This is a genomic window from Sphingopyxis jiangsuensis (genome assembly GCF_016734905.1).
Classification (GTDB): domain Bacteria; phylum Pseudomonadota; class Alphaproteobacteria; order Sphingomonadales; family Sphingomonadaceae; genus Sphingopyxis; species Sphingopyxis jiangsuensis.
Genome location: NZ_JAERPO010000004.1, coordinates 1 through 57,671 on the forward strand (window position 1 = coordinate 1; position 57,671 = coordinate 57,671).

At 62.4% G+C, this 57,671-nt stretch carries 51 protein-coding genes, 1 tRNA gene and 1 pseudogene (1 of these 53 running past the window's edge); 36 read left to right on the top strand and 17 right to left on the bottom strand.

Annotation, left to right across the window (positions count from 1 at the left end; all coding sequences use genetic code 11):
* Window positions 1-47 precede the first annotated feature (47 nt).
* From JI743_RS14435 to JI743_RS15225, 17 genes are all read left to right on the top strand, one after another.
* A tRNA-Gln gene (locus tag JI743_RS14435) sits at window positions 48-122 on the top strand.
* 179 nt (window positions 123-301) lie between these two features.
* Complete coding sequence (locus JI743_RS14440) at window positions 302-1,612, top strand: tyrosine-type recombinase/integrase (protein WP_201929144.1); 1,311 nt, start codon at window positions 302-304, stop codon at window positions 1,610-1,612.
* Window positions 1,613-1,785: 173 nt separating this feature from the next.
* Window positions 1,786-3,894: a ParB/RepB/Spo0J family partition protein gene (locus JI743_RS14445; protein ID WP_201929146.1), complete on the top strand. Its 2,109-nt coding sequence runs from the start codon at window positions 1,786-1,788 to the stop codon at window positions 3,892-3,894.
* A 149-nt stretch (window positions 3,895-4,043) separates the two neighbouring features.
* Window positions 4,044-4,523 (top strand): hypothetical protein, encoded by a 480-nt coding sequence (locus tag JI743_RS14450; RefSeq protein WP_201929149.1) that lies wholly within the window; start codon window positions 4,044-4,046, stop codon window positions 4,521-4,523.
* Entirely contained in the window at window positions 4,516-5,019 is a 504-nt protein-coding gene (locus tag JI743_RS14455) for a hypothetical protein (RefSeq protein WP_201929151.1), read from the top strand. Before JI743_RS14450 ends, JI743_RS14455 begins: the two co-directional genes overlap by 8 nt.
* Before the next feature lie 88 nt (window positions 5,020-5,107).
* A complete protein-coding gene (locus JI743_RS14460; protein ID WP_201929153.1) occupies window positions 5,108-5,752 on the top strand; it encodes a DUF8835 domain-containing pootine in 645 nt (214 codons plus the stop codon).
* Window positions 5,753-5,845: 93 nt separating this feature from the next.
* The gene (locus JI743_RS14465; RefSeq protein WP_201929161.1) at window positions 5,846-10,201 is read left to right on the top strand and encodes a strawberry notch-like NTP hydrolase domain-containing protein; all 4,356 of its coding nucleotides are present in this window, start codon (window positions 5,846-5,848) and stop codon (window positions 10,199-10,201) included.
* A gap of 11 nt (window positions 10,202-10,212) precedes the next feature.
* Entirely contained in the window at window positions 10,213-11,247 is a 1,035-nt protein-coding gene (locus JI743_RS14470; protein ID WP_201929170.1) for a DUF7146 domain-containing protein, read from the top strand.
* 314 nt (window positions 11,248-11,561) lie between these two features.
* On the top strand, window positions 11,562-12,497 hold the full coding sequence (locus JI743_RS14475; RefSeq protein ID WP_201929171.1) for a DUF2493 domain-containing protein: 936 nt from the start codon (window positions 11,562-11,564) through the stop codon (window positions 12,495-12,497).
* A gap of 236 nt (window positions 12,498-12,733) precedes the next feature.
* A complete protein-coding gene (locus JI743_RS14480) occupies window positions 12,734-13,468 on the top strand; it encodes a helix-turn-helix transcriptional regulator (RefSeq protein WP_201929172.1) in 735 nt (244 codons plus the stop codon).
* A 90-nt stretch (window positions 13,469-13,558) separates the two neighbouring features.
* Window positions 13,559-14,173 (top strand): acyl-homoserine-lactone synthase, encoded by a 615-nt coding sequence (locus JI743_RS14485; RefSeq protein ID WP_201929173.1) that lies wholly within the window; start codon window positions 13,559-13,561, stop codon window positions 14,171-14,173.
* Window positions 14,174-14,183: 10 nt separating this feature from the next.
* Window positions 14,184-15,107: a phytanoyl-CoA dioxygenase family protein gene (locus JI743_RS14490; protein ID WP_201929176.1), complete on the top strand. Its 924-nt coding sequence runs from the start codon at window positions 14,184-14,186 to the stop codon at window positions 15,105-15,107.
* On the top strand, window positions 15,104-15,727 hold the full coding sequence (locus JI743_RS14495; protein ID WP_201929179.1) for a GntR family transcriptional regulator: 624 nt from the start codon (window positions 15,104-15,106) through the stop codon (window positions 15,725-15,727). Before JI743_RS14490 ends, JI743_RS14495 begins: the two co-directional genes overlap by 4 nt.
* A gap of 97 nt (window positions 15,728-15,824) precedes the next feature.
* The gene (locus JI743_RS14500; RefSeq protein WP_201929186.1) at window positions 15,825-15,947 is read left to right on the top strand and encodes a benenodin family lasso peptide; all 123 of its coding nucleotides are present in this window, start codon (window positions 15,825-15,827) and stop codon (window positions 15,945-15,947) included.
* Window positions 15,948-15,995: 48 nt separating this feature from the next.
* Window positions 15,996-16,142, top strand: a complete 147-nt coding sequence (locus JI743_RS14505) for a hypothetical protein (RefSeq protein WP_201929188.1) — start codon at window positions 15,996-15,998, stop codon at window positions 16,140-16,142.
* A 52-nt stretch (window positions 16,143-16,194) separates the two neighbouring features.
* Window positions 16,195-16,848 (top strand): lasso peptide biosynthesis B2 protein, encoded by a 654-nt coding sequence (locus JI743_RS14510; RefSeq protein WP_201929196.1) that lies wholly within the window; start codon window positions 16,195-16,197, stop codon window positions 16,846-16,848.
* A 140-nt stretch (window positions 16,849-16,988) separates the two neighbouring features.
* Window positions 16,989-18,593, top strand: a complete 1,605-nt coding sequence (locus JI743_RS15225; protein ID WP_236660043.1) for an asparagine synthase-related protein — start codon at window positions 16,989-16,991, stop codon at window positions 18,591-18,593.
* 44 nt (window positions 18,594-18,637) lie between these two features.
* Here the strand turns inward: JI743_RS15225 and JI743_RS14515 are convergent.
* The 5 genes and pseudogenes from JI743_RS14515 to JI743_RS14535 all read right to left on the bottom strand — a co-directional run.
* Window positions 18,638-20,401 (bottom strand): annotated as a pseudogene (locus JI743_RS14515) (Atxe2 family lasso peptide isopeptidase); the annotation flags it as partial.
* Window positions 20,402-20,424: 23 nt separating this feature from the next.
* Window positions 20,425-23,370: a TonB-dependent receptor gene (locus JI743_RS14520; RefSeq protein WP_201929208.1), complete on the bottom strand. Its 2,946-nt coding sequence runs from the start codon at window positions 23,368-23,370 to the stop codon at window positions 20,425-20,427.
* A gap of 80 nt (window positions 23,371-23,450) precedes the next feature.
* A complete protein-coding gene (locus tag JI743_RS15355; RefSeq protein WP_201929210.1) occupies window positions 23,451-24,389 on the bottom strand; it encodes a FecR family protein in 939 nt (312 codons plus the stop codon).
* Window positions 24,386-24,967 carry an RNA polymerase sigma factor gene (locus tag JI743_RS14530; protein WP_201929212.1) on the bottom strand — a complete coding sequence of 194 codons (582 nt, stop codon included), beginning with the start codon at window positions 24,965-24,967 and terminating at the stop codon, window positions 24,386-24,388. The genes JI743_RS15355 and JI743_RS14530 overlap by 4 nt, the downstream gene beginning before the upstream one ends.
* 272 nt (window positions 24,968-25,239) lie before the next feature.
* Window positions 25,240-25,902: a thermonuclease family protein gene (locus JI743_RS14535; protein ID WP_201929214.1), complete on the bottom strand. Its 663-nt coding sequence runs from the start codon at window positions 25,900-25,902 to the stop codon at window positions 25,240-25,242.
* Window positions 25,903-26,208: 306 nt separating this feature from the next.
* Here JI743_RS14535 and JI743_RS14540 point away from each other — a divergent pair, with 306 nt between their 5' ends.
* Together JI743_RS14540 and JI743_RS14545 are read left to right on the top strand one after the other, a co-directional pair.
* Complete coding sequence (locus JI743_RS14540; protein ID WP_201929216.1) at window positions 26,209-26,532, top strand: DUF736 domain-containing protein; 324 nt, start codon at window positions 26,209-26,211, stop codon at window positions 26,530-26,532.
* A 237-nt stretch (window positions 26,533-26,769) separates the two neighbouring features.
* Complete coding sequence (locus JI743_RS14545) at window positions 26,770-27,699, top strand: HEPN domain-containing protein (protein ID WP_201929218.1); 930 nt, start codon at window positions 26,770-26,772, stop codon at window positions 27,697-27,699.
* A 2-nt stretch (window positions 27,700-27,701) separates the two neighbouring features.
* Here JI743_RS14545 and JI743_RS14550 read toward each other — a convergent pair whose 3' ends face one another.
* Window positions 27,702-27,923 carry an EexN family lipoprotein gene (locus JI743_RS14550; protein ID WP_201929220.1) on the bottom strand — a complete coding sequence of 74 codons (222 nt, stop codon included), beginning with the start codon at window positions 27,921-27,923 and terminating at the stop codon, window positions 27,702-27,704.
* 416 nt (window positions 27,924-28,339) lie between these two features.
* Between JI743_RS14550 and JI743_RS14555 the strand changes: the two genes are divergently transcribed.
* Complete coding sequence (locus JI743_RS14555) at window positions 28,340-28,975, top strand: hypothetical protein (RefSeq protein WP_201929222.1); 636 nt, start codon at window positions 28,340-28,342, stop codon at window positions 28,973-28,975.
* Between the two features lie 52 nt (window positions 28,976-29,027).
* On the opposite strand, the gene JI743_RS14560 is transcribed toward JI743_RS14555, so the two are convergent.
* The 7 genes from JI743_RS14560 to JI743_RS14590 form a co-directional block, all read right to left on the bottom strand.
* Entirely contained in the window at window positions 29,028-29,408 is a 381-nt protein-coding gene (locus JI743_RS14560) for a hypothetical protein (RefSeq protein WP_201929224.1), read from the bottom strand.
* A 151-nt stretch (window positions 29,409-29,559) separates the two neighbouring features.
* Window positions 29,560-30,303, bottom strand: a complete 744-nt coding sequence (qatD, locus tag JI743_RS14565) for a Qat anti-phage system TatD family nuclease QatD (RefSeq protein ID WP_201929226.1) — start codon at window positions 30,301-30,303, stop codon at window positions 29,560-29,562.
* A 5-nt stretch (window positions 30,304-30,308) separates the two neighbouring features.
* Window positions 30,309-31,673: a Qat anti-phage system QueC-like protein QatC gene (gene qatC / locus JI743_RS14570; RefSeq protein ID WP_201929228.1), complete on the bottom strand. Its 1,365-nt coding sequence runs from the start codon at window positions 31,671-31,673 to the stop codon at window positions 30,309-30,311.
* Entirely contained in the window at window positions 31,670-32,536 is an 867-nt protein-coding gene (gene qatB, locus JI743_RS15360; protein WP_330902965.1) for a Qat anti-phage system associated protein QatB, read from the bottom strand. Before qatB ends, qatC begins: the two co-directional genes overlap by 4 nt.
* Window positions 32,536-34,470 (bottom strand): Qat anti-phage system ATPase QatA, encoded by a 1,935-nt coding sequence (qatA, locus tag JI743_RS14580; protein ID WP_201929232.1) that lies wholly within the window; start codon window positions 34,468-34,470, stop codon window positions 32,536-32,538. The genes qatB and qatA overlap by 1 nt, the downstream gene beginning before the upstream one ends.
* 295 nt (window positions 34,471-34,765) lie before the next feature.
* A complete protein-coding gene (locus JI743_RS14585) occupies window positions 34,766-35,290 on the bottom strand; it encodes a hypothetical protein (RefSeq protein ID WP_201929233.1) in 525 nt (174 codons plus the stop codon).
* Entirely contained in the window at window positions 35,290-35,913 is a 624-nt protein-coding gene (locus JI743_RS14590; protein ID WP_201929235.1) for a hypothetical protein, read from the bottom strand. Before JI743_RS14590 ends, JI743_RS14585 begins: the two co-directional genes overlap by 1 nt.
* Window positions 35,914-35,940: 27 nt before the next feature.
* Here JI743_RS14590 and JI743_RS14595 point away from each other — a divergent pair, with 27 nt between their 5' ends.
* Both JI743_RS14595 and JI743_RS14600 read left to right on the top strand, forming a co-directional pair.
* A complete protein-coding gene (locus tag JI743_RS14595; protein ID WP_201929237.1) occupies window positions 35,941-36,186 on the top strand; it encodes a hypothetical protein in 246 nt (81 codons plus the stop codon).
* A 90-nt stretch (window positions 36,187-36,276) separates the two neighbouring features.
* Complete coding sequence (locus JI743_RS14600) at window positions 36,277-36,519, top strand: hypothetical protein (RefSeq protein ID WP_201929239.1); 243 nt, start codon at window positions 36,277-36,279, stop codon at window positions 36,517-36,519.
* A 367-nt stretch (window positions 36,520-36,886) separates the two neighbouring features.
* On the opposite strand, the gene JI743_RS14605 is transcribed toward JI743_RS14600, so the two are convergent.
* Window positions 36,887-37,111: a hypothetical protein gene (locus JI743_RS14605; protein ID WP_201929241.1), complete on the bottom strand. Its 225-nt coding sequence runs from the start codon at window positions 37,109-37,111 to the stop codon at window positions 36,887-36,889.
* Between the two features lie 164 nt (window positions 37,112-37,275).
* Here JI743_RS14605 and JI743_RS14610 point away from each other — a divergent pair, with 164 nt between their 5' ends.
* The 5 genes from JI743_RS14610 (at window position 37,276) to JI743_RS14630 (ending at window position 44,016) form a co-directional block, all read left to right on the top strand.
* The gene (locus tag JI743_RS14610; protein WP_201929243.1) at window positions 37,276-38,004 is read left to right on the top strand and encodes a GntR family transcriptional regulator; all 729 of its coding nucleotides are present in this window, start codon (window positions 37,276-37,278) and stop codon (window positions 38,002-38,004) included.
* Between the two features lie 261 nt (window positions 38,005-38,265).
* Entirely contained in the window at window positions 38,266-40,485 is a 2,220-nt protein-coding gene (locus JI743_RS14615; RefSeq protein ID WP_201929250.1) for a TonB-dependent receptor, read from the top strand.
* 155 nt (window positions 40,486-40,640) lie between these two features.
* The gene (locus JI743_RS14620) at window positions 40,641-41,747 is read left to right on the top strand and encodes a RidA family protein (protein WP_201929253.1); all 1,107 of its coding nucleotides are present in this window, start codon (window positions 40,641-40,643) and stop codon (window positions 41,745-41,747) included.
* Between the two features lie 4 nt (window positions 41,748-41,751).
* Window positions 41,752-43,014, top strand: coding sequence for an MFS transporter (locus JI743_RS14625; protein WP_201929255.1), 1,263 nt, complete (start codon window positions 41,752-41,754; stop codon window positions 43,012-43,014).
* 3 nt (window positions 43,015-43,017) lie between these two features.
* Complete coding sequence (locus tag JI743_RS14630) at window positions 43,018-44,016, top strand: NADPH:quinone oxidoreductase family protein (RefSeq protein ID WP_201929256.1); 999 nt, start codon at window positions 43,018-43,020, stop codon at window positions 44,014-44,016.
* Window positions 44,017-44,035: 19 nt separating this feature from the next.
* Here JI743_RS14630 and JI743_RS14635 read toward each other — a convergent pair whose 3' ends face one another.
* A complete protein-coding gene (locus JI743_RS14635) occupies window positions 44,036-45,085 on the bottom strand; it encodes a M14 family metallopeptidase (protein ID WP_201929258.1) in 1,050 nt (349 codons plus the stop codon).
* Between the two features lie 134 nt (window positions 45,086-45,219).
* Here JI743_RS14635 and JI743_RS14640 point away from each other — a divergent pair, with 134 nt between their 5' ends.
* From JI743_RS14640 to JI743_RS14680, 9 genes are all read left to right on the top strand, one after another.
* A complete protein-coding gene (locus JI743_RS14640; RefSeq protein ID WP_201929260.1) occupies window positions 45,220-46,503 on the top strand; it encodes an MFS transporter in 1,284 nt (427 codons plus the stop codon).
* A 62-nt stretch (window positions 46,504-46,565) separates the two neighbouring features.
* Window positions 46,566-48,803, top strand: coding sequence for a TonB-dependent receptor (locus JI743_RS14645; protein WP_201929262.1), 2,238 nt, complete (start codon window positions 46,566-46,568; stop codon window positions 48,801-48,803).
* An 11-nt stretch (window positions 48,804-48,814) separates the two neighbouring features.
* Window positions 48,815-49,147, top strand: a complete 333-nt coding sequence (locus JI743_RS15385; RefSeq protein WP_201929264.1) for a DUF3088 family protein — start codon at window positions 48,815-48,817, stop codon at window positions 49,145-49,147.
* Window positions 49,147-49,902, top strand: coding sequence for an enoyl-CoA hydratase/isomerase family protein (locus tag JI743_RS14655; protein ID WP_269090323.1), 756 nt, complete (start codon window positions 49,147-49,149; stop codon window positions 49,900-49,902). Before JI743_RS15385 ends, JI743_RS14655 begins: the two co-directional genes overlap by 1 nt.
* Window positions 49,802-51,289 carry a phenylacetate--CoA ligase family protein gene (locus JI743_RS14660; protein ID WP_201929268.1) on the top strand — a complete coding sequence of 496 codons (1,488 nt, stop codon included), beginning with the start codon at window positions 49,802-49,804 and terminating at the stop codon, window positions 51,287-51,289. The genes JI743_RS14655 and JI743_RS14660 overlap by 101 nt, the downstream gene beginning before the upstream one ends.
* A 111-nt stretch (window positions 51,290-51,400) precedes the next feature.
* A complete protein-coding gene (locus JI743_RS14665) occupies window positions 51,401-53,131 on the top strand; it encodes an acyl-CoA dehydrogenase family protein (RefSeq protein ID WP_201929270.1) in 1,731 nt (576 codons plus the stop codon).
* Between the two features lie 17 nt (window positions 53,132-53,148).
* On the top strand, window positions 53,149-54,930 hold the full coding sequence (locus tag JI743_RS14670; protein ID WP_201929272.1) for an enoyl-CoA hydratase-related protein: 1,782 nt from the start codon (window positions 53,149-53,151) through the stop codon (window positions 54,928-54,930).
* Between the two features lie 102 nt (window positions 54,931-55,032).
* Window positions 55,033-55,440, top strand: coding sequence for a RidA family protein (locus tag JI743_RS14675; RefSeq protein WP_201929274.1), 408 nt, complete (start codon window positions 55,033-55,035; stop codon window positions 55,438-55,440).
* A gap of 84 nt (window positions 55,441-55,524) precedes the next feature.
* Window positions 55,525-56,448 (top strand): LysR family transcriptional regulator, encoded by a 924-nt coding sequence (locus tag JI743_RS14680; RefSeq protein ID WP_236660044.1) that lies wholly within the window; start codon window positions 55,525-55,527, stop codon window positions 56,446-56,448.
* A gap of 28 nt (window positions 56,449-56,476) precedes the next feature.
* On the opposite strand, the gene JI743_RS14685 is transcribed toward JI743_RS14680, so the two are convergent.
* Together JI743_RS14685 and JI743_RS15240 are read right to left on the bottom strand one after the other, a co-directional pair.
* The gene (locus JI743_RS14685; RefSeq protein ID WP_236660062.1) at window positions 56,477-57,541 is read right to left on the bottom strand and encodes an SDR family oxidoreductase; all 1,065 of its coding nucleotides are present in this window, start codon (window positions 57,539-57,541) and stop codon (window positions 56,477-56,479) included.
* A protein-coding gene (locus JI743_RS15240; RefSeq protein WP_330902975.1) for a 2-hydroxychromene-2-carboxylate isomerase crosses the window boundary here: on the bottom strand, window positions 57,423-57,671 show its end. It continues 393 nt past the right edge of the window; 249 of the gene's 642 nt are visible here — the last part of the coding sequence; its start codon lies beyond the right edge, outside the window; it ends in the stop codon at window positions 57,423-57,425. The genes JI743_RS14685 and JI743_RS15240 overlap by 119 nt, the downstream gene beginning before the upstream one ends.

Here is a 57,671-nt window from a genome sequence, read left to right on the forward strand (position 1 = left end):
TTGCCAAGCCCGGGCGAGCCGCTATAGAGCGCCCTCGCACCGGCCGTTGGGGCGTAGCCAAGCGGTAAGGCAGCGGTTTTTGGTACCGCCATGCGCAGGTTCGAATCCTGCCGCCCCAGCCAGTCGGTGCGGCTGAATCCCTTGGGATTCGGCGTAAAACGTAGGGTTTCAGGGACAGCTCCAAAAGGGCTCGGCCGGACGGTCATTTGGACTGATTTGGCCAGCTTTGGACCGGGTTTGACACCTATTGTCCCCGAGTTTGTCCCCTGATTTTCCGGATAGCCGATTTTGGAGTCGGCACATGTCCGGAAAGACTGCTTTCACACCATCTGGTCTTGATTCGCTGCGTGGCGGAACGCTCAGCGATCCGCTTACACCGGGTCTCAGCATCGAAGTCCTGGCACGCGGGAAGAAGAAATGGCGCTACGAGCGCCGGCTCGTCGGCGGGGATGGCAAGGTCAAGATGTCGCTGGGCCTCTATCCGGCCCACGGTATTGCCGCGGCCCGGGAGTGGGCGAGAGCGCTCAACGATCTCGTCGAAGTGGGTGTCGATCCACGGGAAGTCCAGCGAGCTGCCGAGGAGCGCGCCAGCATGACAGTCGCCAAGGCGCATGGTCTTTATATCGAAGCCGCCCGTGAAGGTCGGGCATCGCGCGCGAAAAGGAAGAACAAGCCGCGTACCATCTCCGACAAGCTCAAAATCTATCATACCGACATCGAGCCGAAGCTCGGGAAAACATCGATCTATGCGGTGACGGAGAGGGACCTGATCAAGCTGGTTCAGGCAAAGGGCCGCACGGCGAAGGTTCGGGCCAATCGGCTCGCGGCGGAACTGGGAGTGTTTTTTGGCTGGGCCTCAAGTCTACGCGGTCTTGAGGTCGGTCTCGAGGACAATCCCGCTCGCCGGCTGGCGGACCTTCGGTTTCCCGAGGCGCCTCGCAAACGCAAGCTCAGCCTTGAAGAAATTGGTTGGTATCTGCGCGCGGTCGCTGACGAAGAGGATCGCGATTTCCGCCGGGGATTTGTGTTGTTCCTGCTTACCGCAGTCCGCTTCTCCGAGCTTACCAAAGCGCGCCGCGTCGAGGTCGAGCGTGGGATATGGACGATCCCGTCGAAACGTAGCAAAAACTCGAGCGCGCACGCTATCGCGCTTGGACCATGGGCCGCAGCGCTCATGATGACCAATTCCGAGTGGATTTTCCCTGCACCCCGCGTCGATGGGCCGCGAACGCAGGGATGGTACGAAGCCCGCGATCGCATCCTCAAACGCATGGCCGATTATGCGGGGCATCCTATTGAGCATTTCGTGCCGCACGATCTCCGCCGCACGATGCGGAGCAATACAAGGCGACTGAAAATCGACTTCGAGACCGCAGAGGCGATGCTCAACCATCTGAAGTCAGGGATGGAAAGAATATATGACGGATATGAGCATGAGGAGGAAATGGCGGCGTCCTTTTTACGATGGGAAGAGGAAGTCGGGCGATTGGCTCGGGCCGAGGGCGTAGCCGAAAGACTTGAGTTGCCTGCCGTGCGGATCGATCCACCTCGATCAACTCGGATGCGGTACCGCCGCGACGGCAAGCGCTCGCAGAGGGATCGGCTGGCATAGTCGTTTCGGCATGCACCGGCGGGCGTCCAGGAACAGGCGGAGCGTCGCGTATCAGCGCCGGCAATCGGCGGCGCCCGCCGGCCTATCACGCGAGAGTAAGAGACGGACCCCGCCTTTTTGGCGGGCCAGAAGCCAAGAGAGAGTCTCGCGGCGGCCCGCCATGGAGAAATGGCATGGCCAGATCGGTTCCCAAACTTACCCTCAACCCGTCGCGCGACATTCCGCTCGACCTGCTTGAGCTTTCCCCCTCCAATGTCCGGAAGATCGCTGCCAGCTCGCCTATCGGCGAGCTGGCGGACGATATAGCGAGGCGCGGCCTGCTCCAGAGCCTCAGCGTTCGCCCGATCCTCGACGAGTCTGGCGCGGAATCCGGACGCTTTGAAATTCCGGCCGGTGGCCGGCGCTTCCGCGCCCTTCAGCTGCTCGTGAAACAGAAGCGGCTCGCGAAAGATGCACCGATCCCTTGCGTCGTTCGCGCCGCGGATAGCGAAATCCTCGCCGAGGACGACAGTCTCGCCGAAAACGCGCGGCGCGAGGCTTTGCATCCGCTCGACCAGTTTCGTGCCATGCAGTCGATGATTGATCGGGGTGACGATGTCGAATCCATCGCGGCTCATCATTTCGTCACCCCGGCCGTCGTGCGCCAGCGGCTCAAGCTCGCTTCGGTCTCGCCCGTTCTGCACGAAGCCTATGCCGACGACCGGATGTCGCTCGAACAGTTGATGGCGTTCACGATTTCGGATGATTTCGAACGCCAGGTTCAGGTGTTCGACATGCTGACCGAGAGCCACTGTCTCTCACCGGCCTTCATCCGCCAGAAACTCACCGAGAATGTCGTGCGGGCCGCCGACAAGCGCGCGCGCTTCGTGACGGCCGACGCTTATGTCGAAGCCGGCGGCGGCATCGTGCGCGATCTCTTCGAGGCCGACGGCGGGGGCTGGCTGACCGATCCGGCGCTGCTCGACCGGCTCGTTGATGAAAGACTCAAGGCCGAAGGCGAGGCGCTGCTCGCGGAAGGCTGGAAATGGGCCGCGACTTCGGTCGATCTTCCTTGGGATGCGCTCCGCGACCTTCGCGCGATCGACCGCGACGAGGTGCCGATGACCGAGGAAGAGGAGGCTCGATTTGCCGAACTCGAGGCGGAAGGCGAAGCGATCGACCGCGAATGGTCCGAGGCCGAGGAGGTGCCGGACGAAATCCATGCGCGGGTCGACGCGATCAATGCCGAATATGCGGTGCTGACGACGCGGCCGCTGCACTTCGCGCCCGAAGATATCGCGAATGCCGGCGTTTTCCTGTCGATCGAACGCGATGGCTCGCTGCGGATCGATCGGGGCTATGTCCGCCCCGAGGATGAACCCGCGAATGATGGGCCGGACGACGGCGAAGAAGCTCGTGACGACGGCGCTCCCACCGAGACTAGGCTGCGCGATGACGCCCATGGGGATGGCGCTGGCACAGCCGACGAGGACGAGCCTGTGGCGGAGCAACTGAAGCCGCTCCCCGATCGCCTCGTTTCGGATCTGACCGCCTGGCGGACCCTGGCGCTGCAGGATGCCTTTGCGCAGCGTCCCGACGTCGCCTATCTCGCGATCCTGCACGCGCTCGTGATCGGCTGCTTCTATGGCTACAGCCGCGAAGGCTGCGTCCAGATCGCGGCGAACCGCGTCTATTTCTCGAATGCGCCGACGAACCTGCGCGATTGTGCGCCCGCCGCAGCGATCGATCAACGAACGGCTGAGTGGAAGGACCGCCTGCCGCAATCCGACAAGGAAGTGTGGGATCATCTTCTCGCCATGTCCGGCGAGGACCAGGCGATGCTCCTCGCCCACTGCGCCGCGCTCACCGTCAATGCGCAGGCCGAGATTGTCGGGCGCTACGACAATGGCCGCATTTCGGCGCATGGGGTCGAACGTCGGATCGCTCACAGCGACATTCTCGCGCGCGCAGTCGGGCTCGATGTTCATGCTGCCGGCTGGCGGCCGACTGTCGAGGCATATTTCGGCAGCGTCACCAAGCCGCGCATCATCGCCGATGTCACCGAGGCGCGGGGCGAGAATTTCGCGCAGATGATCGACCATCTCAAAAAGGCCGACATGGCGCGCGAAGCTGAGCGCCTTCTCGAGGAAAGTGACTGGATTCCCGCCTGTATGCGTACGGCCGACGTCGAGGGCGAAGGCGTGGCCGCAGTCGCCGGTGACGTCGACGCAGAGGAACTGCCCGCCTTTCTCGCGGACGACGGGGAAGGAGGTGACGACGCGGCCGCGATCGCTGCCGAATGATCCCGCGCCGCGCTAGGCGGCTACCTGTATTCTCAACCTCGAAAGCCCGGCCTCTGTGCCGGGCTTTCGCTTTTCCGGAGAAGTGAAAATGAACAGCTTTCAACATCAGGCCGCGCATGGTCGCCGGCCCATCGCGCGGGGAGGTCGTCATGGCTGACCGTGTTTCCGTCACCTTCACCCTGGGCGGCCGGATTTCGGTCGCCGACTATGAGGAATTGGTCTCGGTCATCGTCTCCGAGGGTCTGTCGACCGAATGGGACGGCCCGGTCTTCGAAGCCTCGCATCGGACCGAGGGAGAGCCTCTCGAACTCTTTGCCAATGAAGTGGCGTGGGGAAAGGTCGAGGCCCTTGAGAGTTTCTGTGCTGACCATGATCTTGCCTACCACTTCTGGGCCGGCGGTTTCTTCGCAGAATGGAGCGCCGAGCGGATCATTTACCGGGGCGAGGGGGCGCCCGACTCCTTCATTGCCGACGAGTCCGACCGCGTTCTGATCGATCGCGGCGAGATCGAACGGCGCGGCAGCTTCGAGGCTGTGCTCGCCTATTTCGACGCCGCCGACTTCGCCGTTCCGCCGCTCGTGATCGAGGACGAAGGCGATACGGCCGGAAAGGAGGTGGGTCGTGGCTGATTATTTTTCCCAGACCGTCATCCGCCCGGACATTCCGCGCACAGCAATGACCGCGCTCGAACGAAAGGTCCTCGGCGAGATTTTCGAGGAAGAAGCGGTTGGCGAGGATGTCTATTATTGCGCCAGCCATGGACCGGGCGATCTCGTGTTCCTCGGCATGGCCGAGGTTCGCGCCCTTCTCGCAGAAGATGAAGCTATCGAGAGCAGTCTCGCAGATCTGGCTCGCGACGAACTCGCACGAGTCGATGCCGACGCGGACGAACTCGAACTCGATCTGTCGGTCATCAGCTTCGAGGGCATCTTCCAGGATATCGTGAAGCGCTCGTCGCTCGACTATGTCGAGGTCGAAGCGGCGTGGACTTGCTCGAAGATGCGCCCCGACGGGTTTGGTGGTGCCGCGACGTTGATCACCGCGGACGACATCCAATCGGTATCGACCGCCGGCTGGCTCGAGGAGGCTATCGCCCGCCTGTCCGGAGATTCCGGTCCCGGCTGATCGGCGCCGCTTCCCTCGTACCATCCCGAAAGCCCGGCCCTTGCGCCGGGCTTTCGGTCTTTTCGGCTCCCGCGAAATGGAGGTTCCCATGCCGGAGATTATCGAAACCACGGTCTATCAGATCGACGAGCTATCGGAAGAAGCCCGCGAGAAAGCGCGGCAATGGTACCGCCAGGGCGGGTTCGACTTTGAATGGTGGGAATTCGTCTATGACGATTTCGAGCGCATCTGCGCCATCATCGGGGTCGAACTGCATAGGCGGCCTGTCCGCCTCTATGGTGGCGGAACGCGGCGAACGCCGAGCATCTGGTTTTCGGGCTTCTGGAACCAGGGCGACGGAGCCTGCTTCGAGGGCGACTATTGCTACGCGAAAGGCTCGTCCGCCGCGATCCGCGCCTATGCCCCCACGGATGAGGAGCTTCATCGGATCGCCGATGCGCTCGCCGACATCCAATGGCGCAATTTCTTCCAGCTGCACGCGTGCGCGACGCATCGCGGCCGATATTATCACGAATATTCCATGGGGTTCTCGGTCGAGCGCGACAGCCCGGTCTATCAGGAGATGACCAAGGACGCCGAAGAGGAGGTGATCGAGGCGCTCCGCGATCTCGCCCGCTGGCTCTACCGCCGCCTTGAGGAGGAGTTCGACGGTTTGAATTCGGATGAGGCAGTCGACGAGGCGATCGCGGCCAATGAATATAGCTTCACCGCGGAGGGCAAGCGCTTCGGCTGAGAGCCAGAGAGGGGCCGGGAAGGGGGAACGGCCCGGGTCCGAGAGAGAGCGGCGGGCGGTTCGTCCCTTTCCCTCTCTCTCGAGGATCTACCGATGCGAAACATTCTTCCCGAGGCGGCGCCGGGCGCCGCCGCGTCCTCCGGTGCGGCGGTTCCCGCGAGCGCCGCTGAACGGATCATCGCCGCTGCCGAGCTCATGCAGCCGCTGCTCGAGGCCGGGGCGCCTTTCGACACCGGCCAGCTCCGCGAGGCGATGGTGGGCGCCTTCGGCGCGGGCGACGCGGAAGGAGCCTGGGACTGGAAGACCGCTTATGACGCGTGCGAGGTCGCGCAGGTGATGCTGCTGCGCCGCTATGGCGGCGCCATGGCGGTCCGCAGCCGGTCCGACCAGAGCCGCCTCGCTATGTGGCAGCGGCTCGCGAGTCGCATCCCGACCCAGACGCGCCGCTCCGAAGAGGGGCAATCTTTCCAGCAATTTTCGACGCCGCTGCCGCTCGCCTTCGTTGCCGCACGCGCGGCGTCGATTTCGGCGGGCAATGTGGTGCTCGAGCCTTCCGCCGGTACGGGGATGCTCGCGATCCACGCCGAGCTTGCAGGTGCCAGGCTATTGCTCAACGAGTTCGCGGATGCACGGGCCGACATTCTCGGCCTCGTCTTTCCTTCAGCTGCGGTGACGCGTCACGATGCGGCCTCGATCGACGATCGCCTCGTCGAGGGCGCGGTGCCCGAGGTCGTCTTGATGAACCCGCCCTTCTCGGCGGCAGCGCGTGTCGACAGGCCGATGCGCGATGTTGCGCTCCGCCATGTCGCTTCCGCGCTTGCGCGGCTGCGCGACGGCGGCCGGCTCGTGGCGATCGTCGGTGCGAATTGCTCGCCCGAGGCCTCGGCCTTCCGGTCCGGCTTCGAGCGCCTGCAGGAGCAGGGGACTTTGGTCTTCTCGGCCGCCGTTGCGGGCAAAGTCTATGCGAAGCATGGGACGACCACCGCAACGCGCCTGCTGGTCATCGACAAGGTTGCAGCGGAAGATCCGACCTCCTTCGTTGCCAGCTGCGGCGAGGCGCCCGATGCCCGGACGCTGCTGCAGTGGGTCGAAGAGGAGCTTCCACCGCGCTCGGGGCCGCCGGCGGGCGCACAGCCCATTGTCGTACCGCAGATCGCGGCCTCGCGTGGTGGTCAGCGCCAGCGCGATGCCGGACGTGGCGACCCGGCGGTCCCGGACATTGGCGGCGCTGTCGATGAACTCGATTATGAGCTGGTCGACTGGACGTCGCCAGAGGGCCAGCTCGCCGACAGCATCTATGAGCCCTATGCGCTCCAGTCGCTGCGGATCCCGCTCGCCCGTCCACATCCGACCGCGCTCGTCCAGTCGGCGGCGATGGCGTCGGTTGCTCCGCCCAAACCTTCATATCGTCCGCGTCTGCCCACGCGGCTGATCGCCGAAGGCATATTGTCGGACGCGCAGCTAGAATCCGTCATCTATGCGGGCGAGGCGCATCAGGGGCATCTATCGGGTGCATGGAATGTCGACGACGACTGGGACAGCGTCGGTGCCGCAAGCGACGATGCCGAGGCGGCGGTCCACTTCCGACGCGGCTGGTTCCTGGGAGACGGCACGGGTGCGGGCAAGGGCCGGCAGGTCGCCGGGATCATTCTCGACAACTGGCTGAAGGGTCGGCGCCGCGCGCTCTGGATCTCGAAGTCGGACAAATTGCTCGAGGACGCGCAGCGCGACTGGTCGGCGCTCGGCCAGGAGAAATTGCTCGTCACGCCGCTCTCGCGCTTCAAACAGGGCACGCCGGTCAAGCTCCGCGAAGGCATCCTCTTCACCACCTTTGCTACGCTTCGGTCGCAGGGGCGCGAGGGCAAGGCGAGCCGGATCGAACAGATGGTCGAGTGGCTCGGCCGAGATTTCGACGGCGTCATCATCTTCGACGAGGCGCACGCGATGGCGAACGCCGCGGGCGGCAAGGGCGAGCGCGGCGACCAGAAGCCCTCGCAGCAGGGGCGCGCGGGGCTTCGCCTGCAGCATGCGCTCCCCGATGCGCGCATCGTCTATGTGTCGGCGACCGGCGCGACGACGGTGCAGAACCTCGCCTATGCGCAGCGGCTCGGACTCTGGGGCGGGACCGACTTCCCCTTTGCGACGCGCTCGGAATTTGTCGCTGCCATTGAGGAGGGTGGGGTCGCGGCGATGGAGGTGCTCGCGCGCGACCTGAAGGCGCTCGGTCTCTATGCCGCGCGATCGCTGTCCTTCGATGGAGTGGAATATGAGCTGCTCGAACATGCGCTGACCGACGAGCAGCGCCGCATCTACGACAGCTATGCCGGCGCCTTCCAGGTCATCCACAACAATCTCGACGCTGCGATGGAGGCCGCGGGCGTCACCTGCTCCGAGCATGGCACGCTCAACGCACAGGCGAAGTCGGCGGCGCGATCAGCGTTCGAGAGCACGAAGCAGCGCTTCTTCAATCATCTCATCACCGCGATGCAGACGCCGAGCGTCGTCGCGAGCATCAAGCGCGACCTCGAGGAGGGCCATGCCGCCGTTGTCCAGATCGTCTCGACCGGCGAGGCGCTGCAGGAGCGCCGGCTCGCCGAAATCCCCGCAGAAGAGTTCGACGATGTGTCGCTCGACATCACGCCGCGCGAATATGTGCTCGACTATCTCCAGCACAGCTTTCCCGTGCAGCTCTTCGAGCCCTGCACCGACGGCGAGGGCAATCTTTCGTCGCGCCCGGCCTATGACGGGGACGGCAATCCGATCGTCAATCGCGAGGCGGCCCGACGCCGCGATGCAATGATCGAGAAGCTCGCGTCGTTGCCGCCGGTCCCCGGCGCGCTCGACCAGATCGTCCAGCATTTTGGGGCGGAAGCAGTCGCCGAGGTCACCGGGCGCTCGCGGCGGATCATCCCGAAGACGAATGGCGACGGGTCGGTACGCTTCGCGGTCCAGAACCGTCCGGGGAGCGCCAACATCGGCGAGACCCACGCCTTCATGGACGATGTCAAGCAGATCCTGATCTTCTCCGAGGCCGGCGGAACCGGGCGGTCTTACCATGCCGACCTCGGCGCGAAGAACCAGCGGCGGCGCATCCACTATCTGCTCGAGGCGGGCTGGAAGGCCGATGCCGCGATTCAGGGCTTCGGGCGCACCAATCGGACGAACCAAAAGCAGCCGCCGATGTTCCGTCCGGTCTCGACCGACGTGAAGGCGCAGAAGCGCTTCATCTCGACGATCGCGCGGCGCCTCGATTCCATGGGCGCGATTACGCGCGGTCAGCGGCAGACCGGTGGGCAGAATATGTTCCGTCCCGAAGATAATCTGGAATCGCATTATGCGCGCGACAGCCTGCGCCAGCTCTATGTGCTGATCGCCGACGGCAAGGTCGATGGCTGCTCGCTCACTGCCTTCGAAAATGCGACCGGCTTGTCGCTGATCGACGCCGACGGCGGGCTTCGCGACGAGCTGCCGCCAATCACGACCTTCCTCAACCGCATGCTCGCGCTCACCATCGACCTCCAGAACATCCTCTTCGAGGCGTTCGAGGACCTGCTGATGGCGCGGATCGAGGCGGCGGTCGCGTCGGGGAGCTACGAAATCGGGCTCGAGACCTTGCGCGCCGCGAGCTTCGTCATCGATGCGCGGCAGACGATCTACACCCATCCCGGCACAGGCGCTGCGACCGAATTGCTGACGGTGAGCCGGAAGGACCGGGTGACGCCGATGTCGATCGATGATGCGTTGGCGCTCGCTGCAGCGCGCGAGGGCGCGCTCGTGGTCAACGCGCGCTCGGGCCGCGCGGCCGTCCGCCTTCGTGCGCGGAGCCTCTTCGATGATGATGGCGAAATTCATCGCCGCATCCGGCTGCAGCGCCCGCTCGAGAAACTGAACATGCTTGAGGCCGATTATCTGACGTCGCACTGGGAAACCGTCGCCTCAGGACGCTTTGCCGAGGCGTGGAAGGCCGAGGTCGCCGAGCTTCCCGAGTTCGAAGCCTCAACGATGCACATCGTCACCGGTCTGCTGCTTCCGATCTGGGGACGCCTGCCGAAGGAATCCTCGCGCGTGTACCGGCTTCAGACCGATGCCGGCGAGCGGGTTATCGGGCGCAAAGTGTCGGCAGCCTGGGCGGCGGCGGTGACCGGCGTCGCCGAGGTCAAGCTCGCGCCGTCCGATGCCTGGCGCATGCTGCTCGCGGGCGAGGCGGGCCTCGGGCTCGCCGAGGGGCAGGCACTGAATCGGGTACGGTCGATGAACGATTGGCGGATCGAGCTCTCGGGCTTCAACGATCTTGGCGTCGAGCGCCTCAAATCGATGGGCTTGATCTCCGAGATCGTCTCGTGGAAACTGAAGCTCTACGTGCCGGCAGGGGCTGCTGGCGCCGATGTGTTCGAACGCCTGGTCGATCGATTTCCGATCGCGCGGGTTCTCGAGCGCAAGGCCGCCTGAAGGAGCCCCGCATGACCAGCACAGCCGCCGATATCGCACGCCGCCTCGCAGACAATGCCGAGGCGGTGTGCCGCCGCTATCTCTCCAACGGCCGCCGCGAAGGCCATTATTGGATGGTCGGTGACATAAGGAATAGTCCCGGCCGCAGCCTCTATGTCCGTTTGTCGGCGCGCGGTGAAGGCGGCGGGGCGGCGGGAAAGTGGACCGATGCCGCGAGCGGCGATCATGGCGATCTCCTCGACGTCATCGCCGCAAGCTGCGGACATACGGGCTTCCGCGAGACGCTCGACGAGGCGCGGCATTTCCTCAGCCTGCCGATGCCGGATCCGTCGCCCCCTGGACCGAAAGCGAAGAAGGCCGCGCAGGGATCGCCCGAGGCGGCGCGCCGCCTATGGGCGGGGTCGAGGCCGATGGCTGGCACGCTGGTTCGCTTCTATCTAAATGCTCGCAAGATCATCGACCTCAGGGCCGGGGATCCGCTCCGCTTTCATCCGCATTGCTTCTATCGACCTTCCGGGGAGGACGAGCCGGGCGGCCCGCCAGCATGGCCCGCCATGATCGCCGCGGTCACGAGTGAGGATGGCCGCGTCACCGGCGTTCATCGCACCTGGCTCGATCCGGCAACAGTGGACAAGGCCCCCGTCACCTGTCCCCGCCGCGCCATGGGACTGCTGCTTGGTCACGGTGTGCGTTTCGGGTCCGCCGCGCCGGTCATGGCCGCAGGAGAAGGGATCGAGACTTTGCTGTCGATCCGCGAGCCGATGCCGGCGATGTCGATGATCGCCGCACTATCGGCAGCGCACCTCGCGGCGATCGAATTTCCGCGTGCGCTGCGCCGCCTATATGTCGCCCGTGACGACGATGGCGCCGGTGCCGGCGCCCTCGCGACGCTGACCGACCGCGGCGACGCCGCCGGCATCGAGGTCGTGCCGCTCGAGCCGGAGCGCGGCGACTTCAACGCCGATCTCGTCCTTCTCGGCCGCGACCGCCTTGCGCGGTCGCTGTCGCGTCAGCTTCATCCATCGGACCGTCATCGCTTTCTCTGACGGCCGCTAGTCGGCCGGAAAGGGAGAGCAGGTGGCGGGAGCGGGAACGGCCTTGGTGTTCCGGTAATGCCGCGCTCCGGCCTTCGCAGAGGGCGACTGCGGCAGACGGACCGGCATCGCAATGGCGGCGTTCGCTGCAATTTTCCGCCGGGGCCTTTGGGCCCCTTTGCATCGCGAAGCAAAATTGCCGCGCGCTCGCCATCCTCCGCTGCGCTTCGGCCCCGCCCTCTGGGGCGGGGTGCGGTCCCGTGCCGCCTGCCGCTGCCTGTCGCCGCGAAGGCCGCGCGGAGCGCGGCACATTCAGGAGACCTTCCATGACCGATGCCAGCGATCATCGCGACACGAGCACCGCCGAACCCGGCTCGACGGCCTATCTCCTCCAGGAGATGCAGCTCTTCGGCTACCGGCCCTATGAGGATGAACCCGACCCGCGACCGCTTCCCGATGCGCAGCTTGCAGGCGGTGCGATCGCCGACATGTTCGACGGACTCGCTGGGTGTCTCGTCGAGACGCGGATCGAGCCCGACCTCGAGGATCTGCTCTGGAACCTCGTCAATCTCTTCCACCGCGCCGGCGAGCGCATCGAACGCGGGCTCGACGACAATGAGCAGCTGCAGCGCCGACTACAGCGCGAGCAGGATGGCAGCGAAATCCGCTCGGTCGAGCTCGAGAAGGCGACGCGCGAGGGCATTTCGCTCATCGAGCGTCGCGACGTCATGGAGTTTTTCCGTGAAGCGTCCGCGGAACAGTTCCGGCTGCTGCTCCGCAAGGCCTGGGCTCCACGAACGGGATCGCGCGTCCGGCACCAGACGCTGACCGCATCGCTGATCGACAGCCGCGACTTCCTCGACGAGAAACTTCGAAAGCGCGCAGCGGCTCTCCTTCCCGAGGGCACCCGCATCGCTTTCACCGGCGGCAGCGATGTCGGCGAGCATCGGGCGATCTGGGATGTTCTCGATCGGACCCGTGAACGGCATCCTGACATGATCCTCCTTCACGGCGCGACGCCGACGGGCGCTGAGCGGGCCGCTGCCTGCTGGGCCGAGGCGCGCGGCGTCGCACAGGTCGCCTTCCGGCCTGACTGGAACCGACATGGCAAGGCCGCCCCGTTCAAGCGCAACGATCGCCTTCTCGAAGCGCTGCCGGTCGGCCTGATCGTCTTTCCGGGAACCGGAATTCAGGACAATCTCGCCGACAAGGCGAACAAAATGGGGATTCCGCTCTGGGACTTCCGGAAGCGGGGCGGCTGATGTGACGCTTTTGCGTCCATTTCAGGAGATTGGCTCAATCTGGTTCTATTTTCCGAATATATTTGAAAAATAGACACTTGGCCCGCAGTTTCAGATTTTCCCAAGATCGCCTCGACCAGCAGCGATCAGCCGCAAGCGGCACGGCCAGCTCAGTAAGAGGGCAGGGCCTGCCGCGTTGACGAGGGGCTCGCGGACCGGACTGGTCGGAAACACCGGCCCGCGCGCCATGGGTCGCAATGCCGACGATCGACGCCGCGCATGATTTCGCGCTCGACGTCTCTCGCGTGAAGAACATGGAGGGTCTTGCAGACCTGCTGCAGGAAGCCTGTTCGCGAATGGGCTGCTCCTGGTTTGCGCTCAGTCATCATATCGATTTCCTGGCGACGCCGGACCGGGGTATCCGGGTTCACAACTATCCTGAAGAGTGGGAGCATTGGTTCGACGAACAAAGGCTCGGCGCCACCGATCCCGTCCACCGCGAAAGCCAGCGCAAGATGGCCGGCTTTCTTTGGCACGACATGAAAACCGAGCGACCCGAGGATGAAATCATCCTGGCGGAGGCGCGGCGACATGGCATCGGCGATGGGCTTACCGTCCCCGCCCACCTTCCAGGACACGCGCATGGCTCGGTGTCCTTTGCTTGGAAACCCGGCGCCTTTGCGAGCGCTGACGCGCTGCAATTCGCCCGGATGATCGGCGGACCAGCCTTCGACGCAGCGCGTCTGATAGCCTATCCAGATCTGGCGCGTGTCGGGCCGCGGCTCACGCGCCGGCAGCGCGAGGTGCTGATCTGGGCGGCAAAAGGCGAAACCGTCCGGAGGATCGGCCTCAGGCTTGGTCTCAGTCCAGACACGGTGCGCGAGCATCTGCGAAACGCCCGGCAGCGTTATGAGGCGAATGGCGGCATCACGCTCACGGTGCGGGCGCTTTACGATGGCGACATCAGCTTCGAGGACATCGCCAAGCGCTGAGAAAAATCACTCGCACCCCCCTATCGTGCTATGGCGGGAGGGCAAATAATCCTTCAATTGGAACGCCTCTTTTCAAACGGAGGCTTATCCATGTTGCTTATTGTCGATTCCACCAACCGGGCGCTCGAGCACAAGGCGATGCGCACGATGTTCGAGGCGCGCAAGCGCGTCTTCATCGATCTGCTGAAATGGGACCTGCCGGCACTCGCCGGACGGTTCGAACTCGACCAGTTCGACGATGAGGATGCGAATTATCTCATCGTCACCGATGAAGGCGGCGAGCATCTCGCGTCGGCCCGGCTTCTGCTGACGACGCGGCCGGCGCTGCTCGACAGCCTGTTTCCGGGCCTCGTCGACGGCGAGGTGCCGCACGGCGCCGATGTCCTCGAAATCACGCGTTTCTGCCTGTCGCCCGGGATCGGTGCGCGCCAGCGGCGCATCGCGCGCGACGCGCTTCTTGTCGGGCTTGCCGAATTCGCTCTCGCGAACGGCATCCGCACCTACACCGGCGTCGCCGAACTCGCCTGGTTCCGCCAGATCCAGACCTTCGGCTGGGATTGCCGCGCGCTCGGCGAGCCCGTCCTTCACGCCAGCCAGGCGCTCGTTGCGCTTCGCATCGATATCGACGGATCGACCGTCGATAAGCTCGCGGGTGCAGGCATCGTCAGCAATGCCGCCGCGGCCCCCGCTGCGTTCGCTGCTTGAGGAGGGCGTCATGATCATCAATCAGGCTTCTCTCGATGCGGCGCTTCCACGGTCAGCCGCCAGCCACGAAATGATGGCGCAGGGCTATACGATCCTGCGTCGTGCGGCCCCGGCGGAGCTTATCGCCGCCATCTCGGAGGATCTCGGCCCGCGTTTCGAAGCCACGCCCTTCTGCGAGGGCGGTTTCTACGGCGCACGCACCAAACGCTTCGGCCGACTGCTCATCCGGTCGCCGCTGATGGCGGACCTCGTCATGAACCCGGCGATCCTCGGTCTCGCCGAACGGGCGCTGGGCAATTGGTGCGACCGCATCCAGCTCAACCTCGCGCAGGCGATCGAGCTCCACCCTGGCGCGCTTGCGCAGCTACCCCACCGCGACCAGGATCTCTGGCAGGGCGCGCTTGGCGAGGTCGAATATCTGATCAACGTCATGTGGCCTCTGACGCGCTTCACCGAGGAGAATGGGGCGACGATCATCTGGCCGCACAGCCATGGCGTCGAAGCGCTCGTCGAACAGCCCAGGGAAGCGCCGATCGTCGCCGAGGCCCAGCCCGGCGACGCCATCGTCTTTCTCGGTTCGACGCTTCACGGTGCCGGCGAGAACCGAAGCGCCAGTGTCCGGCGCGGGATCATCGTCAGCTACTGCCTCGGCTGGCTCAAGCCCTACGAGAACCAGTGGCTCGCTTATCCCCCCGAGATCGCGCGGACCTTCCTGCCGGAAGTCTCCGCGCTCGCCGGGTATGCGCAGCATCGGCCCAATCTCGGTAACTTCGAAGGGCAATGTCCGTCGATACTGTTCGACGGCTATCCCGACCATCCGCTTGCGGCGGTCGATGCACTGCGCCCCGACCAGCAATTGTTGCTTGCCGACTATGTGATCGCGCAGCAGCCGGGAGGGGAGGGCCAGCGTAGGCGCGGGCCGCTCGCGGCATGAGCCCCGGCGCCACGATGGAGCGGGTCTATCTGGATCTGAAGGCGCGTATCCTGTCGGGTGCTTATCCGCCGGGCACCCGGCTCGAGGCGGTGCAGCTCTCGCGGTCGCTCGCCGCGAGCGCTACGCCCGTCCGCGATGCGCTGTATCGTCTCTCGGGCGAGCGGATCATCGAGAGCTGGCATCAGGAGGGGTTCCGGCAGCCATTTCTCAGCGAGGCCGATCTGGTCGATCTCTATGGCTGGGCCGGCGCATTGCTCTCGATGGCCTTGAAGGGAAGGTTGCCGCGGCCCGATTTGCCCGGCGGGCTGATCGAGCTCGCGTCGTACGACTCATATCCCGAGTCGATCGAACACCTCTTCAGAACCATCGCAATCGGCAGCCCGAATGGCGAACTTCGCGCCGCGATCGTCAATGTTGTCGAGCGAAGCATGACAATTCGTGGGATCGAGGCTCGCGTCGATGAGTCCGCCGCCGATGCGCTGGCCGCGATGTCGGAGGATTATCGCTTCGGGCGCTGGAGCGCTTTGCGCAGCAAAATCACACGCTTCCACCGCCGGCGGGCCACCTTCGCAGGTCGTGTCGCGGCCGAGATCCGCAAGCGGTCGGAGCCGCTTCGATAATATTCGGAGAATATGGGTCGTATAAAATTCCTATACGAGCGGTGAGCCTTAGCTTTCGAGGTGCCGCAATTCCGCGGCATATTGGAAGGAAGCGATCATGGACCGCGAAACCAATGAACTGATCGAGCTCGGCAGCGTCAGCGCCGACACCGCCGGCGACTTCGGTATCGGCACCGAAGCCAATGGCAAGGTCAAGCTCCCCGGCCTCAGCATCGACTGACCCGGGCGCCGGGGGCCAGCGCGCCTGGTCCCCGGCAGGCCGCTCTCCATGATCCCAATCGAGGAAGTGAAGATGGAACGCGAACCCAATGACCTCGTCGAGCTCGGCACCGTCACCGCGGACACCGCGGGCGACTGGGGCCCTCCGTTCGAGCCCGCCGGCCGCATGCCGCGCGCTGCGATCGAGCAGGACTGAGCAGGCGTCGGGAGCGGCCTGGCGGTCGCTCCCGATCCTGCCGCTATTGTGGATGGGCTGGCGACTGGCACATGGGACGGGCTATTGCGAAGCGGGCGGCGAACTCGTATTCCTCGACTTGGCTCGCGACAAATATCTCTCGCTGCGTGGCCGCGATCGCGCCGCGTTCGAGCGGCTTCGTGCCGGCGAGCCGAACGACAGCGACGCTATGACGCGGCTTGTCGCGACGGGCCTCTTTGCGCGTTGCGACGGCGGGCATGACGTCGCGCCCACGCGCGTCTTGGTGCCGTTCCGCGACCTGGCCTCGCACCACGATGCCCCCTTTGGCGTCGGCATGGCAATTCAGGCGGCCCGCGCGCTCGGCTGGGCGAAACGCGCTATGCGATCCGCACAGATAGCGAGCACCGTCGAACGCCTACGGACAGCCAAGCGCGAACTCGCCGTTCCCGGTGACGAGGACGCGATCGTGGCGATCGCTCGGCGCTATTCTGCTTGCCGCTGGCTCATTCCGATCGAGCCCCGGTGTCTCGTCGACGCGCTTGCGCTCGACCGGATCTTGCTCAAGCGGCGTCTCGCCGTGTCGCTCGTCTTCGGCGTGCGCCTCGATCCGTTCGCGGCGCATTGCTGGCTGCAGACCCCCGAAACCATCCTCACCGGTACGTTGGCCGAGGCCCGGAACTACACGCCCATCCTGGTGGTCGCATGACGCGGGGCGTGATCGCCTTCGTCAGCTGCGAGGGCAGCGCGGACCATTTCGAGGCCATCGCGGCTGTCCACGGACTTCGCCGGATCGCGTCACCTCCTGGCCTATTCCTCTTCGCGGGCCCGAAGTTGTCAGATCGCCTGATGGCGGATGGCTCGGTGCTCCTGGGCGAGGTCTTCTCGCTCTCGGGGGCGAGCTGTCACGCGCCTTCAGACGGCTGGGGCAACTATCTCGCCTTCGCGAGGCGGGAAGGTCGCTGGCTGATCGATCGTGCTCCGTTGACGGGCGCTCCGCTCTATTGGACCCGTTGGCGGGGCGGAATATTGTGCGCTTCGCACCTCGAGTTGATCGCCGATCTGCTGGAATCGCCGACCGTAGACTGGGAGTTCATCGCCCAGGCCCTTATATACAGCAATCTTCGGACCGAGCGCACCGGCCTCACTGGCCTGTCGGAGCTTCTGCCGGGAATGCGGCTCGCGATTGACGATGCTTCGGCAAAGACGATCCCGCTCTGGTCACCATGGGAGCATGTCGGGAAGGCAATTAATGCGGGAATAGCCGAGCTAGCTCCCGAGCTGGAGCGGCGACTGGTCGCTTCGGTGCGCGCGTGGAGCGGCACGCGCAAGGAGATCATGCTCGAGCTTTCGGGCGGGCTCGACTCGTCGATCGTCGCGGCCGCCTTGTCGGCCGCGGGTTCCGACTTCACCGCGATCAATTTTGTTACGCGCGGCGCGGATGGCGACGAGCGTCATTATGCGCGCGCGGTAGCAAGCCGGTGCGGTATCGAACTGATCGAGAGCGAGATCGATCCGGCTGATGTCGATCTCGTTGCCCGGCCCTCGGTAATCGGGGCCAGGCCTGGAGCCTATGCCGTGCTTCGCGGCATTGACCGCGCATTCGAGCGCGGGGTCGGTGGCCGCGAGGTGTCGTTGTTCGGCGGCATCGGTGGCGACAATATCTTCTGTTTCGACGGTTCGGTGTCGCCATTCCTCGACGCCGCTGCGACTTTCGGGATGGGACGCCGTGCCTTCCGGACGCTCCGCGACGTGGCGCGCGGTGGCGGAGCGACCCTTTGGGGTGCGGCACTGCTTGCGTGGAAGGCGTGGCGACGAGGTCCACGCGATCATTGGCGGAGCGAACCGGAATTCCTGAGCCCCGACGCCATTCCTGCTGCGCCCTTCGCACATCCGTGGGACGAGGGGGCACGAGGCCAGAGTCAGGCGAAGCGCAACCATGTCGAGGCGGTGCGGCGAATTCTCGATTTCGTCGACCGACCGCCGCGCTGGGCGGCGCGCGACGTGGTCGCGCCGCTTCTGTCGCAGCCCGTGGTCGAATATTGCCTCTCCATTCCCAGCTGGACCTGGATCGAGGGCGGGCGGGACCGCGCGGTCGCGCGCGCCGCCTTCGCCCATCGCCTGCCGCCCGAGGTCGTCTGGCGTCGCGGCAAGGGACGGCTCGAGTCGGTCGCCACTGCCGCCTATCTTCGCCAGCGCGCCGAGCTCGCTGAACTGCTGCTCGGCGGACGCCTTGCCGAGCATGGCCTGCTCGACCTCGACGCGATCCGGGCTTATCTCGTGCGCGATCTCGCCGACGGCGACTTTCTCTATTACCGGCTGCTCGAAATCGCCGACGTCGAACTCTGGGTGCGGTCGGTCGAGGAACTCTTCGCCTCGCGGCCGAGCTTCGACCAGCGATCATATTGCGGTGACTTGGCTGGATCGGGGTCGACCTCGTCCTTGAGCCAGTAGAGGAACCAGTCGAGGTTACGCTCATAGACCGCGAGCTTCTGACGAGGCTCGAACTTAATATGGGGGGCGAGCGGGTAAATGTGCAGCTCACCCATGCGGGCCGTCGCGAGCTTGCTCTGCAACTCGATGGTCTGCCTCGCCTCGCTCTCGGGCAGCTGCAGAAGAATCGGAGCCCGGATGCGCGCGATGTCGGCCGACGGGGACAGGCGGCGCCACCCGGCCGGGTCGGCGTCGGGCGACCCGAGCTTCCAGTAGCGCTGCACATTATCGACGAACATCGACCGGCTCGGCCGCTCGTTGAACCAGTAATAGCTCGGCTCGAGGCTAACCGAGGCGCTCGCGGCGGCCCTGAGCAGATTGCTGTGAGTCGCGGTCCACATCGTAACTTCGCTTCCGAAGCTTAGACCGCCCATGCCGACGCGACTAGGATCGACGATCCCTTGGCGCGCCAGATGGTCGATCGCGGCCTCCACGACCTGGCGGCCGAGCTTGTAACCTGCTTCCGCGGTCATCTCTCCCGGGAGCCGGTTGATGCAAAGCGTCGCAATTCCGCGCGCTGCCATGGCACGCAGGGGATATTCATCGCCCAACCCCCCACGCACGAAGCCGGGGCACCGGTAGTAGGTCACGAAGAGCGGCAGCCGCCCGGGGATCTTCGGGCGAATCAAAACGCCCGACGCACGGCTGCCGCTCACCTGCCATGCGATGGTTTCGGCAAGGAGCCCGTCGCTGTCAGGAAACTGGTTGGGAGTGTCGATGATGGTCTTGGCGCCATCAAGCCCGATCCGCACGAGGCGCGGCGGCGTCGAGGGGGTGGCTTCGACGCAGAATAGAGCATCGGGCGCCGCAGCGCAGGGGGAATCCTCGTCGCGGCTTCCCGAGAGCAGACCGTCGGTCGCGGCAAGAGGCGACAATTCCGCCGTGCCGGATGACCAGATGTAAAGAGTCTCGCGGAGCGCGCGATCTCGCAAGGTGACGATCGTCCGCCCGTCGGCGAGTGGCAGAGTCGAGGCAAGGCGCCGTGATCCCTCCGCGCAGCCGAGGATTTCGAAGCACACGCCGCTCGCCTGCAGCTTGGCCTTGAGCACTGCGGTCGGTCCGGCGGATGCGCGAGGAAGCGGCGGGGGCAGTGCCCCCGCCTCGGCGGTGGAGGCGACGCGCGCCGACCCAGTAGCCATGTCATGGACGCGGATGATGCGGGGTTGGTCGGCGAGCAGCGGCGCGCGGTCGAACCAGTCGCCGGTGAAGCGCTGCGTCGCCGCACGGCCATTGACAAGCCCGCCGCGATAAAGCGGTGCGGACAGATCGACGCGCCCATCGACGAGAATACCGGTCTCCCGCTCTGCATCTTCCGCGCGCGCGATCGCCTCGCGAGAAGGGCCTTCCGCGGCGATGACGGTGCCGTCGGCCTGGATTGCGAAGCCCTCGATATCGCCGTCGCCCACGACGATCGGGACGAAGCCCGAGCCGTCCACCTCGCTTCGCCATAGCGCGACCCGCCCGTCGACCAGCGCGCGGACGACGATGGCGCGGCTGTCCGGGGTCCAGGTCGCTTCGCCTGGCATGACGACCCCGACTTCATAGATCAGCGCGGTGCCGAGGCGTCCGAGCCCCCGCGGCTGGCCCTTGCCGTCAGCAGGCGCGATGTACCAGTCGACATCGATCCGGTTTGTAGCAGTTGAGGGTCGCTCGATACGGTAGGCGATCCATCGCCCGTCGGGGGAGGCGGCAAGACCCGAGATGTCGGCAATCTCGGCAATTTCGCGCGGGGTCGTCTGGCCGGCTGCGGCAGGTGCCGCAGCCAGCATGGCGAGAAGAAGCGCGGTACGGCTTACCACCGGATCGTCGCCTGGATCGAGGCGGTCCGCCCATAGGGGTTGGCCTTCTCAGGATCATAGCCGAGCGCTGAAGTGCTGCTCCGCACTTCGACGAAGGGCGGATCTCGATCGAAGAGGTTCTGGACGCTGAACGCGAGGGTCAGCCCGCGACCGTCGGCCCCTCCCGTGCCGCCGATTTGCTGGGCAAGCGTCAGATCAACTGTGGTCCACGACGATACCCGGGCCGCCGGAATGACGGTCTGGTTCGTGTAGCCCTCGACATAATTGACGAAGGCATTGGCCGAGAAGCCATCTTCCGACCATCCCGCCCGTCCGCGCAGCCGCCATTTGGCGGGGCTGGCGTAGAGCCCCACGACGTCGATGCTCGGCGCGCCCACGGTGAGCTGCCGCTTGATCGAGAAAATATGGGTTCCCGCGATCCCGAGATCGAGCATTCCGCTGCCGACTCGCGGAGCATAGCCGAGATCGAAATCGATCCCGCGCTGCCGTTCGGCTGACAGATTGCGCGTTCGTCCGTCGAGGATCGCGGCAATGTCGCCGGGCGCGAAGCCGAACGGATTGAAAAACAGCGGCGAGTTGAAATAGCCCTGCACGAGGTCGGGCGATGGGTTCTCGGTGACGACGCCCGCAAAGGCTTCGCGGTCGACAAGGAAGCGGAGATAGTCCTCGCTCGCGCTGCCGATCCGGTCGCGATAGTCGACATCATAATAGGTGAGCGATGCCTTCAGCCCCGGGACCGACGGCGGGGCGATGTCGAAGCCGGCGGTCCAGGTCTTTGCCCTCTCGGGCTGCACGTTCGGAGCATAGCCGAAAAGGCCGATGACATTAGCCACGCCCGAGGTTGTCGTCGGGTCGGGCACCTGCAACGTCGTATAGAAGGCGACCGTCTCGCCGATCAGCTCGGAGAAGAGCGGTGCGCGGAACGATGTGCCGTAGGATGCGCGCAGCGCAATGCCGTCCACCGGTTCCCACCGCACTCCGAGCTTGGGATTCTCGGTGCGCCCGAACTGGTTATAATCCTCGATCCGGCCCGCCAGCGTGAGATCGAGCTTCTGGAAGCCGGGAACGGCATTGTCGGCGCCGAAGATCGGCACCAGCAGCTCCGCATACACCGATTTGACGTGCCGGGGACCGGGCAGGCCGAAGAAGGGCGAGGCATCGGGCGTCAGGAAGCTGGCGTCGTTGATCGTGAAATAATCATAGGCCTCGCGTCGATATTCGGCGCCGACGGCAACGCGAACCTCGCCGCCAGGAAGACGCAACAGCGGGCCATCGGCGCGCAGCGCGGCCGACCAATTATCGAACGTGTCGATCGTCGCATAGCTGCCGCGAATGCTTTCGATCGACGCGGGATTATTGGCGCTGCCGTCGCCGAACACATTGAACGCTGTCGCGGGATTGGTGTCGGCGAGCGCCGCGCGAAGACGCGCGCTGTTCACGACATTGTCGAAGCTCGCGCGGCTCTTCTGGCGGCCATAATTGCCTCCGAGCTGGATGCGCCAGGCCCCGATTTCCTGCTCGAGCGCTGCCGACGCCGAAACCGCCCAGACACGGCCCCTGTTGATCTGCGGCCCAAGCTCGTTTGTGAAGCTATAGGCGACGGCAACGGGTTCGTTCGTCCCGATCGGATCGACGTAGAAGGGATTGGTCACCGGCACGGTGGCAGTGCGGAGGAAGTCGGTCTTGCCGATCTGCCGGTATCGGCGCTCCGCTGCGAGAATGTTGGTCCGCAGCGTCAGCGTGCCCGTGATGTCGACCGCGCCGCTGGCGTAGAGGCTATGGACGCGCTGACGGGGCAGGAGGTCGGCTTCGAGCCGGTTGTCGCGCCGGTTCTGGACGCCGGGGAGAAGGTCGGCCGCGGTAAGCGCGGTCCCGTTCTGGCCAGCCGGGATTCCGAAAATCTGTCCGTTCGCGGCCGTGATCGTCCCGGGGGCTGCAAAGAGTGACCGGTAATCCCCGCCACCGAAGGGGCGGAGGTCCTCGCGGGCATAGTCTCGCTTCGCGGCCGCGAGCGCGCCGCGTTCGGAATATTGATAGGCAATCATGAAATGACCGCCGTCCCAACCCTTGCCGAAGAGCTGGCTGAACTGGAGATCGGTCATGTCGCCGTCCGACGTGCCCGCCCGAAACAGCGTTTCGGCGCCCTCGAAGCGGTTGCGGAGCCGTAGGTTGACGACCCCGGCGACGGCATCGGCGCCATAGATGGCCGAGGCGCCGTCGGTGAGAACCTCGATCCGCTCGACCGCAGTGACTGGAATAAGCGAGATGTCTGCAAAGGCTCCGCCAAGTCCGCCGAGCGCCGGCCGGGTTCCGTCGATGAGAACGAGCGTCGACGAGGTTCCGAGGCCGCGCAGGTTGATGCCGCTACCGTAGGTCGCATCGGCGCCTGCGCCATTGCGCGTCGTCGCGCCGAGCGTCGTTTCGGTGACGCCGCCGCCGAATGCCTGCGGAAGCGACTGGAGCATCTGCTGAACCGTGCCGTAGCCGCTCTTCTCAATAGCTTTGCGATCGATGCTTATGACCGGAGACCCCACGGGCCCTGCACCGCGGATGCGAGAACCGGTGACTACGATCGCATCGCGGCCGCTCGTTTCAGTCGATCCAGCCTCCGCGGCAACGTCGTTTCCCTCGCGGATGACAAGCGCGCCATCGACGAGTTCCGCTACGAGGCCGGTGCCGGAAAGGAGGCGCGACAGTGCGGCGTCGTCGCTATACCGGCCTTGGACGCGCGCGCTGCGCTTCCCCTGTACGATCGACGACGACGCGATCACCTCGCGGCCGGACACCTGCGAATAGCGCTGCAATGCCGTGCCGAGATCCTGGGCAGCGATATCGTAGCTTTGCTGTACGGACTGGACCTGCGCATGTGCCGTGGGAACCTGAATCGCGATTGACGCGGTGCTCGCCGAGAGCATCGCCCCCAGAAACTTGTACTTCATCTTACCTCCCCAAGCGGCCTCCGATGGCCGTCTGGGGGTGCAAAACACCGGAAAGGGGATTCCCCCTTTTGCGATTGGGATTATTTTTTGCTGAGGGTGATTGCGTCCGGACCTTCTTCGTCATCCAGCCCAAAAGCTGCGGCGAGCTTGCGAGCGAGGCTCGCGCTGTCGGCGACATCGAAGCGGCCCGTTACGGGGAGCGATCCCAGCGCAGGGTCTGCGAGGCGGATCGGTTTGGCATTGGCCTTGTTGGCGGCATCGATGACGGCGCCGAGCGGGAGCGCGTCGGCCGCCAGCATCGTCGTCGGCTCACTCGTTTGCACGGGGCTTGCCATGGCCGGGAGGAGGCGAGGGCCGTCGTCCGACACTTCGGCTGTCTCTCCCGGCGCGAGGCGGAGCGCTTTGCTCGAACCGCCAAGCCGGACCTCGACCGAACCGCGCACGAGCTTGACGGTGGGGACGCTCGATCTGGCGTCCACCTCGAAGATGGTCCCGAGCGCCTTTGTCTCCGAGACACCCGCGACGACAATGAATGGCCTTGCACTATCGTGGGCGACATCGAACCGCGCGCGGCCGCCGTGCAGGCGGATACGCCGCTCGGTGTCGGAGAATTGCGGTTCCGCCCAGGCACCATCCATTAGTGTCACGGTCGAGCCGTCGGCGAGGCGGAGCTGGCCGGGCAGCATGGGGCCTTCTGCAATCTGCGGCGTGTCGGCCTGTCGTCCCATTTGCCAGGTGAAAGCCACCGCTATGCCGATTGCGGCGATCGTCGCGACGGCCCAGCGGAAGCCCCCTGGTGCATTGCACTCTTTGTGCGCCCCGGCTTCGCTTCGCGCCATGGCTTCGATGCGGGTTCGAGAGGCGGCGCCTGACACCGCGAAATCATCCTCTGCCACGGCAAAGGCCTCGGCGTTGCCGGGCACCGCACACCAGAGTTTGAAGGCTTCGCGGTCGGCTTCGGTCGGCGCACCGCGTAGCCGCACGGCCCATTCGGCCGCCTCGCGTTCGACAGATCTCACGAGTGCGTGTCTCGCGCCTTGCGGACAGCGATCAGGGCTTTGACGATATGTCTTTCCACGGCCTTCACATCCATCCCTTTGAGTCGTCCGATCTCTGGATAGCTGACATCGTCGAACCTGTGCATCAGGAATACATCCCGTGTGGTTGGATCTAGTTTCGCGATCGCATCCTCTACCCGGCGCAGCATGTCGCGATGCTCGAGCGTCGCATGCGGGTCGGGCCCGGCGACTTCATGATCCTCGAAACTGTGATGGGCTTGGAGCTGGCCTCTTACCCCGGACCGCTTCCGGTTCTTCAGGATCGTGCGCGCTGCCGCGGCGAGATAGGCTCCGGGCGCATCGAGAAAGGCTGCGTGCACACCTTTCGCGGAGAAGAGCCGGCGAAACGTCTCCTGCACGAGGTCGCCGACATCCTGCGGGTGAACATTGCGGCGAAAGATGCCCGCGATGCGCGCCTGGTGCGCGACATAGAGCGCTTCTTCGCGATCCGCACGGCCATATTCCGCCCAATCGCCGGGAGGCAGGGGATCGCCTGCGGCGACGGCGCGCCGATCAGCCGGGTCATCGTCATAGTCCATTCCACATCGCCTACCGGTCGGACCGAGGGGCAATGAAGCCGGGAGGTAAGAACATATTCGGAAATATGCGCCGCCGCCTTTAGCCCGAGGGCCTGGACATACGCGTCGGCCACCCGGCAACGGATGGGAATATCACAAGGCTTTCCGAACGGAATTCTTACGTTCCGGCATCGCGCGCCTGCCAGCCCGATGCCCTCCAAGCATAGCCGGACGTAACGTCAGGGCAAGCCTGTGGTGCGAAGATTGATCCAAATTGAATCAATCGGACTTGGCTATTGGCCCCGATAGGGTTCGCAGGCGATGCCATCGCCGTCGCCGTCCATTTCGGGTCTGTAGCCCGGTTGCCCTCGGTAAATTGGCGCGGCGCCCGCGGCCCGTGCATCTTTGCAGTTCCTGTAATATACGCCCGACGGCGCGTTCGATCGTTGCGGAGTGACGGCGCGCGCCCGTTCCACCGGACGATCGCTCTTCCGGGGATTTGCGGCCCTGTAGTCCGCGGGCATCTGGAAGGATCCCGCCCACAGCCCGACGCGTGCATCGCGTGCGCGGGCTTCGGCGCCGACATATTGTGTGCTGAACTGCGTGAAGGCGACGGCGAGCCCGGCATTCACCATTGCCTCACCGAGATCCGTCGATCCAACGCGGCAGGTGGACACCACCCGGCCATGGTCGTCATAGTCGCGTTGCTCGCAGGCAACCGAGCCGCGGGCGACCAACTCGGCGAGTTTCGCGGCGGCCTCCCGCCCGCATGGCCAGGACTGGCCCGAGCGTTCGCAGCCTTGCGCCAGTTCGGGCGCGTCGATGCCATATATCCGGACCGCGATGCCGCCGAAATCGAGCGAGTCGCCGTCTACAACGCGCGCCGGTCCGCTGACGTCCTGCGCTTCGGCAGGATATGCGGAAAGCAGGAGCAAGGCGGCGATGGTCGATCTCATCGCCCCGCCATAGCGCCGTCCGACGATCAAATCCCTTCCAAATGATTCCAATTTGACCGGAACGGGATGCCACTCGGGGCTCGTTCGGCGCTGTGAATGGCGCGCTCGCTGCCGCAACGCCGCCGCGCCGCCTTTTTCCCCGGCCACGTTGCGGCCTCCTCGCGGGCGCTTCGCGCACAAAAAGCCGACGCGGCGCCGTCCTTCGCTGCCGCTACGGCCCTGGCGGGTGCGCCCGCGCCCTTGGCGCCATTCCCGGGCTGCCGACGCCCCGGGGATTGGCCCCCGGGCGGTGCAGGAGAATGGATCATGGGCGCAATCGGCCTCGTCAGCGGAACGATGGAGAAGGGCTATGTCGGCCAGCTCACGACGATCACGATCCGCGTCCCTATCGAGATCCGTCGCAATCCGTCGAAGACCGGTGACATTCAGCCCGACTATCGTGTCTGGTCCGACGGCGTCGAATGCGGGGCAGGGTGGCTCCGCCGGAGCGAAGCATCGGACAGGCTCTACGTGTCGCTCTGCCTCGAAGCGCCGGAGTTCGGCCCGCGGCGCATCTATGCGCGGCTCGGACGCGCGGCGGGGCAGGATAATCCCGACGTCTACGCGCTCATCTGGAACCCGATGGACTAGGAGGCGAAGCGATGCTTTCCAAGGTGATCAGTATTTCTTGTTTCCCTCACGGTAAGGCGCTGCCTATCGCGGCGGCGCCAGCAGGGGGATCCGGCTGGCGGCAGGGGCAAATGCTCTCTCCCTTCCAGACTCCTGTCGGCCGGGCTTGCGACCCGCCTGGCCGCAAACGGCGGCATCCTTGCGACCGGATCAATCTCGGCGTGCAAGGGTGTCGCCACCTTGTTAGGGTGACGGGCAATGCGTACCAGCCTCGAACATCTCCCTCCCCACAAGCAGCGTGAGCTCGAGCGGATCGTCCAGATCATCTTCGAGGAGTTCGAGGATGTGCTGGCGCTCGCGACCCAGGACTGGAAGCGCAAAGGACGGATTTCCAAGATCATCCTGTATGGCAGCTATGCGCGGGGTGGGTGGGTCGATGAGCCGCATACCGCCAAGGGCTATCAGTCCGATTATGACCTGCTGATCATCGTCAATGACGATCGCCTGACGGATCGCGTCGAGTATTGGTCGAGGCTCGACGACCGGCTCATCCGTGAGCTTTCGGTGACCAAGGCGCTTCGGACGCCGGTGAACTTCATTGTGCATAGCGGTGGAGAGGTGAATGCCGGGCTGTCGCAGGGGCGCTATTTCTTCATGGATGTCGCGCGCGATGGGATAGCGATTTACCAGGCTGTCGATAACGAACTGCCCGAGCCGCAGCCGAAGACGCCGCATGCGGCGCTTGAGATGGCGCGGGAATATTTTGAGGAGTGGTTTCCATCCGCGATCAAAAGGCTCGAAGGAGCCCAGTTTTACGTTGGGAAGGGCTATTTCAAGGACGCGGCATTCGACTTCCATCAAACGACCGAGCGTCTATACAACTGCGCCCTTCTCGTTTGTTCGTTCTACAGTCCCCATGTTCACAATCTCGCTTTTCTCCGGACACAAGCCGAGCGGATCGATGCAAGGCTGGCCGACGTCTGGCCTCGCGAATCTAAGGCGGACCGCGCGCGCTTCGAGAAATTGAAAGAGGCTTACATCAAGGCACGATATTCGAAGCATTACCGGATCAGCGAGGAAGAGCTGTCATGGCTCGGCGATCGCGTGGCTGCGCTCGCATCAATCGTCGAACAGATTTGCCGCGAACGCATCGCCGATCTGGAAGCAACGGCAAGGGATGCCGGCTAGGGCTATTTGCCGCGGAAGCGCTTGAAGCGCTCCCGATCTTCGGCGAGCTTGACCGCCAGCGCCGCGTTCGCGCATTCAGTTCCCGTCACGGATCCGTCGGTGCAAGCCGCGATCACCGCCTCGGCCTCATCGGGATGCGCTTCAAAATATTCGACGCTGCGAGCCTCGCGAGAGGAACAGGCAGTTAGGCATAATGCCGCCATCACGATACTTGTTTTTCGCATTCTACCCTCCTGCTCCTCATCTGGCGCATGATTCCTTTCTCGCGCGGCGAACGCGAGAGGAATTGGGCTCAATTTGAGTGCAACCTCATGTCGGCTTCGCGCCCATGTCGGCCGTTGCGATCAGCTAGAATTAGCTTCGAAAGCGGACGTTGGATTTTCCGGGGACCGTGACGGCAAACGCCTTATCTCGGCTAGCTAGGTAGCGCGAAATTAACCCGAGAACGGGCACTCGAGTTCTCAATTGATCGAAGGACACTACTGGTGGCTGCGGTTTAGGTGCTTCTCGAAGTACCGCGCCGCAGCCGGGTATGACATATACCCGGAGGTGTTTGAACGGGAGCGCGCAGCGCGAATCTTGCCTATGACTGTAAAGATTGCGCGGGAGGGGCAGCGCATGCGGAGGGGTAAGGCACAATATGGCGGCAACTGCCGATTTCGAAGCACGCGATAGAGATCGCGACCTCATGATCGATGCGAAGGCGCGCGCGGCGAGTATCGAACAACTCATTGTCGATCAGCACGGTATTCCGTCTCCGCTTGTCAGGGAATATGCGGTCCTGCAGATTCGCATGCTCTGCGAAATCATTGGGCTCGCTTGTCTCGTCGCGCACGGCGATCTCGTGGCAAGCGGCCCGGCACATCTGCGCAAGGCTTATGCACCCGGCGAGATCTTCGCGGCGCTCGGCGACATGCATGACGATTTCTATCCGGTACCGATCGTCCCACAGCTGGTCGCGCCGGGATGGCATATGGCCGAATATGACGGGCCTCCATTTCTAAAAAGGGAAGAGGTCAAGGGCCTCTGGGACCGCTGTGGCGGCGATCTCCATAAGGGTAGCCTCAAGCGACTTCTCAAACCCAACAATCCGCTGCAGACGAATTTTGCGGACATCAACGAGTCCTTGGGCAAAATTCTGAACCTGCTTGGCAATCACCGAATGCTTCGAAAGGATCGCAAGATCGCATTCATCGCGATGCTCTCGAACGCGGCAGGAGCGGTACAAGTCGAGATCGGCGAGGCGATCGAGCCCGAAGACACGGCAGGAGACTAGACCACTCCCAGCGTAGAACTCTTAATCCGCGACGGGGCCGCCATTCAGTCGATTATTCGGATTGTGCGGCGAGAAAAGCGCGCCAACGCTCGGACGCCGTGAACTCGATCTCGCCGGCGACTTTTTCGTCGTAGCGAGTATGGATCTCGAAACGGTGCCCGAAGATCGCATCGCAGTGTCGGCAGCCATTACTCATATAGGTCCGGCCAGCGGTGGCGCTTCGACGAGGCTTGATCGCCCCGACGCCATGCGACAAAGGGAGGCTTGCGGCGAGCTTGTCGATGAGGTCAGGCCAATCGGTAAAATCGGCAGCCGAGCAATCGATGCTCAAACAGCCTTCGCCGAGCGTGATCGATGACAGGACTGTCGTCTCGCAGCCGCATGACCAGCAAACGGCTGGTGCAGTGCGTAATATTGCAAAAATCTTGTCCATCGCACGAGTAGCCATATCGCAATGATCCAGATCTATTGATCTCAACTAGGAGAACGCTTGGAGGGCTCTCGCAATTCGCCTAGTTCTACGCTCGCCACTCGTTGATATAAGGTGGATTAACATTAGCCGGGATTCAATATCTCCGGCGTAACTATGAAAGCAGAAACGTCAGGTTCTTAATGACCTGGGCCTGGACTTGTTTCGGGTCGAGCCCCCGCAGCGTGGCGATAGCCGCTAGGACTTGCGTAACATCCCCCGGTCCAATTGACTCGCCGTCTCTTTCGACGAACGGACCATCGGTTTCGGTCAATATACGGTCGTCCGGGATCTCTGCCAGCAGACGAGAACCGCGAGGCGATCTCAGCATCGCTTCGTTGACAGAGAAAAAGCAACCCAAGTCTAGACCTCGGCGCACCTCGGCCAGGCTACCGGTGAACCAGTGAAGCACGACTCTTCCTTTATTGTTTGGAAGATTCGTCTCGATCAGATCAAGAACCTGCTTCGAGGCACGGACGCTATGAACGGTCAGCACCTTGTCCCCGGCTGCGGCGCAAAGCTGGAGCACTGATGTAAACACCCGGACTTGGGCTTCGAAAGAGCGATAGAAGCGGGGCCCGGCGTCCAGACCGACTTCACCCACATAGCGCGTTTCAGGAAGAAGCTTTCGGAAGAGATCGAGTTCATTCTCCCTCTCCCCAACGAGTTGAGGGTGAAGGCCTAACGCGACCCGGACGAAACTACTATTACGGGCCAACTCTTGGTTATGTGGGAAAGCGCGGGGTGTGGTGGTAACCGCCAAGGTCGCCGTCCGGCGACGATCGCAAGCCTCGATGGCTACCGCGAGATTCGGATACAGGTCGAGATGACAGTGAAAGTCGACGAGCTCGGGTCGCATGGGCGCTAGTGCGGCTTGGTGACCACACCGTCAAGCAGTTTGCCTACCTCGATGACGCCCCGACGAAACACATCGGCATAGGCTGTTATCTCAGACGCTGAATCCCCTAAGGGGCCAGGCTTGTGTACGAGAATCGACGAGAGGGCAGGCGTGGCCACGATGCGTTTTGCCATAAGTTGGAAGGACCTCACATGTTCGCCTTCCTTTCGGTCCGAGAAAAGAGGCTGCGATTTGCTGACCGCCACCGCGTATTGCGTTGGATCCGGAATACCAAGTCCGGCGTCTAGCGAGGCGCGACGAATGAGACAGGGCACGCAATATCCGCAATGCCGCGGCGACAGACCACGAAAACGGGCCTTCGCGGGGGATGAGCAGGACATCGAGTTTCCAGCCTCCTTCTGCAGGAACGGAAGGTCTGCGCAGTTCTCGACCATCTCACCTTTCGTGGCGTGGCGATATGGATTTACCAGAGTTCCCTCTATTTGGATGTCTTTGAGCAGCGCGTTCATACCCGCTATAAAATGTGGATGCGCGGTCCGCGTGCTCAGCGCGCCGAAGCGGAGCGGGTCGAGCGGGACATTAAGTGCGATCAGTCCGTTCTCGGGCACGTTGATCTTCGTGGGCCGTCCAAGCGCGGAGCCCGCGAGTGCGGCGAGGGCGAAGAAAAGGAAGGAACGGCCGCGCTGTGTGTTCTCTGTTTCACCCGTCCCCAGATCGTTGCTGTCGAACCCAAGGCGCACCCGAAGGTTTCGAATCTCGGGCCCAGGAAATCGTGTTTCGAGCCGGCTGAGAAGATAGGCCTGAGCCTTGGCCGTCTCGGAATCCCAGTAGTGACTGACGAGCAGGGGCCGCTTACCGCCCTTCAACAGATCAATTACACCGATCAGGCTATCTAGGCCGCCCGAAAAGAGGCAAACTTCATCGAGCGTGTCTAAGGGGAGCGTATTTACCGCTTTGACCAGAGACGCGTGAGTCTTCGGACGCGGACGAAAGAAAAAGCGCCAACGGTCACCCGTCAGGAAGCGCAGCAGCGCCGTCAACCGCTCCCCATGAGGGCGCCATAAGTCTGGCGCTGACACAGGTATGTAGAGGTCGATTTCCCGCGTCCATCCGTCCTGTGCATTGGCGGCGCGAGAAACCCGTGTGTCACCCGCGTTCACAAGCGCGGCAATCAAAGTCAGGTCGACTGCCTTCTCGCTGGGTGTCAGGCCGAGGGTGCCAAGCTGAGCGAGCGCGTGACCAATCCCAAATCCAAGGGTTCCGTCCTGACCTGCGAAGTTTACTTCGTGGACTACCGAATCCTTTTGGACAATTTCGACGATCTCCTCGACGGAGCCGCCAAGCATCGCAACAAAGCTGAACCGCTTCATTGCGCTTCGCCCAGCGTCTGCATCAGGTCGAACGCGGCGACGTACAGGTCCGACACGAATCCTTCGATCTGTCCTGAAGTGATGTCCGCAAGACTTGTTCCGGTCGTATCGAAGCGGTCGCGGACACACCCGTCCACGAAGTCGTGAAGCATGCGCTGGGTCCTCTCTACCGCCGCGACGCTCGCCGCGACGCGGATGCTGTTCGTCCCCACCTCGTTCAGTATTTTGCCCTCGATGGAACGGGAAACGACTCCGATGAAAAATTCTTGAAGATCGCTCTGGGTCATGTCGTCGAAGTTGCCAACGCCCTCCGCCGCGAGGGCAGCGACGGTCTCGAGCATCGCGTCACGGGCGATCGCTTCATCAATCGTCCCGCCAGGTGGACAAAGGGCATCGGTCAGAGCGACGAATACGTCCACGGCCGGGGCGCCGGCCAGCGCCTCTAGGTTGAACGTGCGGAGCGCCTCGACCGGACCATCGACTAGGAAGCTGCGGGCGAAGTTGGCAATTCCCCCTGCCGTCGCCCGCGAACTCGACATCTGGCGCGCGGCTCCTCCGCCTCCGCCCGACGCTGACACATATTTGCTGGCGCCCCGCCGGACCGATCTTGAGTCGGAATTCCTCGCGCCGCGGGTGATATCGCCCCGGGCGTCGCCCAAGCCGGAGCCCACCCCCGGCGACCGAATTGGCGGGTATGCACGAGGTGCATCCGCGACAGGTGATTTTCCATCATCGCCGTCGGACGGCGCGCCATCGGTTCCGTTGGGATCAGTGGCAGGCGGAGATGCCGAGGGCGTGGGATCTCCGACCCAGCTCGGAACAAGACTATGTTTCGATCCACCGAACGTACCGGAGGTGCCCATCAGCGCTTCCGTCCTTTTCCAAGGTTTATGGCCCCGGAGGCTGCCGATTGCAGGGCTTTGTTCTCAGACTGCCCCGCCCATTCCGCGAGCAACGTCTGGAACTCTGATTTTGCAGTATCGTCCGTGAGCGCGCGCGCCCAGCCACTCACGGCCCACGGCCCGAGCTTCGCCGTCGGGAGACTGCGCATAAGGGCGACGAAGGACGGTTGAAGGAAGGCGTGGTGCTTGATCACCGCAGCCAGCCCGAGCACGCCGGGGGGCTGCTCGCCAAGATCCTCAGCGACTGTCACCTTGGCCTTCAGCGCATCGAACACCTGTTCTGCGTCGCCGGTTGATAGGCGCGAAGTTTCGGGCTCAGCCTGACTCACCTGCAAAGAAACGCTGCTGAGGCGCAGAACAAGATCGTCGAGCCCGCCGAGCGACGTGACCGCGCCGAAGACGCTGCGACGATCACGTGTGACGAAGACATACGGGCGTAGATCATAGTCCGCTAAAGGTGGATCTATTCTGGCCCATTGCTTCGCCCATTCCAGATTGGGCCAATCCGGCAGCGTCGATTCGGCTTCTGCCGTTACACCCTTAGCCTGCCTTTTCGCGTCCGCAGGTGCCAGTTTCGGCTCGTTCGGGATCCGGACCGCAGCCTCGAGTGCTGAAAGTTCTTCGGAAGAGCCCGTCCCAGCAGACCCTCTCGCGATCGTGTCGTAGACCTCGGGCGCGAAACGCTCGGCGAGCATGATTTTGGCGAGTACCGCAGCTTTCAACTCGTCGCCAAAGCCTCGCTCTTCCGCGATGGCGATGCGCATCGTCATCGTATTGATGAACCTCTTCACCTGGCGCGGATTCCCGCGCGCCCCGTCGGTGAGAATCGGTGCGATGCGGTGCGCGATGTCGAGCGCGCGCTCCACCGGCTCTGGCACGGAACCGAGTGCCTCCGCGATCCCCTTCCGATCTAGACCGGCGCCTTCCCACGGCCGTTTTAGCGCCTTCCGGGCGAGTTCGACGAGCGCGTTGAACTCTGTCGAGTCCTCGCCGCAATCGTTGAGGACCAAGAGCAAGGCGATATAAATTCGCGTCTCGGCATACCCGAGCGATGGGAGCCGGAAGGGTACCTGGATCAGCTTCTCCAGATAATTTCGCGCGTAGCTCGCCGGTCCCGACGCAACGGGAAGGTCAGGAAAATGCTGACGGACCGCATATTCGATCATTCCCTCGTCGGCGGCGATGACAAAGGCCGCACGGGGCACGAAAAGGAACAAGCGGATCGCCTCTAGGGTCCCAATTGCGGTCTTGGGTAGGCAGCGGTCAAGATCGTCGACGAGCACCACCAGCCGGTCGATATCCGCGCGCCGCAGAAGCTCCTCGAACTCATCCCGGAACGCGTGCATCTGTTCCGGCGCTGTTTCGGGCTCGGCCTCTTTCAGTATTTGACCGGCCCGTTCCGAGACCACCTTTAGATTTTCAGGCGTGATCTCCTCAGCGCCCTTGCCCACCAAACCTGCGAGTCCGTCATACAACTCGCGGAGCGAGCCGATGGGGGGGATACCCGTCGCGGCGGTAAAGGCGAGGGCCCCCGCCCCGCGCGCGGCCTTCATCCAGTCGACGCGGCGCAGAACCTTTTTGGCTTGATCAACCACCTTCGTCGAATTCGAACGGTGCTTAAGCAACTCGTCTACGATCGTCTCAATGAGAACCGCCTTCGCGTCCTCAAAGCCTTGGAAAAGCCAGCCGTTGAATCGGACGCAGAGCACGCGATCCTTGTCCGAGTATGCTTGCTGGACCATCACCAGGACGCTCGATTTGCCGGCGCCCCAATCACCGTGGACGCCAATTGTTAGTGGCTCATCGGATTTTTCGTCGATCAGGCGCACAACAGTACGCGCAATTGGCTCGTAGTAGAGAAGATCTACCGCGGTTTCATTGTCTGCAACTATCATTGCTAGTCTTCGCCCCCAATGGATCGCCATGTAGCACGCATTCGAAAGCGCCCCAACGCCTTCTTCAAATGGAAAGTCCAATCTGGTTCATTCTTAGAAGACCAAATAGGATGTTGCTCGCTTCAGGCATTTGAACCGCTGCAACAGCTGTCGTAACCGGCTGCCCCGGACCACCCGTTGACGGAACGTAGCAGGGAAAACGCGCTTCGATGAGGGGCCTTCGCGACTTAAACGCTGAACGAAAAGGCGCGGAATTACCCAGAGTAGTCGAAGCATATCGAGACGGATTGTTGCGTCACAGCCCGAACGGCGGGCGCTTCAAGCAGTCCAGGGCGACGGCATGAAAGGCGTAGATCAATAAACCGGGACGCGTGGCCAGTGTGCCAGCAGGGGCCAAGTAGCGAAGCTGCGAGCCGCCTAAGTGGTGCCGACCGGAGAGGTTGCGAAGCGATTCCACAAAGTCATCCCGAAAGTTCACGGTGCGGGCCGGGGCTATCCCTTCCGCCTGAAAGTCATCGTTCGTCTTCTCGGCTGCTTGCAGAACGCGGTCCCGGATCAGCTCTGGCGCGTCATCCCAGAGCTTGTCGAGACGGTGGCCGTAGCTCTTCATGTCGTCCATCGTCTTGCCAAGGCTTAGATGGACGGACTTCAGGAAGACTTCGACGCCCACGCCAAGCGTATTCAGCAGTGGCCGGTTGAACAGTCGCGGTTGCGCTCGGTAGATTTCGGTATCAGTGACCAGCCGGGCCATGGATAGATACTGCACCGCATTCAGCAGGAAACGTCCTGCATCGGTGTCTTCAAAGTTTTGCGTAGCCATCAAGCTCCCCGGCTGAACCGGTTGAAGGCGCCCTTCTTTTCCGCCCGCTCTAAAATCATTTGGTTCCTTCTACCTACGCGGTCCCAGAAGTGGGTACAGTAGGCAGCCAGAAAACGCTTCTCTCGATCGAGCTCCTTGCGCTTCGACAGGATGACCGCGATGCGCCAAGGGTAGTAGGGCGGATGGTATTCCCCATATTCAAAGTGCCGATCCAGCCCATGGTTGAAGCGGTCGATTTGGGTTTTCAAATCGTTGTCGGTGGCGCGTATCTCTGCCCGAAAATCCGCTTCCGGCTGGTCGAAGATTTCGAGGTCACCGCTCGCTTGACCATAGGTCTGGCCTTCGTCCAGCGTCTTATCGAAGAAGGTAGCCATCCACTCGCGGCGCTTCTTGTCCAGCTTGGCTTTATCGGCAGCGGTCAAGATTACCGCTCCGTTCAAACGGTCAATCAGAGCGTCCAGCATTTCAAATTCGTCCCTATCATCAACAACGGGGGCGGGCGCTGTCACAGAAGCGGGCGAGGCCACAGGCTGTGTTGTGGGAGCGCTTTGCGGTCGCGAGGCGAAGAGCTTGGTCAGGAAGCGCATCACAACTTTATAGGAGATGCCACGACGCTTGACCATAATGCCAACTGCACGGGATAAGGCGACATGGCGGTAAAGCTCTTCCTTCCGATGCCCTTCGACTATTTCAAGTTTGAAGGCAATATCGTTGGTCGTATCGTGATTGAGTATGGCGAGCTTGAATGGGCACTTTGCCTGCTGGCGAACCACGTCATCGGCAACATGGATATCGCCTTAAAGTCTCTTTATCGACCACGGGGCGAAAGCCAGCGGCTTGATATTGCGGACGCGCTAATACGCAACAGTATCCCAGCTAAGCTGAAACAGACCTAAGAGGAAACGCTGGCTCATATCCGCGTCTGCCTTTCGATACGGAACCGTTACGCACATTCGAACTGGATTCACGCGGGCGGGGATAGACTGATGTTCATCGACATAGAGGAATTGGCAGGGCGAAACGAACCAGTCGATTTCGACCGCATGACGCACTACCACCTGACCAAGGATGTCATCGAAGATCAGGCTCGCTTCTTCATGGAGGTCATGCAGAACATCACGTATCTGAACATGGAGATTCAGCACCTAAAAGGCACCTCTTCTGTCACGGGTTTTCACTATGTCCCCAACATCAAACGTCCGTTGATGGCTGAAAAAGCGGATGTGTGATCAACGCGCAGCCGTCCGGAGTCCCGGATTTTCGTAACCTCGTACCCGAGCGGCAATTGTCCCTGCTCGGGCTATAACTTATGCATCGGACCGTGGGGCGGACATTATTGCATCTTCGGCGGCGGGAACAAGTGGTACCGCGTATAGACGACAGAGGTATGTCGGCTATTCCTATCTTCGATCTAAAAGCAGCCTGTCCGGAATCGGCCAGAGTCGGCGGTATCGCCCACTCGGGGGACAGCTAGTGCCTTCAATGGCCGGATTATGATGGGGAGCGGACAAACATCAGCTGACCCACAAAAAGAGCCTCGCTATGTTATGGGTGTTTCGTTTCTCCGTAGCGTGAGGACCTCTACTCCACTGGCAGTCACGGCCACCGTATGCTCAAATTGGGGTCGTCAGCTGTCATTCTCACTCCATCGGCTACTAATGTCCGGTTCTCCAGGTTCGCCGCTTGGGGCACGATTTCGACAAGGCAATTCTTGCTATGACCGGCGATGAAGCGGTTCTTGTGAGCGTGAGGTTGAGATTGATTGATGATGTCACCGTCGCGGTCGACCTCGATCGGATCGGGGCGCTGCGGTGTCGCCACTGTGCCCTCCCACAACCCTGAAGGCGGAATTCCAATTTGCCGACTTGACGCGCCAAGCCAAAGTGACGCAGCCGCATTCACAAGAGGCGTTGCGGCCGCTATCCAAAGGACATTGGCCGGGACAAATGAACTCGGTATCGGTCGGATACTTTTTGGAGTTGTTGATGAGCAAGGACGTGGGGGAGGACATGGCCGGCGATAAAGCCGACCTCGGCGAGCAGGCCTATCGCCTTCTCTATAGGGAGGTCGTCCGCTGCAGAATTCTGCCCGGGCAGGATATCACCGAAGCCCAGCTGTGCGATACCTATAATCTCAGCCGCAGCCCGGTTCGGCGTGCGCTTGCCTTGCTCGCCCATGACGGGCTGATCACGCCGATACCCCGCTTGGGATTCCATGTCTCGGACATCAGCCTGGTAACCATTCGCCAAACCTTTGAAATGCGTGCGTCACTGGAGGGGCTAGCCGCGCGCGCCAGCATCGGGCGGGTCAATGTCGATGGATTGCGGGACTTGAACAGCCAATATGTTGAAGGCGCCAATTCCGGCTCGCCCGGAATGATGGATGTGCATGACGAGATGCATTACCGAATCTATGCGGCGAGCAACAATCCCATCATGGAAAAGGTCCTGCATCAGCTCCTCGACCAGTCAAATCGCATTGCCTACTTCGTTTCAAAGGTCGGCGGCCGCGGTAATGCGGGCAGCGACGTCGTCGTGAGCGAGCATGAGCAATTGTTCCAAGCACTCGAAAGCGGCGATCCCGAAACAGCGGCTTCGTCGTTCCAGGCGCATGTCCGCCACAGCGAGGAACGCGTCATCGGTGCACTTCTGTCATCGCGCTATTTCAGTGATCTTCCGATCCGAATCGATGAAAAGGGCGTCGCTTCGACCTGACCGTTCGACGGCAGCGGGAACGGACTAGGGAGATCGCGGCTGCGCTCCGGCGTCGCTTGGTGGCCGATAGTGCGTTGCGCGTCTGCCGTTTGCAGCGAAGCGGATTGCAAGATAATTTTCGTTCGAACGCCGCGAGACTTCGCGGCGTTTGCTTTTCCGCGTGACTGGTCGTTCGCAGCTCGCTGAGCATGAAATGTCAAGCATAGCCTGTTGACATTATCAAATTGCGCCATAAGAATGTCACAAAGAAGGGGACTCGACATGACGCTGCGCACTGGACTTCTTATTTCGGCTTCGATCCTGATCTCGGCCATCGGCACACCGGCGTTTGCCCAAGCTGTCGATGAAGCCGACACGGCCAGCAATAGCGGTGCAGGGGAAATCATCGTCACGGCGCAAAGGCGCGAAACGGCGCTCAGTCGGACCGCCGTCTCGGCGACCACCTTCAGTGGGGATCAGTTGCAGAGCGCGGGCATCGCAACGCTCGACGATCTTGCAACTCAGACACCGAATTTCAACTATGTCGATACCGGACTGATCCCCCGATACCGTATCCGCGGCGACGGCCTGCAAGTGTTCAACGACACATCTGAATCGCCGGTTGGCTTTGCAGTCGACGATATTGTCTATGGCGCCGGCGCGCTCCAGCGGACGCCGCTCTACGATGTGCAGCGTGTCGAAGTGCTTCGCGGCCCGCAAGGCACGCTGTTCGGACGCAATACTACCGCGGGGCTGGTTCAGGTTACCACCAACAAGCCCGGAGACAGCTTCGGCGGATACTTGCAAGGCCAGTTCGGATCGTTCTGGCAGCGACAGATCGAGGGCGCGGCGAATATTCCGTTCGCCGAGGGGGTCCGCGGGCGTCTCGCCTTCTATTATGACAAGGACGATGGATATCAACGCAACGCGGCATTCCCGGACGGTCAGCGCTGGTCGGCTCGCGATGTTCTTTCCGGTCGTGCCCAACTGGGGTTCGACCTCGGCGCCGACGCATCTCTGCTTCTCAAGACGAGTGTGACCCGCGACCGCAGTGTCGCCCCCTCGTCGGGTAGTCAGGGCGCGCTCGATCCCGTCACCGGCGCGCCATGCAGCACGGACAGAATATTGGCGAATGAGTGCGTCAATGGCACCGGTTTCAACTTTGGTGAGCCCAACCCCAAAAAAATCTTCAGCGATTTTGACGGGATGCCGAACCATCTCGATTTCGCGGAGTATAGCGCTCGACTGAACTGGAATATCGCGCCATCGATCGAGCTGGTCTCGATCACCGGCTATCTCGATTATGATCGAATCTTTCAGGAAGATGCCGACGGGAGCGCGGTGGGCGGCTTCCTTGGCAATGCATCGGCGATATATACGCTCGACGCCAAGCAATTCTCCCAGGAGTTTCAGTTGCGGGGCGGCCGCGAGGGCGGCTTGAACTGGGTTGCCGGCGCCTTCTACTATGATGACCGGCGGACTGCGACGAGCACCGTGCCCGAATTTTTTGGGACCGCGATCGACACCACAGGGCGCGTCAAGACCGAATCGGGTGCGGTTTTTGTAAACGCTGACTTCCCGCTTGGCGAAGCGATCGGGGTCGAGCTCGGCGGCCGCTACACCAAGGAGACCAAGAAGCTCGACCTTGTTTTCGCGGCGGCGCCGGACGCGAGCTACAAGGTGTCGGTCGATGAATTTACCTGGCGCGCGGGGATCAACTGGAAGCCGAACGATGTTCTCTTCGTATACGCCAATGCGGCGACGGGATATAAATCGCCCGACTTCAACACGACGCTTCTCTTTGGCGACGCCTCTGCCGCAGCGCCGACCGATCCCGAAACAAGCCTGGCACTGGAACTCGGCGCCAAGTGGCGGCTAAACGGTGGACGCCTGCTCTTTTCGGCGGCGGGGTTTCGCAACCATGTCGAAAACAAGCAGTCGACGGTGGCGCAGCTCGTCAACGGGCTTCCCGTGTCACGCCTTTTCAATTTCGGCGAGGTCGAAATTTTCGGTGCCGAGTTCGAACTGACCGGAAAGCTTACCGATAATCTGACGCTCCAGCTTGGCCTCTCGCTGCTTGATACCGAGATCAGCGCACCGCCCACCACGACCTTCCGTTCGGGTCCCGCCGCCGATGTAACGCCGGTCGATGGCAAGGAGCTGACGGCGACACCCCATTATAAGGTCAACGGGCTGGTCCGCTACGATTTCGAGCCATCGTCCGCCGGCCAATTCGCGGTCCAGGGAGATTTCACCTATACAGGGCATCAGTATTTCCAGCTCGATAACAATGATCGTGATGTCCAGAAGGCTTATGGGACCCTGAATCTGAGGCTCTTCTGGCGCGACCCGAGTGACCGGTTCAGCGTCCAGGCGTTTGTCGAGAATGTGACAAACACGGAATATGCTTCCTATGTCGTCACCCCGGGCGGTTTCGATACACGCTATATCTGGTGGGGCAAGCCGCGGACCTGGGGCGTGCGCCTGGGCATGGACTTCTGATAGACAAGCGATGTTGCTGCGGGCGGGCTGACGGCTTGCCGCCCGTGCTGGCGGCAATCTCGGCGCGATTCTTTTGAGCGAGGGCGAATGTGAGCGACACGGCACCTGCATCGAACCGAATGCATATAAGCGTATCGCCCGAGATCAGGAAAGTGATGCCGGGTTTCAAGATCAGCCGGGCGGTGCGGGCCGGGCCATGGCTGTTCACCAATGGACAAATGGACATGGGCGCGGGAGGAAAGGTACTGAACCCCGGCGATATCATGGCACAGACGGCTGCCTGCATGCGCAGCGTCTATGAAGTAATTGCGAAGGCGGACTGCCGCTTGTCCGAACTGGCGCAGCTGCAGATATTCTACCTTGCATCGTCGATCGTGGACGAGGCCGCGTATCGCTCGGAGATACTTGCCGAATTCCCCGAATGTGCCGAGGTGTTGATTGTAATGACGCCCGTTCCGAGCTTCGCTACTCTGGGTAGTGAAGTCGAGATCGACGCCATTGCCGTCAAAGGGCGGCGCGCCGCGTCCAGGCGCAAGACCGGCGAGGTGCGCGGGGTCAGGCGCGGCGATTGGCTTTTCGCAAACGCCCGCGCGGCAATTGGAAACGCGCCGTGCGATGGCTTGCGCGCGGCGCTCGCCGAGCTGGATGGGACGCTCGACGATATCTGCCGGCTCTACGCTTATTATCCCGAGGATCTCGCACTTGCGGATCGGACCGCGATCGAGCGGGATCTCGCGACGCTTTTCAGCTGCTCGCCGCCTGCCTATCATGCCGCATTGCTTCCGGCGCAGCGGGGACGCGAATTTGCTGTCGAGCTGGAAGTGATCGCTCACAGCGGGACCGCGACGGAAAAAATCCGCCACGGAAGTGCTGCCGCGCCCTCGTCGGCGTTCGATTGGCCCTTCGTCGAGACGCTCCGCTGTCAAGACGTCGTGTTTGCCAGTGGCCAGCCGCCGATCGAGGCGAACGGATCGATTCAGCATCCGGGGAATATCGCCGACCAGGCCAGACTCGTGATGACGAAACTCGAGCGAGCCCTTGAACGCGCGGGCGCCGACATGGCCGATCTTGTAAAGATCAAAACCTATTATGAAGGCGCGTGGGACAAGGAAAACTGGTTCGACAATCTGCGCGCGCGCATGGAGCTATTGAGCGATCCGGGGCCGGCTTCGTCGGGCATCGAGGGGCTGCTGCCCGTGATGCCCGGCACATTGCTCTCGGTCGACGGAATTGCGGTCATCGACGGACAGCCACTTGCGTAACGAGGTGCGCGCTCAGGGCTTCATTCGCCGGCACGGACTTTTGGCTGCGCTGACGCTAATCATCGTCATTCACGCCGTTGATCGTCTCGCGATCGTGATCCTGCTTGAGGACATAAAGGCGGACCTGCTTCTCAGCGACGCGCAACTGGGCATACTTTCGGGTTTTGCCTTCGTGGCGCTTTATGTTGCCGCCGGCATCCCAATGGCGTTCATTTCCGACCGGTCAAACCGCAGCCGCACGATCGGTTTTGCGCTGACTGCCATGGGTGGCATGACGATGCTGTGCGGGATGGCACAAAATTTCCTGCAACTTGTCGCGGCGCGTTGCGGTCTTGGGATCAGTGCTTCGCCCTGTGTGCCCGCTGCGCATTCGATCATCGCCGACGTCTATCCGCCTGCGCAGCGGACCACCGCGCTTTCGGTGACGGAATCGGGCTTCTTCATCGGCTCCTTCCTTGGCCTTTGGCTTTGTGGTTGGATCGCAACCGACCATGGCTGGCGCATAGCCTTCTTTGCCATCGGCATGTTGCCGCTGCTGCTTGGCCTTTCGGCTCTGGCGTGGATGCGCGACCCCGCGCGGTCGCTGCGCGACGAACGGGCGCAGCTCGGATTTCGGGACACGATGCGAAAGATCGTCGGTGTGAGGCAGGTCCGTTGGTATGTCGCCGGAAGTGCCTTTGCCGTCTTCGCATCGGCCGCGATGATGACGTGGCTTCCGGCGTTGATGATCCGCTCCTATGGTATGACGCGCACCGAGGCAGGCGGCCTGATCGGTGCGATCAACGGCGTGGGCGGGTTGATCCTCACCATCGTTGTCGGCGTCGTCGCGGACCGGCTCGCGCGGCGCGACGCGCGCTGGAATCTTTGGATACCCGCACTCTTGTTTGCTGCCAGCGCACCTTTTGCGGCGCTCGCATTTCTCAGCTACACGCCGTTCGCGCTTATCAGCTGTTTTGCTGTAGCAGCCTGCATGATTACCGCATGCAGCGCGCCCATCATCAGCTATTCCCAGCAGATCACCCCGCCCAATGTGCATGCGATGGTGACCGCATCGATCTTTCTGGTCTTCAACCTCGCGGGATACGGTCTGGCGCCGCTCGCGGTCGGCGCGCTCAGCGACCATCTCGCGCGAACGGGGCAGGCTGAACAGAGTCTGCAGTTGGCGCTGCTTTATCTGACGGCGCCGTCGCTCGTCATCGCGGCTGTTCTTGTCTTTATCGGGGGGCGCTTTGGGGACGACACCAGGGCTGCGCGCCAGGAGAATTGATCGATGAAAGCCCTCTTATCCGTTCGTCCGGGCGGACCGCAAACCCTCGAACTCGCCGAAATCCCCGAACCGCAGCCGTCTGCTGGCGAATTGCGGGTTCGCGTTCTGGCGTGCGGGATCAACTATCCCGACGTCTTGATCATCGAAGACAAATACCAGTTCAAGCCGCCTCGCCCATTTGCTCCGGGAAGCGAGATTACCGGCGTCGTTGAAGCGATCGGCGAGGGCGTCTCGGGCTGGCAGGTCGGAGATCGGCTGTTCGCCCTGATGCGCGACGGCGGCGGACTGGCCGAGCAGGCGGTCGTGCCGTCCGATAGCGCATTCAGACTGTTGCCCGGATTCGATGCCGTCGAAGGCGCGGCGCTTCTTTTTACCTACGGGACCACCATCCACGCGCTGACCGATCGCGGGCGGCTCAAGCCCGGCAATACCCTGCTTGTGCTGGGGGCTGCGGGAGGCGTCGGTCTGGCGGCGGTCGAGATCGGCAAGGCTATGGGCGCCAGAGTCGTGGCGGCGGTGTCGCACGCACGCAAAGCGGCAGCGGCGCGCAAGGCCGGAGCCGATGAGGTGATGATCTATGGCAAGGGGCCCTTTGACGCCGCAGCCGCGCGTGAGCTTGCGGCGTCGTTCAAGGCTGCGGTCGGTCCCGATGGCGCGCATGTGATATATGACCCTGTCGGCGGCGACTATTCCGAAGCCGCGTTGCGAGCCATCGCATGGGAAGGCAATTATCTTGTCGTCGGATTTCCGGCAGGTATCCCGCGGCTGCCGCTCAATCTTGCGCTTCTGAAAGCGGCGAATATTTGCGGCGTGTTCTGGGGCGGTTTCTTTGCGCGAAACCCGGAGCGGCATCGCCGGCATGTCTCGCAACTGCTCGACTGGTGGGCACAGGGCCGGATCTACCCGAAAATCGACCAAATCTATTCGCTTGCCGACGGCGGCATGGCGATAGCGCGCCTTGCGGAGCGCTCGGTAATCGGCAAGGTCGTCGTCTGCCCCTGACGCGCGGGGCTGCCGCGTGTCAGCCGAGATCGACGCTCGTCCATTCCTTGGCCAGATAAGCGACGCTGTCGCCGCTGTGCACGACAGGATCCTGACGGATCGCGATCAGCAGAACGTCCATAGGCATTCTGACTGTGTCGACGGTCAGCCCCGTAAAATCGGTTATCGTTCCGATCGGGTCACCGGCTTTCACCAAAGCGCCGGGCAGGAGGTCGGACTGCCACAGTCCGCCAACATCGACGTTGCAATGGCCGCGGGATGTCACCAGCCGTGATTGCGGCGACCCGGTTGTCCTGTGTTCTGCGGCCAGAATTCCAAGCTCGGCGCAGATACCCGAATAACACTGAATACCGAACCGGACCTCGTCGGGAGTCGAACGCTGGGCGACACCGAACTCGATCATGAAGGCCGGAATACCATGCGCCATTGCCTGATAGTCAAGTGCCCCCGCGTGGTGACCGGGGTGCTCGCCCGCTCCCGGTCCGACGCGCATGTGGCAAATTGCGAAGGGCTCGAAGACACGGAGAAATCGATAGAGATCGGACGGCTCGACCGGGCTCTCGGGCGGCAGTTTGTAGACGCCGTAGATCTTGCTGGAGAAATCCGTTCCCTGGGCATGCATGCTGAGCAGCAGGTCCGGCCGGACGGCCAGAATTTCGCTGAACAGCCGGTGTGCCATGCGCTCGGTAATGAAGCCATCGGGGCGACCGGGGAAGGACGTATCGAGATTTTGTCCGAAATCTTGCTGCGTCGCCCAGGTCCGGCTTTCCAGGGCCAGTGGGTTGCCACTGGCAGTGAAAACCACATTCCCGGTCATCTGACTGGGGTCGAGGCGCCGGCAAAATTCAATTCCGGCCACGATGGCGCAAACCTCGGTGCCATGAACCTGACCGTTGATCCATAATGTCGGGCCGGGTTCGCGCCCGACGACAACGATATAGCTGAGCGCGATGTCCGCCCCGGTCGCGCGGCTTCCCAGTGCGATGCGTCCGCGATGCATCATACCACGCGGAGACTCGTCCAATATTTGCTTGATCAGGTTGCGAGAATTACCTGGCTGCGGCTGCATTTTTCCGTCCCCTCTGAATCCGAACCGATCGCGCGATCACTGGCTGTGTAAAGGATTTCATCGAAATTTCAATAAAGCTTTGATGAAATGTCAAAGTATGCCATACCGTGTTCCGAGGCTTGGCAGGGGATGACATGAATCAGCGCGCCAAATTTGTGTCCGTGGCAATTCTCACCGCCGCGGTCATTCTCTCATATATTGATCGCAGCGCCTTGTTCCTGCTTATCAGTGAAGTCGAACGCGACATACCGATGTCGCTAGCTCAACAGAGCTGGCTCCTCGGCGGAGGATTTGCCATCGCATATGGAATTGCGGCATTTCCTGCGGGTATCTTGCTCGACCGCTTCTCCCGGCGTCATATATTGTTCTGGGCTGTCACCGGGTGGAGCATCTTCACGCTGCTTTCCGGCTTTTGCACGGATTATCTATCGCTTCTCATATGTAGGGCGGGGGTCGGAATAGGCGAGGCCATGCTCGCACCCGGAGCCTATTCGCTTATCCGCAGCTATTATGATGGTAAGGCCAGAGTACGCGCGTTTTCGACATTTAGTGTCGGCAATGCAATCGGCGGCGGGGTCGCGTTGCTGATCACCGGCGTGCTGCTCCATTATCCATTGTCCCTGCCGGGCCTTCAATCCGATGCAGCTCCGTGGCGCGCCGTATTGATCCTGATTGGATTTGCTGGCGTGGTGTTCGCCTTTCTTCTCCTGACGCTTCACGAGCCTGCGCGTGCAGTCGAAGATAAGACGAGCAGCGCTTCAATCATTCCGCATCTGAAATCCAACCGGAGGCTCTATCTGATTGTCTACGCAGCCCAGGCGGCGATGGGTGCGTCATTGTTTGGGTTCATGGCATGGGCGCCGAGCTTTCTCATTCAGTCGCACGGTTGGTCGGCATCTTATGTGGGAGCCAATTTCGGCCAATTGCAGCTGGTTGCCTCGCTCGGCGGCTTGGCATTCGGCACAATAATCCTGCAAGCTTTTGCCGCTCGCGACGCGATCGCTGCCGTTGCGGCATATGGCGGGGCCACAGCCTTTCTTGCGGGCAGCGCGATGCTCGGCTTCAGCCTCTTGGGCACCCACCAAACGGTATGGGTATTTCTAACCCTCATGCTTTTCTGCTTCCCGAGCTTGGCGCTCGTTAGTGCGCTCGCCCTTGCTCATATTACGCCCGTCCGCTTGATGGCGCGGATTTCGTCGATCAGCTTCGTCTTGGCAAGCTCGGTCGGGGCTTCGATCGGCCCGGCTCTGATAACCTATTCTGCAGAGTTCGCCTCAGGATCTGATCGGCCGCCAGACCTTGCTCTTGGTATCGCCGTTGGAGCGGGGGTTCCGATGTTGGCCGCTGCGCTCTTGTGGACCGCCTACGCCCTCCTGCCCAAGCAGCCACCGACCGTGCAGCGATTGGAAATGTCATAAAGCCTGATTGACATGTTAATGACGCAAGCATAACATGTTTACGTCAACAAGAGGGGGTGGACATGAACATGCGAATTTTCCGCTACGCACCGGTCGCGGCACTTGCCATCTGTGCGCAAGTTCGGGCTGAAGCGGCAGATCTGTCCACCAGCGCGCAAGCCGATACCGAAACGACTGAGTTGCAGGATATTGTTGTTACCGCCCAACGGCGGACAGAAAATCTTGCATCGGCGCCGATGTCGATCAGCGCGCTCTCAGGGGAAGCGCTTCAGAAAGCCGATATCAACGGGATCTCGGATCTCTACCTGCACTCCCCGAATGTGACCTTCAATACAACGACGGGTGCGGCTCAGATATTCATTCGCGGTGTAGGCACTGCGGTAGCCTCCTTTTCCGTCGACGGAAGCGTTGCGATCAGTGTTGACGGCGTCAATTTATCGCGACCCGCGGCCGCGCTTGTGGACTATTTTGACGTGGAACGGGTTGAGCTGGTTCGGGGGCCTCAGGGAACCTTATATGGTCGCAACGCAACCGCAGGCGTGCTCAACATTCTCAGCAAGCGACCCACACGCGAGGTGGAGGGCTATGCAACCGCAACCTATGGTTCATTTGACCGCCGTGAGATCAAGGGCGCACTCAGTGGCCCTGTCGGCGACAAATGGGCTGCCCGCATTGCCGGGCGCATCCGCCGCGATGATGGATTTACCAAGGACCTCGATCCGAGAGGCACAAATGAATCCGACAAATCGGATGTTGATGCGGTTCGCATAACGCTCGATTCGTTCGATTACGATAAGGTCAAAGTGAAGCTGACGGCTGATTTCATTCATCAGCGCCAAGGAAGCCAGACCCTGCGGCCTCTCGATCCTTCAGGTCAAGCGGAAGCGCTCGGAGCATCGACGCCCTCCGGCTTTCACCAGACACGTAATAACAGTCCGGCAAGGAATGACACGAAAACCTACGGGGTTGCAGCCGAGTTGAATGTGGACCTTGGAGGCATCGAGCTTGTCTCTATTACAGGTGTCAGAAGTTTAAAGCAGCGCTTCACGATAAACACCGACGGAACAGAAGCCGACGTAACGGAAACCTTTGCCAATCAAGATCAAACGCAGTTCTCGCAGGAGATTCGACTGCAGTCTGCGGAGCAGGATAGTTTCTCCTGGATATTGGGGGCTTATTATTTGCGCGACCGAGTCGACGGCGAGCTCGCGATCAACCGGTTTTCGGGCACCGGTGCGACGCCTGCCACTTTGGTCGCGCCCGATGGGAGGAGTCGCACCAGCGCTTATGCTGCTTTCGCTGATGCCACCGTCAAGCTGACCGATCGACTGGAATTGACGATGGGTGCCCGTTACTCGCGCGAAGAGAAGCGCATACGTCGGGAGTTCTTGTTTATCGGCGGCGTGGCGGGTGGGCTAGATGCGCCAAACCTGGCACCGGCAGCCCTGCGAATCCTGCGTCTTGATGCACCGAACTATGAGGCCTTTTCTCCCCGTGCGCTTCTGACTTATCGGCCCAGCCGCGACGTCACGATTTACGCATCCGCGACAAAGGGTTTCAAATCGGGCGGCACCGGACAGGCCGATGTTCTCGTCGCGCTGGGCACATTTGCGCCGCCATTCGCAAACGAACAGCTGTGGGCTTATGAAGCGGGTATCAAGGGGCAGACCTTCGATCGAAAGCTTTATGCCAGCCTCAGTGCGTTCCTTTATGACTATACCGACCTTCAGGTGACGACATTCCAGAATGGTTTGAACGTCATTCAAAATGCAGCCACGGCGCGCCCCAAGGGTATCGAGATAGAGCTGCGGGCACGCCCGACCCGAGACGTGACGTTCGGTTTTACAGGGGCGTATCTCGACGCGCGCTACGGACGGTTCATGTCGAGCTTGAACAATGTGCCAAAGGATGCATCGGGCAATCGCATGATCTCATCGCCGAAATGGACGGCGAGTTTTCACGGCGAATATGTTGCAACCCTCGCTGGCGGTAGCACGATATCGCTCAATTCATCGCTGAACTACCGGTCAGCGGTCGATTTCATCCAGTTCAACTTCCCGCTCAACCGCCAAAAGGCGGTGACCCTCTTGAACGCGCGCGCGACATGGACCTCATCCGACGAGCGCTACTCGTTGTCGTTGTTCGGCAAGAATCTGACCGATCGGCGATATCTCCACAACATTGTGACGTTTACGAGCGTGACGGCACCAGCTGCACTGGCTCTCTACCCGCAAGGAACAAGCCTTGGCTATCCAGCCGAAGGCCGGTCAGTGAACGTCGAGGCAACCCTCCGCTTTTAGGATAAATCTCGATGCAACCAACATTATATCTCCTTGCGCCAGGGCAAGACGTCGACCCGATCTTTTGTCCCGAATCCGCAATGGTTGAGGGCATTCTGCATTACTACCCGTCAATTCTCGACGCCGTGGTTGTGAAGCGCATTGCCTTTGCGCGGCCCCGCCCAGACCTCGTGGCAGCGCTTGGTGAAGCCTACCAGGGCGCGCCAGTTCTCGTCTTCGCGGATGATGTGGAGGCGCCCGCTTCGTGCGAGTCAACACCGGAGGGCAGGCGCTTCCTCGCTGGGCCCGACGCAATTGCGACTTTCTTCGCGGACGCAGGTCTTGCAGGCCGACGGGCACCATGATGGATCTGACTGCAAGTGGACAGACCCCCTCAGCGGTCGTCGTTCGCAGCGTGAGCGAAGGGGTCGGCCGTATCACCCTCAATCGTCCGGGCAAGCGCAACGCGATGACGCCGGAGATGTTCGATCTGTTCAATGCGGCGATGCGGTCTCACGAAGCCGACGACGAGGTCCGCGCGGTCTTGATCCTCGGCGAGGGGGCGGCCTTCTGTGCCGGCGGAGATCTTGGTATGATCGAAGCCGCGAACAAGGGCGCCGTGGATGCGGACGGTCTCGATCTCGACTTTTTTCAGCCCGGGTTGATTACCAAACCGATCATTTGCGGGATCAACGGCGCTTGCGTTGGCGAAGGCGTGGCCATGGCCCTGGCGAGCGATATCGTCATTTGCGGGCGATCGGCGCGCTTTGCCTTGCCCGAGGTCGCGCTTGGTATTCCTCCCGTGGATATTCCGCTGCTTGCGGCGCGGCGCGTTGGCGCCAACCATATTCTCGAAGCGCTGCTGACCGGCGACTGGAAAGATTCAGGTTGGGCGGAGAAAACGGGACTGGTCAACGAGGTTGTCGAGGATGACATGGTGACTGCGACCGCAGCCTCCCTTGCCCAGAAAATTGCCGGATTGCCGACATCGGTCGTCGCCCTTGTGAAATCGCTTGTCTATGAAGCGAGAGGCGGCGTGGACCCCGCTGCATTGCGACGCGAGGGAGCCGCGCGGCGGTCGCGCCTGCGTCAGGCAGCGATCGACCGTTCGGTTCCTTAGCGAGGTTGATGTGACCATGAATCGAGCCCATTTGCACCAACCCGCTCTCGAGCATCTCACTGGCGACGCCCTGCGCGACCATCAACTTTTGAAACTGCGAACGCAGCTGGTGCGCGTCTACCGGGATTCACCCTATTACCGTGAAAAGTTTGATGCGGCGGGTGTCGATCCGCTGCGCTTTGGCGGCTGGGACGATTTTGCCCGTTACCCCTTTTTCGACAAGGACGAGGAAAGGGTCAGCCAGGAACGATCACGCGAGGAGATGGGCCATCCGTTCGGGATGCATGTGACCTGCGACGTTCGGGATATTAACCGGGTCAGCGCCTCGTCGGGAACAACTGGCGCGCCGACCTATATCGGCTACACCGCGAATGACCGCGCCGTGTCGCAGGATCATGTCGCGCGCATGATGGCCCGCGCCGGATTGAAGCGCGGCGATCGTGTGCTGTTTGCCGGCGTCATGAGCATGTGGATTGTCGGCATCCCCGCTGTCGACGCGCTTCTCAATCTCGGCTTTTGTGTCATCCCGATCGGCGGCCTCGCCACGACCGAGCGCTTCGCTCAGACTGCGATCGACACGCGCGCCGACATGATGATGTGCACGCCGTCCTATGCTCTGCACCTGATCAAGGCGGTTCCCCAAAAGACCCGCTGGAGCACTGAGGCATTCGGAATCCGCAAACTGATCGTTTTCGGTGAGCCGGGGGGCAGTATCCCTGAAATCCGCGATCAGTTGTCGGCAGGTTTCGGCGGTGCCGAGATTTACGACATGTCAGGCGGCACGGGCTGCACCAATCCGCTCGGCCTCTCATGCGAGGCGCATAACGGCATTCATATATTCGGCAACGACAATGCGTTGATGGAAATATTGGACCAGGACCTCAATCCTCTGCCAATCGAAAACGGGGTGGAGGGCGAAGTGGTCTTCACCGGGCTGGTCAAGGAGTGTCAGCCGCTGATCCGCTGGCGCGACAAGGATCTGATCCGGGTCTACACCGATCCATGCCCGTGCGGGCGTCCGGGACCCCGCATCGAATTTCGCGGTCGGATCGACGACATGCTGCTTGTCAAGGGCGTCAACGTCTTTCCCAATGCGGTTCGCGATGTGGTCGCGGCGAGTTCGGACCTCGTCGGCGGTGAGATCCAGTTACTGCGCTATTCCGACTCTGCGGTTGTCGAGGCACCTGTCGATGTCGAAGTGTGCCTGAAACCCCACGTTGCAGCTGAGGCGCACGCACGCCTCGCACAGGAACTCGAGGGAGCGATCCAGAACAAGCTGAGGTTCCGCGCGCGCGTGCACCTGATCGAACCCGACAAATTTTCGATGGAATATGGCGCGACCGGCAAGGCTAAGCTGGTGCGCACCGTCGACCGACCGGCCACCTAGCGCCGTCGGCGAGGACGGCCTCCGTTTCCGCGAGGATCGCCCCGAGCTTTGCACATGCTGACGCCATGACCGTCGTCGGCATTTCGCCGCATATGTTGTCAGGAGTGCGTTTTGGTCAGCTATGTTCCTCCAACCACGGACTATCGCTTTCTCCTCGAAAAGGTGCTGGGGTTCGACCAGATCATGGCCGAGTTGGGCCGGGACATCGACGTCGAACTCGCTGTCGCCGTGCTCGAAGAAGCGGGCCGGCTGTGCGCCGACCGGCTGCACCCTCTCAACCGCGAGGGCGACGAATTCGGGTGCCGGCTGGTGGACGGCGCGGTGGAGACCCCACCGGGTTTCGCCGAGGCGTACCGCGATTTTGTCGCGGCAGGGTGGCCGGCGCTCAGTGCCGATCCGGAGCATGGCGGACAAGGCCTGCCGCTTGTCGTGCAACTTTGGGCCGACGAGATGCTCTCGGCCACCAATCTTGCGTTCGGGCTGTGCCCGAGCCTGACGCGCGGCGCCTGCGAAGCACTCGCCGCCCATGCCGACCCCGAGCTCAAGGCGCGCTGGCTTCCGCCGCTCGTGCGAGGGGAATGGACGGGCGCAATGGCCTTGACCGAGAGCGCGGCGGGATCCGATCTTTCGCTCCTCAGAACGCGGGCCGAGCCGCGCAACGACGGCAGCTATCAGGTCAACGGCACGAAGATTTTCATTTCTTCCGGCGACCATGACTATGGCGGAAACATCGTCCATCTCGTCCTCGCGCGGCTCCCGGGCGCGCCGCACGGCGTCAAGGGGATCAGCCTGTTTCTCGTTCCGAAGTTTCTGCCCGATGCCGCTGGCAATTTCAGTATTCGCAATGCGATGTCCGTTGGCGCTCTGGAAAAGAAGATGGGCATGCACGCCCAGCCGACCTGCCTCATGAACTATGACGATGCGACGGCTTGGCTGGTTGGCGAGCCGCATCGCGGCCTCGCCGCGATGTTCACGATGATGAACACCGAACGGCTGATGTGCGGCGTTCAGGGGTTGGGCGTCGCAGGCGGTGCGTACCAGCAGGCATTGGCCTATGCCCGCGACAGACGACAGGGCCGCGCGACCGGCACTTCATCGGGGCCTGCGGCAATCATCGAGCATGCTGATGTGCGCCGCATGCTGCTTTCGATTCGGTCTTTTGTCGAGGCCGCGCGTGCGCTGGTCGGCTGGTGTGCGTTGCAGGTCGATCGGGCGCGACACCATCCGGATTCTGCCGAACGCGCCCGCGCTGACTGTGTTGCCGCCTTGCTGACACCCGTCATCAAGGCCGGACTTACCGACATGGGCTTTGAGAGCGCCGTCGTGGCGCAGCAGATTTTCGGCGGTCACGGCTACATCCGCGAATGGGGAATGGAGCAATATGTTCGCGACGCCCGCATCGCCCAGATCTACGAAGGGACCAATGGTATCCAGGCGATGGATCTCGTGACCCGGAAACTGCCGCTCGAAGACGGAGCAGTCGCCGACACCTTTTTCGAGGCAATAGCGGCCGATCTGCGCGCGGCTCCGGAATTGTACGTGACTGAGCGCACACGCATCGCGTTGGACCAGTTGCGCGGCGCAACGGCGCAGGTTCGTGAGGCACAAGCGAACATGGCCGGTGCGGTCGCGGTCGATTATCTGCGGCTGTTCACGCTGGTGTTGCTCGGATGGATGTGGTCGCGGATTGTCGCTGGCGCGGCAGCAGAAACAACATTCAAGGTCAAGCTTGCCACCGCCGACTTTTTCGCTCGCCGGAGTCTGTCGCAATCCGACGGTCTCGCCGCGGGCATCGCAGCGGCGATCGAAGGGGGCGAGCTCCTCGCCGCCGCCGACTTTTGATCTGCCGCGAAAGACTCATGACCATCGAGATCGAGAATTTGCGCGATGTGCATTTGCTGCGCATCGCAAACGGACCCGCCAATATACTCTCGGTCGCCACCGGGGTTACCGCAGCGCTTGCGACGGCACTGGCGACCGCTCAGGCCGCGCCGGAGTGCCGCGGGGTCGTCATTGCCGGCGGCCGCGACATATTCTGCGGCGGCGCCGATCTTGGCGATCTCAGCTGCTCCGACGATCTGCGCGAACTGTTCGCGGCCATCGAATGGTCCGCCATTCCCGTGATAATGGCGATCGGCGGCGCTGCACTTGGCGGCGGTGTCGAACTGGCACTCGCCGGTCACTGGCGCATCGCAACGCGGGCCGCGCGTTTCGCTCTTCCCGAAGTCGGTCTCGGGCTGCTGCCAGGGCTGGGCGGGACGCAGCGATTGCCGCGCTTGATCGGCGCCCATTGCGCGCTCGAATTGATGCTGTCGGGAAGAGAGGTCACTGCCGAAGCCGCGCTCGCCGCCGGACTGATTGACGCCATCGTCGATGAGGATGTCGTTGAGACCGCGATCCGCTTTGTTCGCGATGGCAAGGCGCCGGTGCGCCGGACGTGCGAATTGCCGCCACCTCGCGATGCTGCTTCTGCGGTGACAGCGCGCCGTCAAACGCTGCGACCGAGTCTCAATCGGGCGCCCGAACGCATCCTCGACTGTGTCGCAGGCATATCGGCGGATTTCTCCGCTGGTATGCGACTGGAGGCGAAATGGTTCGACAGGCTGGTGGCGTCGGAGGCGTCGGGCGGGCTTCGGCACGCGTTTTTCGCATATCGGGCTGCCAAACATATTCCGGGGCTGGACAAGGGGCGAAGGGCAAGACCGCCTGCGGCGGCACATATTTGGGGGCACTGCGCCTTTTCGCAGCAAATGGCGCTCGCCATGCGGGCGTCGGGGGTCGAGGTTTTCCAAGGCGATCCTCATGAAGGCCCCGGCAAACCGGAGCTTGTCGTTGTGGTGAACGAAACAGACGGATTGCATGCCGGGCCGGCCTCCACCACTGCCGCCGTCACCGCCTTTCCACGACGTGCCGCGACATCATCCGGCAAGCAGGATGTTCACATTCGCCGCGACGCTCAAGCGGCGGCAAAGCAGGTCCAATTTCAATGTGCGGGCTCCGGGGCGCTGCTGGAGGTGATCCGAACGCAGCACACAGCGCCCACCGCATTGGCGACGATGGCGGCACTCGGTAAGGCGATGGGCAAGACGGTCATCGTGTCGGGTGACCGTAATGGGTCGATTATCGAACGCCTGATCGAGGGTTATGGCGCGTCGGTCGGCTCGCTGCTGGCGTCAGGCACTTCGTCTGACCGCATAGAACAAGCGCTTACGCGATGGGGCATGGCGCAAGGGCCCGTTGCGGCAGGCCACCTTTGCTCGCCCGCGGCCGGAACCTGCCCTCGCGTCAGCTTGCGCCCGCAGCAGGCGAGCGATGCGCAAATCGTCGAACTCTGTTTGCTTCACCTCATCAACGAGGGTGCGCGGCTTATCGACGACCAGGTCGCTTGGCGCACTGCCGATATCGACGTTGTCGCCCTGGAGGTGTTGGGATTCCCGCGCGAACGCGGCGGGCCGATGTTTCAGGCCGATCGGATCGGTCTTCCCCGCGTCCTCGCGCGATTGCGAAGCCTCTATGCCGAGGGGAGGCTGGCCCGCGAGCCGGCAGCGCTGATCGAGACGCTCGCGCGAGCGAATGTCGCACTCTCAGGGTACGACGCCACGGCGGGGCTGACGCGGATCGAGCGACAGGCTGCTATGTAGAATGACGTTCTACGCTGAAGCGATAAACCGTCGCGCCGGGCGACAATCGCGGTGCGCTAAGAGTCCGTCCCCATCCATTTACCGGAACGGAAAATATTGACCATGAGCGCATCGATTACCCGGCTTAACCCTCCTGCCCTGCCCGACGCGGCGGCAGCAGGTTATTCGCAAATCTCTATCGCTGACGCAGGCCGCATCGCCTGTATTTCGGGCCAGGTCGCGTGGACGCGCGATGGGGGGCCGGTGCCTGCGACGCTTGGAGGGCAAGCGGAGCTGGCCGTCCGCAACGCCAAGGCCGCCCTCGCTGCCATCGGCGCCACCGCAAAAGACCTGATGATCGTGCGCGTCTATCTTGTCGACCTCAATGAAACCCGGCTGGGTGAACTGTGGCCGCACGTTCATGCGCTGTTCGACGGTGAACAGCCGAGCCTCACGGGTGTCGGTGTCGCCGCATTGGCGAGCCCCGACCTTCAGGTCGAGATCGAGATGACCGTGCGTGTGCCGGACTGAAATCCGCCGCCAAATCCTTCGCCTTCGCCAAAGATCATGGGTCGAAAGCGCAAGGCTGCTGCATTAGGGTGGCATGAGCAATCCATGTTGGGCGTGGAAGTGGAGAATGCCGTGCTGCGCGCCAATCTGAACGATATTCTGGTATTTCTCGCCATCGTCGATGCGGGCAGTTTCGTGGCCGGAGGGCAGGCGATGGGCCTGACCCGGTCGGCGGCGGGGAAGGCCGTTGCCCGGCTCGAGGACCGTCTGGGTGTTCGTCTTCTTAATCGGACGACGCGCACCCTTAGCCTGACCGACGAAGGCCGAATTTTTTATGATCGCGGCTTGCAGATTGTCAGCGCTATCGAGGATGCCGAAGCCAGCGTCGCGCAGCAGGGTGGCAAACCGAAGGGACTGCTGCGGCTGACGGTGCCCGACGCGTTCGGTCGTCTCGTTGTCCTTCCCCTGCTCAAGCAATTTCTGGCTGACTGGCCCGACATCCAGGTCGAGATCAGCTTCAGCGATCGCGTGGCCGATTTGTTCGAGGAAGGGTTCGACCTGGCCGTTCGTATCGGGGTCACGAGCTCCGATACCCGCCTCGTGAGCCGTGTCGTCGCCAAATATCGCGCGTTGCTGTGCGCTGCGCCTTCTTATCTCGAACACCGAGGCAACCCCAAGTCGATTGACGAGCTTTCTCGCCACGATTGCCTGTTTTTCAGCAGCCGGGCCAGGAAGCAGAGCTGGCGTCTGCGCGATGCATCGACCGCCTGGGCAAAAGTGCATGGGCAAAGCCGTTTGCGTCTCGATAGCGGTGAAGCTATTCGCGACGCCGCTCTTGCCGGGCTCGGGATCGGGCTGCTGCCGGAATTTCTGGTTGCAGCCGATCTCGAAGCGGGGCGGCTACATCATGTGCTCCCCGGCGCCGAGACCGACGAGGTCAAGATCATTACTGTTTATCCGACAAAGCGTTTCCTCGAACCTCGCGTGCGGCACTTCATCGATATGATGGTGGCAAAGCTCGCGACTTGAGCGCGCGATCGCGGTGCAATCCTTGGGTTTAGGCGTGGTAGGGGTTATCTGGATCGGGCAGACCGCGCAATTCGCGCAGGCTGGGGACGAAGAAGTCGGGCACGATATCGATGTCGGCGATGCCCGGCGGCGCATAGCTGGCCAGATCGTCGATGCCATGCGCGGCGAGCAGTTCGTCGTCGATAAAGAAATTGCCGGTCGTTTCGCTGGCCTTGCTGGTCAGCACGATATGCGCGGCGTCGGCCATGATTTCGGGCGAACGCAGCGCTCCCTGCCCGATGGCGGGTTTGAACTCTGCCATGGCCGCGGTCGCAATGGCCGTTCGCGGCCATAGCGCATTGGCGCCAATCCGGCCGCGATACTCGCCGGCGACGCCGAGGATCACGAGGCTCATTGCATATTTCGCCATGCTGTAGGCAACATGCGGTGCGAACCAGCGCTCTTCCATATGGAGCGGCGGCGAAATGGCCAAGATGTGGGGGTTGTCCGCATTCAGCAGATGCGGAAGGCATTTCTGCGTGACCAGAAACGTTCCCCGTCCATTGACGCCATGCATCAGGTCAAACCGTTTCATCGGTGTGTCGAGAATTCCCGTCAGCCGGATCGCGCTGGCGTTGTTGATGCAGATATCGATTCCGCCGAACGTTCGAACGGCCTCCTCGACCGCACGCTCGACCTGATCTTCCTCTCGGATATCGCACAGGATCGGCAGGGCTTGTCCGCCGGCATCACGGATCGCCGCCGCGGCACTATAGATCGTGCCCGGAAGCGTCGGATGGGGTTCACTCGTCTTCGCCGCGATTGCGACATTTGCGCCGTCGCGCGCCGCGCGCAGCGCAATCGCAAGACCGATACCGCGCGAGCCGCCGCTGATGAAGAGCGTCTTGTTTTTGAGCGAAGCCATTATGTCCTGTCCTCTATTGCGGCCGGCGGCCGCCCGATACTCGTGATACGGCAAGGAGGGAACGCGAGGGCTACCATCCGCCGCTGGCGATCCACGCCTCGACCATGGGGATTCGGTCGGCGCCCCAGAATGTTTCGCCGTCGACGACGAAGGTAGGCGATCCGAACACTCCCGCGCATATCGCAGCAGCCACTTCATCGGCCAGCGCCTTCTTGATCGCGTCGCTTTGCAGCGCTTCGGCTGCGCCAGAGCGTGGCAGGCCGATCTCTGCGATGACATCGAGGACCGTGTCGTCGCGCGAAATGTCGCGACCGCCGGA

Excerpts from the sequence above, each read along its gene's own strand:
- JI743_RS14440 (WP_201929144.1), top strand. The coding sequence starts at position 302 with ATGTCCGGAAAGACTGCTTTCACACCATCTGGTCTTGATTCGCTGCGT.
- JI743_RS14445 (WP_201929146.1), top strand. The coding sequence starts at position 1,786 with ATGGCCAGATCGGTTCCCAAACTTACCCTCAACCCGTCGCGCGACATT.
- JI743_RS14450 (WP_201929149.1), top strand. The coding sequence starts at position 4,044 with ATGGCTGACCGTGTTTCCGTCACCTTCACCCTGGGCGGCCGGATTTCG.
- JI743_RS14460 (WP_201929153.1), top strand. The coding sequence starts at position 5,108 with ATGCCGGAGATTATCGAAACCACGGTCTATCAGATCGACGAGCTATCG.
- JI743_RS14465 (WP_201929161.1), top strand. The coding sequence starts at position 5,846 with ATGCGAAACATTCTTCCCGAGGCGGCGCCGGGCGCCGCCGCGTCCTCC.
- JI743_RS14470 (WP_201929170.1), top strand. The coding sequence starts at position 10,213 with ATGACCAGCACAGCCGCCGATATCGCACGCCGCCTCGCAGACAATGCC.
- JI743_RS14475 (WP_201929171.1), top strand. The coding sequence starts at position 11,562 with ATGACCGATGCCAGCGATCATCGCGACACGAGCACCGCCGAACCCGGC.
- JI743_RS14480 (WP_201929172.1), top strand. The coding sequence starts at position 12,734 with ATGCCGACGATCGACGCCGCGCATGATTTCGCGCTCGACGTCTCTCGC.
- JI743_RS14485 (WP_201929173.1), top strand. The coding sequence starts at position 13,559 with ATGTTGCTTATTGTCGATTCCACCAACCGGGCGCTCGAGCACAAGGCG.
- JI743_RS14490 (WP_201929176.1), top strand. The coding sequence starts at position 14,184 with ATGATCATCAATCAGGCTTCTCTCGATGCGGCGCTTCCACGGTCAGCC.
- JI743_RS14495 (WP_201929179.1), top strand. The coding sequence starts at position 15,104 with ATGAGCCCCGGCGCCACGATGGAGCGGGTCTATCTGGATCTGAAGGCG.
- JI743_RS14500 (WP_201929186.1), top strand. The coding sequence starts at position 15,825 with ATGGACCGCGAAACCAATGAACTGATCGAGCTCGGCAGCGTCAGCGCC.
- JI743_RS14505 (WP_201929188.1), top strand. The coding sequence starts at position 15,996 with ATGATCCCAATCGAGGAAGTGAAGATGGAACGCGAACCCAATGACCTC.
- JI743_RS14510 (WP_201929196.1), top strand. The coding sequence starts at position 16,195 with ATGGGCTGGCGACTGGCACATGGGACGGGCTATTGCGAAGCGGGCGGC.
- JI743_RS15225 (WP_236660043.1), top strand. The coding sequence starts at position 16,989 with ATGGCGGATGGCTCGGTGCTCCTGGGCGAGGTCTTCTCGCTCTCGGGG.
- JI743_RS14520 (WP_201929208.1), bottom strand. The coding sequence starts at position 23,370 with ATGAAGTACAAGTTTCTGGGGGCGATGCTCTCGGCGAGCACCGCGTCA.
- JI743_RS14530 (WP_201929212.1), bottom strand. The coding sequence starts at position 24,967 with ATGGACTATGACGATGACCCGGCTGATCGGCGCGCCGTCGCCGCAGGC.
- JI743_RS14535 (WP_201929214.1), bottom strand. The coding sequence starts at position 25,902 with ATGAGATCGACCATCGCCGCCTTGCTCCTGCTTTCCGCATATCCTGCC.
- JI743_RS14540 (WP_201929216.1), top strand. The coding sequence starts at position 26,209 with ATGGGCGCAATCGGCCTCGTCAGCGGAACGATGGAGAAGGGCTATGTC.
- JI743_RS14545 (WP_201929218.1), top strand. The coding sequence starts at position 26,770 with ATGCGTACCAGCCTCGAACATCTCCCTCCCCACAAGCAGCGTGAGCTC.
- JI743_RS14550 (WP_201929220.1), bottom strand. The coding sequence starts at position 27,923 with ATGCGAAAAACAAGTATCGTGATGGCGGCATTATGCCTAACTGCCTGT.
- JI743_RS14555 (WP_201929222.1), top strand. The coding sequence starts at position 28,340 with ATGGCGGCAACTGCCGATTTCGAAGCACGCGATAGAGATCGCGACCTC.
- JI743_RS14560 (WP_201929224.1), bottom strand. The coding sequence starts at position 29,408 with ATGGACAAGATTTTTGCAATATTACGCACTGCACCAGCCGTTTGCTGG.
- qatD (WP_201929226.1), bottom strand. The coding sequence starts at position 30,303 with ATGCGACCCGAGCTCGTCGACTTTCACTGTCATCTCGACCTGTATCCG.
- qatC (WP_201929228.1), bottom strand. The coding sequence starts at position 31,673 with ATGAAGCGGTTCAGCTTTGTTGCGATGCTTGGCGGCTCCGTCGAGGAG.
- qatB (WP_330902965.1), bottom strand. The coding sequence starts at position 32,536 with ATGGGCACCTCCGGTACGTTCGGTGGATCGAAACATAGTCTTGTTCCG.
- qatA (WP_201929232.1), bottom strand. The coding sequence starts at position 34,470 with ATGATAGTTGCAGACAATGAAACCGCGGTAGATCTTCTCTACTACGAG.
- JI743_RS14585 (WP_201929233.1), bottom strand. The coding sequence starts at position 35,290 with ATGGCTACGCAAAACTTTGAAGACACCGATGCAGGACGTTTCCTGCTG.
- JI743_RS14590 (WP_201929235.1), bottom strand. The coding sequence starts at position 35,913 with ATGGTCAAGCGTCGTGGCATCTCCTATAAAGTTGTGATGCGCTTCCTG.
- JI743_RS14595 (WP_201929237.1), top strand. The coding sequence starts at position 35,941 with ATGGCGGTAAAGCTCTTCCTTCCGATGCCCTTCGACTATTTCAAGTTT.
- JI743_RS14600 (WP_201929239.1), top strand. The coding sequence starts at position 36,277 with ATGTTCATCGACATAGAGGAATTGGCAGGGCGAAACGAACCAGTCGAT.
- JI743_RS14610 (WP_201929243.1), top strand. The coding sequence starts at position 37,276 with ATGAGCAAGGACGTGGGGGAGGACATGGCCGGCGATAAAGCCGACCTC.
- JI743_RS14615 (WP_201929250.1), top strand. The coding sequence starts at position 38,266 with ATGACGCTGCGCACTGGACTTCTTATTTCGGCTTCGATCCTGATCTCG.
- JI743_RS14620 (WP_201929253.1), top strand. The coding sequence starts at position 40,641 with ATGCCGGGTTTCAAGATCAGCCGGGCGGTGCGGGCCGGGCCATGGCTG.
- JI743_RS14630 (WP_201929256.1), top strand. The coding sequence starts at position 43,018 with ATGAAAGCCCTCTTATCCGTTCGTCCGGGCGGACCGCAAACCCTCGAA.
- JI743_RS14635 (WP_201929258.1), bottom strand. The coding sequence starts at position 45,085 with ATGCAGCCGCAGCCAGGTAATTCTCGCAACCTGATCAAGCAAATATTG.
- JI743_RS14640 (WP_201929260.1), top strand. The coding sequence starts at position 45,220 with ATGAATCAGCGCGCCAAATTTGTGTCCGTGGCAATTCTCACCGCCGCG.
- JI743_RS14645 (WP_201929262.1), top strand. The coding sequence starts at position 46,566 with ATGAACATGCGAATTTTCCGCTACGCACCGGTCGCGGCACTTGCCATC.
- JI743_RS15385 (WP_201929264.1), top strand. The coding sequence starts at position 48,815 with ATGCAACCAACATTATATCTCCTTGCGCCAGGGCAAGACGTCGACCCG.
- JI743_RS14655 (WP_269090323.1), top strand. The coding sequence starts at position 49,147 with ATGGATCTGACTGCAAGTGGACAGACCCCCTCAGCGGTCGTCGTTCGC.
- JI743_RS14660 (WP_201929268.1), top strand. The coding sequence starts at position 49,802 with ATGAAGCGAGAGGCGGCGTGGACCCCGCTGCATTGCGACGCGAGGGAG.
- JI743_RS14670 (WP_201929272.1), top strand. The coding sequence starts at position 53,149 with ATGACCATCGAGATCGAGAATTTGCGCGATGTGCATTTGCTGCGCATC.
- JI743_RS14675 (WP_201929274.1), top strand. The coding sequence starts at position 55,033 with ATGAGCGCATCGATTACCCGGCTTAACCCTCCTGCCCTGCCCGACGCG.
- JI743_RS14680 (WP_236660044.1), top strand. The coding sequence starts at position 55,525 with ATGTTGGGCGTGGAAGTGGAGAATGCCGTGCTGCGCGCCAATCTGAAC.